Annotated in this window: 57 protein-coding genes and 1 riboswitch (1 of these 58 only partly in view); of the genes, 37 read left to right on the forward strand and 20 right to left on the reverse strand. The window is 68.2% G+C overall.

What is annotated here, in order from left to right:
* Positions 1-194: 194 nt before the first annotated feature.
* The 5 genes from ACFWPX_RS33600 to ACFWPX_RS33620 are packed head-to-tail and all read left to right on the forward strand — an operon-like array spanning position 195 to position 5,035.
* On the forward strand, positions 195-1,280 hold the full coding sequence (locus ACFWPX_RS33600; protein ID WP_378932240.1) for a sugar ABC transporter substrate-binding protein: 1,086 nt from the start codon (positions 195-197) through the stop codon (positions 1,278-1,280).
* Positions 1,280-2,044 (forward strand): ATP-binding cassette domain-containing protein, encoded by a 765-nt coding sequence (locus ACFWPX_RS33605; protein WP_378921364.1) that lies wholly within the window; start codon positions 1,280-1,282, stop codon positions 2,042-2,044. Before ACFWPX_RS33600 ends, ACFWPX_RS33605 begins: the two co-directional genes overlap by 1 nt.
* Positions 2,041-3,282 (forward strand): sugar ABC transporter permease, encoded by a 1,242-nt coding sequence (locus ACFWPX_RS33610; RefSeq protein ID WP_378932243.1) that lies wholly within the window; start codon positions 2,041-2,043, stop codon positions 3,280-3,282. The genes ACFWPX_RS33605 and ACFWPX_RS33610 overlap by 4 nt, the downstream gene beginning before the upstream one ends.
* Before the next feature lie 25 nt (positions 3,283-3,307).
* Positions 3,308-4,504: an ROK family protein gene (locus ACFWPX_RS33615; RefSeq protein WP_378932245.1), complete on the forward strand. Its 1,197-nt coding sequence runs from the start codon at positions 3,308-3,310 to the stop codon at positions 4,502-4,504.
* A 36-nt stretch (positions 4,505-4,540) separates the two neighbouring features.
* On the forward strand, positions 4,541-5,035 hold the full coding sequence (locus ACFWPX_RS33620; protein ID WP_378932247.1) for an SRPBCC domain-containing protein: 495 nt from the start codon (positions 4,541-4,543) through the stop codon (positions 5,033-5,035).
* Positions 5,036-5,085: 50 nt separating this feature from the next.
* Here ACFWPX_RS33620 and ACFWPX_RS33625 read toward each other — a convergent pair whose 3' ends face one another.
* The 3 genes from ACFWPX_RS33625 to ACFWPX_RS33635 are packed head-to-tail and all read right to left on the reverse strand — an operon-like array spanning position 5,086 to position 7,990.
* On the reverse strand, positions 5,086-6,117 hold the full coding sequence (locus tag ACFWPX_RS33625) for an ABC transporter substrate-binding protein (RefSeq protein WP_378932249.1): 1,032 nt from the start codon (positions 6,115-6,117) through the stop codon (positions 5,086-5,088).
* Positions 6,117-6,962 (reverse strand): ABC transporter ATP-binding protein, encoded by an 846-nt coding sequence (locus tag ACFWPX_RS33630; protein WP_378932251.1) that lies wholly within the window; start codon positions 6,960-6,962, stop codon positions 6,117-6,119. Before ACFWPX_RS33630 ends, ACFWPX_RS33625 begins: the two co-directional genes overlap by 1 nt.
* Positions 6,959-7,990: a FecCD family ABC transporter permease gene (locus ACFWPX_RS33635; protein WP_378921376.1), complete on the reverse strand. Its 1,032-nt coding sequence runs from the start codon at positions 7,988-7,990 to the stop codon at positions 6,959-6,961. The genes ACFWPX_RS33630 and ACFWPX_RS33635 overlap by 4 nt, the downstream gene beginning before the upstream one ends.
* 5 nt (positions 7,991-7,995) lie before the next feature.
* A riboswitch (adenosylcobalamin (AdoCbl) riboswitch) is annotated at positions 7,996-8,135 on the reverse strand.
* 97 nt (positions 8,136-8,232) lie between these two features.
* Between ACFWPX_RS33635 and ACFWPX_RS33640 the strand changes: the two genes are divergently transcribed.
* The 5 genes from ACFWPX_RS33640 (at position 8,233) to ACFWPX_RS33660 (ending at position 13,543) form a co-directional block, all read left to right on the forward strand.
* On the forward strand, positions 8,233-9,324 hold the full coding sequence (locus tag ACFWPX_RS33640; RefSeq protein WP_378932254.1) for an ABC transporter substrate-binding protein: 1,092 nt from the start codon (positions 8,233-8,235) through the stop codon (positions 9,322-9,324).
* Positions 9,324-10,184, forward strand: coding sequence for an ABC transporter permease (locus ACFWPX_RS33645; protein ID WP_378932256.1), 861 nt, complete (start codon positions 9,324-9,326; stop codon positions 10,182-10,184). Before ACFWPX_RS33640 ends, ACFWPX_RS33645 begins: the two co-directional genes overlap by 1 nt.
* Positions 10,160-10,924, forward strand: a complete 765-nt coding sequence (locus tag ACFWPX_RS33650) for an ABC transporter ATP-binding protein (RefSeq protein ID WP_378921382.1) — start codon at positions 10,160-10,162, stop codon at positions 10,922-10,924. The genes ACFWPX_RS33645 and ACFWPX_RS33650 overlap by 25 nt, the downstream gene beginning before the upstream one ends.
* Positions 10,921-12,270 carry an LLM class flavin-dependent oxidoreductase gene (locus tag ACFWPX_RS33655; RefSeq protein ID WP_378932260.1) on the forward strand — a complete coding sequence of 450 codons (1,350 nt, stop codon included), beginning with the start codon at positions 10,921-10,923 and terminating at the stop codon, positions 12,268-12,270. Before ACFWPX_RS33650 ends, ACFWPX_RS33655 begins: the two co-directional genes overlap by 4 nt.
* A 67-nt stretch (positions 12,271-12,337) precedes the next feature.
* Positions 12,338-13,543: an MFS transporter gene (locus ACFWPX_RS33660; RefSeq protein WP_378932378.1), complete on the forward strand. Its 1,206-nt coding sequence runs from the start codon at positions 12,338-12,340 to the stop codon at positions 13,541-13,543.
* 6 nt (positions 13,544-13,549) lie between these two features.
* Here the strand turns inward: ACFWPX_RS33660 and ACFWPX_RS33665 are convergent, their stop codons facing one another.
* A complete protein-coding gene (locus ACFWPX_RS33665; protein ID WP_378932262.1) occupies positions 13,550-14,128 on the reverse strand; it encodes a TIGR03086 family metal-binding protein in 579 nt (192 codons plus the stop codon).
* 61 nt (positions 14,129-14,189) lie between these two features.
* Here ACFWPX_RS33665 and ACFWPX_RS33670 point away from each other — a divergent pair, with 61 nt between their 5' ends.
* Both ACFWPX_RS33670 and ACFWPX_RS33675 read left to right on the forward strand, forming a co-directional pair.
* Positions 14,190-14,948: a DUF6597 domain-containing transcriptional factor gene (locus ACFWPX_RS33670; RefSeq protein WP_378932264.1), complete on the forward strand. Its 759-nt coding sequence runs from the start codon at positions 14,190-14,192 to the stop codon at positions 14,946-14,948.
* A gap of 75 nt (positions 14,949-15,023) precedes the next feature.
* Entirely contained in the window at positions 15,024-16,169 is a 1,146-nt protein-coding gene (locus ACFWPX_RS33675) for an alpha/beta fold hydrolase (RefSeq protein WP_378932266.1), read from the forward strand.
* On the opposite strand, the gene ACFWPX_RS33680 is transcribed toward ACFWPX_RS33675, so the two are convergent.
* Positions 16,170-16,754 carry a TetR/AcrR family transcriptional regulator C-terminal domain-containing protein gene (locus ACFWPX_RS33680; RefSeq protein ID WP_378921393.1) on the reverse strand — a complete coding sequence of 195 codons (585 nt, stop codon included), beginning with the start codon at positions 16,752-16,754 and terminating at the stop codon, positions 16,170-16,172.
* 150 nt (positions 16,755-16,904) lie between these two features.
* On the opposite strand from ACFWPX_RS33680, the gene bioB reads away from it, so the two are divergent.
* The 6 genes from bioB to ACFWPX_RS33710 all read left to right on the forward strand — a co-directional run bounded on the left by bioB (position 16,905) and on the right by ACFWPX_RS33710 (position 20,961).
* Positions 16,905-17,918, forward strand: a complete 1,014-nt coding sequence (gene bioB, locus ACFWPX_RS33685; RefSeq protein WP_378932268.1) for a biotin synthase BioB — start codon at positions 16,905-16,907, stop codon at positions 17,916-17,918.
* A gap of 108 nt (positions 17,919-18,026) precedes the next feature.
* Positions 18,027-18,251, forward strand: a complete 225-nt coding sequence (locus ACFWPX_RS33690; protein WP_378921485.1) for a hypothetical protein — start codon at positions 18,027-18,029, stop codon at positions 18,249-18,251.
* A gap of 26 nt (positions 18,252-18,277) precedes the next feature.
* Entirely contained in the window at positions 18,278-18,901 is a 624-nt protein-coding gene (locus tag ACFWPX_RS33695) for a DUF2567 domain-containing protein (protein ID WP_378932270.1), read from the forward strand.
* Positions 18,902-18,961: 60 nt separating this feature from the next.
* Entirely contained in the window at positions 18,962-19,495 is a 534-nt protein-coding gene (locus tag ACFWPX_RS33700; protein WP_378932273.1) for a DUF1353 domain-containing protein, read from the forward strand.
* A 61-nt stretch (positions 19,496-19,556) separates the two neighbouring features.
* Positions 19,557-20,696 (forward strand): AI-2E family transporter, encoded by a 1,140-nt coding sequence (locus ACFWPX_RS33705; protein WP_378932275.1) that lies wholly within the window; start codon positions 19,557-19,559, stop codon positions 20,694-20,696.
* A 97-nt stretch (positions 20,697-20,793) separates the two neighbouring features.
* Complete coding sequence (locus ACFWPX_RS33710; protein ID WP_378921402.1) at positions 20,794-20,961, forward strand: hypothetical protein; 168 nt, start codon at positions 20,794-20,796, stop codon at positions 20,959-20,961.
* Positions 20,962-20,971: 10 nt separating this feature from the next.
* Here the strand turns inward: ACFWPX_RS33710 and ACFWPX_RS33715 are convergent, their stop codons facing one another.
* The 4 genes from ACFWPX_RS33715 to nadA all read right to left on the reverse strand — a co-directional run bounded on the left by ACFWPX_RS33715 (position 20,972) and on the right by nadA (position 25,283).
* Positions 20,972-21,466, reverse strand: a complete 495-nt coding sequence (locus ACFWPX_RS33715; RefSeq protein WP_378932380.1) for a nitroreductase/quinone reductase family protein — start codon at positions 21,464-21,466, stop codon at positions 20,972-20,974.
* Positions 21,467-21,625: 159 nt separating this feature from the next.
* The gene (nadC, locus tag ACFWPX_RS33720; protein WP_378921404.1) at positions 21,626-22,486 is read right to left on the reverse strand and encodes a carboxylating nicotinate-nucleotide diphosphorylase; all 861 of its coding nucleotides are present in this window, start codon (positions 22,484-22,486) and stop codon (positions 21,626-21,628) included.
* Positions 22,487-22,600: 114 nt separating this feature from the next.
* Positions 22,601-24,214, reverse strand: a complete 1,614-nt coding sequence (locus tag ACFWPX_RS33725) for an L-aspartate oxidase (protein WP_378932278.1) — start codon at positions 24,212-24,214, stop codon at positions 22,601-22,603.
* Positions 24,215-24,245: 31 nt separating this feature from the next.
* Positions 24,246-25,283, reverse strand: a complete 1,038-nt coding sequence (nadA, locus tag ACFWPX_RS33730; protein WP_378932280.1) for a quinolinate synthase NadA — start codon at positions 25,281-25,283, stop codon at positions 24,246-24,248.
* A gap of 78 nt (positions 25,284-25,361) precedes the next feature.
* Between nadA and ACFWPX_RS33735 the strand changes: the two genes are divergently transcribed.
* A complete protein-coding gene (locus ACFWPX_RS33735; protein ID WP_378932282.1) occupies positions 25,362-26,078 on the forward strand; it encodes an NUDIX domain-containing protein in 717 nt (238 codons plus the stop codon).
* Positions 26,079-26,130: 52 nt separating this feature from the next.
* Here ACFWPX_RS33735 and ACFWPX_RS33740 read toward each other — a convergent pair whose 3' ends face one another.
* The 4 genes from ACFWPX_RS33740 to ACFWPX_RS33755 form a co-directional block, all read right to left on the reverse strand.
* A complete protein-coding gene (locus ACFWPX_RS33740; RefSeq protein ID WP_378932284.1) occupies positions 26,131-26,541 on the reverse strand; it encodes an arsenate reductase ArsC in 411 nt (136 codons plus the stop codon).
* A gap of 15 nt (positions 26,542-26,556) precedes the next feature.
* A complete protein-coding gene (arsB, locus tag ACFWPX_RS33745) occupies positions 26,557-27,636 on the reverse strand; it encodes an ACR3 family arsenite efflux transporter (protein ID WP_378932286.1) in 1,080 nt (359 codons plus the stop codon).
* The gene (locus tag ACFWPX_RS33750; RefSeq protein WP_378932289.1) at positions 27,633-28,004 is read right to left on the reverse strand and encodes an ArsR/SmtB family transcription factor; all 372 of its coding nucleotides are present in this window, start codon (positions 28,002-28,004) and stop codon (positions 27,633-27,635) included. Before ACFWPX_RS33750 ends, arsB begins: the two co-directional genes overlap by 4 nt.
* Positions 28,005-28,077: 73 nt before the next feature.
* Positions 28,078-28,596, reverse strand: a complete 519-nt coding sequence (locus tag ACFWPX_RS33755) for an ArsI/CadI family heavy metal resistance metalloenzyme (protein ID WP_378932291.1) — start codon at positions 28,594-28,596, stop codon at positions 28,078-28,080.
* A gap of 99 nt (positions 28,597-28,695) precedes the next feature.
* Here ACFWPX_RS33755 and ACFWPX_RS33760 point away from each other — a divergent pair, with 99 nt between their 5' ends.
* On the forward strand, positions 28,696-29,055 hold the full coding sequence (locus ACFWPX_RS33760) for an Rv2640c family ArsR-like transcriptional regulator (RefSeq protein ID WP_378932293.1): 360 nt from the start codon (positions 28,696-28,698) through the stop codon (positions 29,053-29,055).
* A gap of 31 nt (positions 29,056-29,086) precedes the next feature.
* Here ACFWPX_RS33760 and ACFWPX_RS33765 read toward each other — a convergent pair whose 3' ends face one another.
* Both ACFWPX_RS33765 and ACFWPX_RS33770 read right to left on the reverse strand, forming a co-directional pair.
* Positions 29,087-30,265, reverse strand: a complete 1,179-nt coding sequence (locus ACFWPX_RS33765; protein WP_378932301.1) for a winged helix DNA-binding domain-containing protein — start codon at positions 30,263-30,265, stop codon at positions 29,087-29,089.
* A gap of 69 nt (positions 30,266-30,334) precedes the next feature.
* Positions 30,335-30,916: a hypothetical protein gene (locus tag ACFWPX_RS33770; RefSeq protein WP_378932305.1), complete on the reverse strand. Its 582-nt coding sequence runs from the start codon at positions 30,914-30,916 to the stop codon at positions 30,335-30,337.
* 102 nt (positions 30,917-31,018) lie between these two features.
* Between ACFWPX_RS33770 and ACFWPX_RS33775 the strand changes: the two genes are divergently transcribed.
* From ACFWPX_RS33775 to hisH, 11 genes are all read left to right on the forward strand, one after another.
* Entirely contained in the window at positions 31,019-33,091 is a 2,073-nt protein-coding gene (locus ACFWPX_RS33775) for a TRAP transporter permease (protein WP_378932307.1), read from the forward strand.
* A gap of 47 nt (positions 33,092-33,138) precedes the next feature.
* A complete protein-coding gene (locus ACFWPX_RS33780) occupies positions 33,139-34,119 on the forward strand; it encodes a TAXI family TRAP transporter solute-binding subunit (protein ID WP_378932309.1) in 981 nt (326 codons plus the stop codon).
* 149 nt (positions 34,120-34,268) lie between these two features.
* Positions 34,269-35,261, forward strand: coding sequence for an alpha/beta hydrolase family protein (locus tag ACFWPX_RS33785; protein ID WP_378932312.1), 993 nt, complete (start codon positions 34,269-34,271; stop codon positions 35,259-35,261).
* Between the two features lie 66 nt (positions 35,262-35,327).
* Complete coding sequence (locus tag ACFWPX_RS33790; RefSeq protein ID WP_378932314.1) at positions 35,328-36,188, forward strand: arylamine N-acetyltransferase; 861 nt, start codon at positions 35,328-35,330, stop codon at positions 36,186-36,188.
* A 111-nt stretch (positions 36,189-36,299) separates the two neighbouring features.
* The gene (locus tag ACFWPX_RS33795; RefSeq protein WP_378932316.1) at positions 36,300-38,348 is read left to right on the forward strand and encodes an acyltransferase family protein; all 2,049 of its coding nucleotides are present in this window, start codon (positions 36,300-36,302) and stop codon (positions 38,346-38,348) included.
* 68 nt (positions 38,349-38,416) lie between these two features.
* The gene (locus tag ACFWPX_RS33800) at positions 38,417-40,159 is read left to right on the forward strand and encodes a penicillin-binding transpeptidase domain-containing protein (RefSeq protein WP_378921433.1); all 1,743 of its coding nucleotides are present in this window, start codon (positions 38,417-38,419) and stop codon (positions 40,157-40,159) included.
* Positions 40,160-40,346: 187 nt separating this feature from the next.
* Positions 40,347-41,849 carry a serine/threonine-protein kinase gene (locus ACFWPX_RS33805; protein WP_378921489.1) on the forward strand — a complete coding sequence of 501 codons (1,503 nt, stop codon included), beginning with the start codon at positions 40,347-40,349 and terminating at the stop codon, positions 41,847-41,849.
* Positions 41,850-41,978: 129 nt separating this feature from the next.
* The gene (gene hisD / locus ACFWPX_RS33810) at positions 41,979-43,316 is read left to right on the forward strand and encodes a histidinol dehydrogenase (RefSeq protein WP_378932318.1); all 1,338 of its coding nucleotides are present in this window, start codon (positions 41,979-41,981) and stop codon (positions 43,314-43,316) included.
* A complete protein-coding gene (locus ACFWPX_RS33815) occupies positions 43,313-44,440 on the forward strand; it encodes a histidinol-phosphate transaminase (protein ID WP_378932320.1) in 1,128 nt (375 codons plus the stop codon). Before hisD ends, ACFWPX_RS33815 begins: the two co-directional genes overlap by 4 nt.
* Before the next feature lie 23 nt (positions 44,441-44,463).
* Positions 44,464-45,078: an imidazoleglycerol-phosphate dehydratase HisB gene (gene hisB, locus ACFWPX_RS33820; RefSeq protein WP_056824871.1), complete on the forward strand. Its 615-nt coding sequence runs from the start codon at positions 44,464-44,466 to the stop codon at positions 45,076-45,078.
* Positions 45,075-45,704 carry an imidazole glycerol phosphate synthase subunit HisH gene (hisH, locus tag ACFWPX_RS33825; RefSeq protein WP_378921438.1) on the forward strand — a complete coding sequence of 210 codons (630 nt, stop codon included), beginning with the start codon at positions 45,075-45,077 and terminating at the stop codon, positions 45,702-45,704. Before hisB ends, hisH begins: the two co-directional genes overlap by 4 nt.
* Before the next feature lie 13 nt (positions 45,705-45,717).
* Here hisH and ACFWPX_RS33830 read toward each other — a convergent pair whose 3' ends face one another.
* Genes ACFWPX_RS33830 through ACFWPX_RS33840 form a run of 3 tightly spaced genes read right to left on the reverse strand, consistent with a single transcriptional unit; the run spans position 45,718 to position 48,830 of the window.
* Positions 45,718-46,692, reverse strand: coding sequence for an alpha/beta fold hydrolase (locus tag ACFWPX_RS33830; protein ID WP_378932323.1), 975 nt, complete (start codon positions 46,690-46,692; stop codon positions 45,718-45,720).
* Between the two features lie 54 nt (positions 46,693-46,746).
* Positions 46,747-47,538, reverse strand: coding sequence for a helix-turn-helix domain-containing protein (locus ACFWPX_RS33835; RefSeq protein WP_378932326.1), 792 nt, complete (start codon positions 47,536-47,538; stop codon positions 46,747-46,749).
* A gap of 50 nt (positions 47,539-47,588) precedes the next feature.
* On the reverse strand, positions 47,589-48,830 hold the full coding sequence (locus ACFWPX_RS33840; protein ID WP_378932328.1) for a DUF2786 domain-containing protein: 1,242 nt from the start codon (positions 48,828-48,830) through the stop codon (positions 47,589-47,591).
* 221 nt (positions 48,831-49,051) lie between these two features.
* On the opposite strand from ACFWPX_RS33840, the gene ACFWPX_RS33845 reads away from it, so the two are divergent.
* Positions 49,052-49,654, forward strand: coding sequence for a maleylpyruvate isomerase family mycothiol-dependent enzyme (locus ACFWPX_RS33845; RefSeq protein WP_378921446.1), 603 nt, complete (start codon positions 49,052-49,054; stop codon positions 49,652-49,654).
* On the opposite strand, the gene ACFWPX_RS33850 is transcribed toward ACFWPX_RS33845, so the two are convergent.
* Both ACFWPX_RS33850 and ACFWPX_RS33855 read right to left on the reverse strand, forming a co-directional pair.
* Complete coding sequence (locus ACFWPX_RS33850) at positions 49,655-50,119, reverse strand: hypothetical protein (protein WP_378932330.1); 465 nt, start codon at positions 50,117-50,119, stop codon at positions 49,655-49,657.
* A gap of 103 nt (positions 50,120-50,222) precedes the next feature.
* Positions 50,223-51,128, reverse strand: a complete 906-nt coding sequence (locus ACFWPX_RS33855; protein ID WP_378932332.1) for an RNA polymerase sigma-70 factor — start codon at positions 51,126-51,128, stop codon at positions 50,223-50,225.
* Positions 51,129-51,295: 167 nt separating this feature from the next.
* Between ACFWPX_RS33855 and ACFWPX_RS33860 the strand changes: the two genes are divergently transcribed.
* The 5 genes from ACFWPX_RS33860 to ACFWPX_RS33880 all read left to right on the forward strand — a co-directional run.
* Positions 51,296-51,781 (forward strand): carboxymuconolactone decarboxylase family protein, encoded by a 486-nt coding sequence (locus ACFWPX_RS33860; protein ID WP_378932334.1) that lies wholly within the window; start codon positions 51,296-51,298, stop codon positions 51,779-51,781.
* A gap of 81 nt (positions 51,782-51,862) precedes the next feature.
* On the forward strand, positions 51,863-52,594 hold the full coding sequence (gene priA, locus ACFWPX_RS33865; protein ID WP_378921454.1) for a bifunctional 1-(5-phosphoribosyl)-5-((5-phosphoribosylamino)methylideneamino)imidazole-4-carboxamide isomerase/phosphoribosylanthranilate isomerase PriA: 732 nt from the start codon (positions 51,863-51,865) through the stop codon (positions 52,592-52,594).
* An 8-nt stretch (positions 52,595-52,602) separates the two neighbouring features.
* Positions 52,603-53,424, forward strand: a complete 822-nt coding sequence (locus ACFWPX_RS33870; RefSeq protein WP_378932336.1) for an inositol monophosphatase family protein — start codon at positions 52,603-52,605, stop codon at positions 53,422-53,424.
* Positions 53,425-53,429: 5 nt separating this feature from the next.
* Positions 53,430-54,245 (forward strand): imidazole glycerol phosphate synthase subunit HisF, encoded by an 816-nt coding sequence (gene hisF / locus ACFWPX_RS33875; protein ID WP_378932339.1) that lies wholly within the window; start codon positions 53,430-53,432, stop codon positions 54,243-54,245.
* A 146-nt stretch (positions 54,246-54,391) separates the two neighbouring features.
* Positions 54,392-54,975, forward strand: the 5' portion of a protein-coding gene (locus ACFWPX_RS33880; RefSeq protein WP_378932341.1) for a TIGR03564 family F420-dependent LLM class oxidoreductase. Its footprint extends 355 nt past the window's final position; 584 of the gene's 939 nt are visible here — the first part of the coding sequence; its start codon is at positions 54,392-54,394; its stop codon lies beyond the right edge, outside the window.

Genomic DNA, 54,975 nt, shown 5'->3' on the forward strand with positions numbered 1-54,975 from the left:
TGGTACTGCACTCGACAGGGTGTGGGAGAGTAGGACACTGCCGGAACATCATTGCGAAAGGCCCTCCAACTTCGGTTGGAGGGCCTTTTTGCGTTTCCACAGTGGGCCAGGTCACCCTGGAGTATGTTGTCGAGAACAACATTCGCTCCAGCTCGACCGCCCACAGGCGGTGGTTCCATGAAAGGCCCACGCTCATGCGTCAGGGGATCTTCGGCATCGCGGCCGTCTCGATCGCACTTCTCACCACTACGCTCACCGCCTGCGGCGACGACACTTCGAACTCCTCGGGAGGCGGCGCCAAGATCGGCGTGATCCTGCCCGACAGCAAGACCTCGGCGAGGTGGGAGACAGCGGATCGCAAGTATCTCCAGCAGGCGTTCGACGCCGCGGGGATCAAGGCCGACATCCAGAATGCCCAGGGCGACAAGAACGCCTTCCAGACCATCGCGGATCAGATGATCACCAACGGCGCCTCGGTGCTGATGATCACCAACCTCGACAGCGGCACCGGCAAGGCGGTCATCCAGAAGGCCAAGGCCCAAGGTGTGACCGTGATCGACTACGACCGGCTGACCCTCGGCGGCGGTGCGCCGTACTACGTGTCGTTCGACAATGTGAAGGTCGGACAGCTCATGGGCGACGGCCTCGCGAAGTGCCTGGCCGACAAGCAGGCGTCCAAGCCCGTGGTCGCCTATCTCAACGGCGGTCCGACGGACAACAACGCCGCCCTGTTCAAGAGCGGGTACGACGGCGCGCTGAAGCCGAAGTTCGACGCGGGTGAGTACGTGAAGGGCCCCGATCAGGCCGTCCCGGAATGGGATAACACCAAGGCGGGCACCATCTTCGAACAGATGCTCACCGGCACCCCGAACCTCGGGGGCACGGTCGCGGCCAACGACGGGCTGGCCAACGCCGCCATCGCCGTGCTGAAGAAGCAGAAGCTCAACGGTCAGATCCCGGTGACGGGTCAGGACGCCACGGTGCAGGGCCTGCAGAACGTCCTGGCCGGTGACCAGTGCATGACCGTCTACAAGGCGATCAACCTGGAGGCCGCCGCCGGCGCGAAGCTGGCGATCGCGCTGGCCAACGGTGAGAAGGGCGAGGCGCCGAGCACCGTCGATGATCCAGAGGCGAAGACGAAGGTGCCCGCGGTGCTGCTCGAGCCGAAGGCGATCTTCAAGAACAACGTGAACGACGTTGTCGCGGACGGTTTCGTCGACAAGGCCGAGCTGTGCACCGGTGAATTCGCGAAGCTCTGCGCGGATAACGGCGTCCGCTGATGACCGATACCCCGCTCATCGAATTGCGCGGATTAGAGAAGAGTTTCGGGCCGGTTCACGTGCTGCACGACATCGACTTCTCCGCCTACCGCGGTGAGGTGACGGCACTGGTCGGTGACAACGGCGCGGGCAAGTCCACCCTGGTCAAATGCATCGGCGGTACCCATGCGATCGATGCGGGTGAGGTGCTGTTCGACGGTGCGCCGGTGCAGATCGGCAATCCGAGGGACGCGGCGGAACTGGGTATCGAGATCGTCTATCAGGATCTCGCGCTCTGCGACAACCTCGACATCGTGCAGAACATGTTCCTCGGCCGCGAGAAGAAGCACGGCATCGTGCTCGACGAATACGGCATGGAGGAACTGGCGGGCGCGACACTGGCCGGTCTGTCGGTGCGGACGGTGAAATCCGTGCGGCAGAAGGTGGCGAGCCTGTCCGGCGGGCAACGCCAGACCGTCGCCATCGCCAAGGCCGTGCTGTGGAACAGCAAGGTGGTGATTCTGGACGAGCCGACCGCGGCGCTCGGTGTCGCCCAGACTCAGCAAGTTCTCGAACTGGTGCGCCGACTGGCCGACAAAGGTCTTGCGGTGGTGCTGATCTCGCACAATATGAACGACGTCTTCGCGGTCTCGGATCGCATCGCGGCGCTGTATCTGGGCCGGATGGCCGCACAGGTGCGGACCGCCGATGTGACCCATTCGCAGGTCGTCGAGCTCATCACTTCCGGCCGCAGCGGGAGCCTCGGAATCGGAGTGCAGGCATGAGTGCGGTCGTGACGGACAAGGCCGCCGAGCCTGCCGCACCGGTGACCGAATTGGTCACCGGCTATATCGCGCGGATTCGCAGCGGCAATATGGGTGCGCTGCCCTCGGTGATCGCGCTGGTCGTGCTGTCGGTCGTCTTCTGGATCGCGCGGCCGGTGTTCATGACCCAGGGCAATATCGCGAACCTGCTCACCCAGGGTGCCGCCATCGCGGTGATCGCGATGGGTCTGATCTTCGTGCTGCTGCTCGGGGAGATCGACCTGTCTGCCGGTTTCACCAGTGGTGTGTGTGCCGCGGTGCTCGCGGTGTTGCTCACCGACAAGGGCTGGCCCTGGTACGCGGCGGTGCTCGCGTCGCTGCTCACCGGTGTCGTGATCGGGCTGACCATCGGTGCGATCGTGGTGAAGATCGGTGTCCCGTCGTTCGTGGTGACGCTGGCCGCGTTCCTGGCGTTGCAGGGTGTCGCGCTGAAGATCATGGACAACGGCCGCAATATCTCCATCCACGACGAGACGATCCTGGCGATCGCCAACAAGAATGTGCCGCCCCTGCTCGGCTGGGTCATGTACCTTGTGCTGCTTGCCGGGTTCTCGTTCGTGCAGTACCGAAAGTTGCGGGCGCGCAACACACTCGGTCTGACCGGCGAGACGGCGCCGGTGGTCGCGTTGCGGATCGCCACGGTCGCGCTCGTCGCAGGGATAGCGGTGCTGGTGCTCAATGACGAGCGCAGCCGCAATCCGGAGGTCAACTCGCTGCAGGGTATGCCGATCGTGGTGCCGATCATCATCGCGCTGTTGCTGCTGTGGACCTTCGTGCTCAATCGCACCTCGTTCGGCAGGCATGTCTACGCGGTCGGCGGCAGCGTGGAAGCCGCTCGGCGCGCGGGCATTCCGGTCGATCGGATCAAGATCAGCGCGTTCGTGCTCTGTTCGACGATGGCTGCTGTCGGCGGATTGATCGCGGCGTCGCGGGCCAACTCCGTCGATCCGAACACCGGTGGTTCCGATGTGCTGCTCACCGCGGTCGGTGCTGCGGTGATCGGTGGCACCAGCCTGTTCGGTGGTCGCGGCCGGATGCTCGACGCGGTGCTGGGCGCCGCGGTGGTCGCGGTGATCAACAACGGGATGGGGCTGATGGGCTACAGCGCGGGCACGAAATTCGTTGTGACAGGATTTGTCCTGCTGCTCGCGGCGGGGGTGGACGCGCTCTCACGCAAGCGTTCGCTGCCAGGAAGTTGACCATCGACCGGGAAGGCTGGGCCGGATGAGGGCTGCACCCGCCCCGGACGAGATCCGAACACGCAATCTCGCCGTGCTGCTGCGCCACGTCCATCTGAGTGGCCCGGTATCGCGGGCGGAGCTGGCCGAGCGAATGGGCCTGAACCGCAGCACGATTCTGGCTTTGACCACCGATCTCGCCGCTGCCGGGCTGGTGAGTGAGGAACTGCCTCGCCAGACCGGCAGGGCAGGGCGGCCGTCGCTGGTGGTGCGGCCGGAGTCGGAGCGGGTGTACGTACTCGCGTTGGATGTCGGCGCGGACCGGCTCGCGGTGGCGCGGGTCGGTCTGGGTGGGGTGATCCTCGACCGTCGCGAAACACCGCGCGACAGTAGGGCATTCGATCCCGATGAAGTGATCGAATCGCTGGCGGTGATGGCCGAGACCATGGTCGCCGCGGCGGGGCCCGACAGTGTTCGCGTCGGTGTCGGTCTCGCGTTCTGTGGCATGGTCCGTCAGGGTGACGGTGTGGTGCGGTACGGGCCGAATATCGGCTGGGTCGATGTGCCGGTCGGTGCGACGCTGTCGGAGCGGCTCGGTGTGCGAGTCGTGGTCGGTAACAATGCCAACCTCGGCGCGCTCGCCGAGCGTGAGCGCGGTGTCGGTGCCGGGGTATCGGACCTGATCTACCTGCACGGTGAAGTCGGCATCGGTGGTGGCGTCATCATGGGCGGCGAACTACTCGGTGGCGAGGGTGGCTACGGCGGCGAGGTCGGGCACATGATCGTGAACCCCGGCGGGCGGGCATGCCGGTGTGGGTCGAGGGGCTGTCTCGAGGCCGAGGCGGGGGAGCTGGCATTGATCGCGGTGGCGGGGCGTGCCGATCTCACCGGGCGGGCGGCGGTCGAAGCGATCGTCGACGCGGCCGCCCGCGGTGACGCCACCGCCCGCGACGCGCTGCACCAGGTCGGCGACTGGCTCGGCTACGGGGTGGCCAACCTGGTGAACATCTTCAACCCGACGATGGTCGTGTTCGGCGGGGTTCTGCGCGAGATCTACCTCGGCTCGGCAGCCCAGGTTCGCAGCAGGCTGGCCGTGAACGGACTGCTCGCGGTCCGCGAACGTGTCCGGCTGCGGACCTCGGCGCTGGCCGACGACGCGCCGCTGATCGGGGCCGCTGAACTGGCGTTCGCCGATGTGCTGACCGACCCACTGCAGACACTGGCGCGTAGCTCCGGTGGTTGACCGGTCGGCGTCGGTAGGGCGGCTATCGTGAAAGCCATGGCGACGACGACCAGGATCGGCACGCAGATCAACGCGCCTCGTTCGACCGTCTACCGTCTGCTGCTCGACGGCGACGCGGTGGCTGCCTGGATGATGCCCGACGGGATATCTGTCGATGTGCATCGGTTCGAGCCGGTGGAGGGCGGATCGTTCTCGATCACCCTCACCCATGACGAGCCCGTCGACGTGGGCGAGACAGGGCAGCACGATGCGGGAACGGTGCGCCAGCAGCACGACGCCTACTTCGGGACGTTCCGCTCGCTGACCTCGGATGAGCAAGTGGTCGAGGTGCTGGAATTCGTCACGGAGAAGCCGGACATGACCGGGGCGCAGACCGTCACCTTCACCCTGACGGACGCCGACGGCGGCACCTACCTCGAGGTACTGCACGAGGGGGTTCCGGCAGGGCTCGGTCCCGCCGAGAACGAAGTCGGCTGGCAGATGGCGCTGACGAAACTGGTGGCGCTCGCTGAGCGGGGCACGACCGACTGAGTGCCGCTCGGGTGCGACGGTTCACCGACAGCGCACAGCCGGGCCAGGGGTCAACGTACGGCGTCGTCCGCGCGGGGTGTGATGCCAGAGGCGGGGACCAGGTTCCACGTTTCGAGCTGCTTGCGGATCTGTTCGGCCGCATCGATATTGAGTGGCCCGCTCGTCCACAGCGCGTACGGCAAGTTGAAGAACCGGCTGTCGCGGACCGCGCGCAGACCGTTGATACCGGGCTTGGAACGCAGCAGTTCGACCTTCTGCTCGTAGCTCTGGCCGGGGTAGTCGACGAACATGATCGCGTCCGGGTCGGCGGCCGCGAGCCGCTCCCAGGAGACCTTGGTCCAGGTGTCGTCGACATCGTCGAGGATGTTGCGGGCGCCCGCGGCTTCGAGGATCGCTTGCGGCGCACCGTATTTGCCGCTGGAGTAGATGGTGTCGGTGCCGCTGTCGAACAGGAACACCGTCGGGGTTCGAGCCGGTTTCGGGGCGGCAGTCAGGGCGGCGAGCCGGTGGTCGAGGTCGGCGGTGACCTCCCGCGCGCGGTCGGGGTGGCCCGTGATCGTGCCGAGGTCGGTCAGGTCGGTGCGCAACGCGGTCCATGGTTCGACGGTGCCGCGGGCGGCGGCGCCGTCGACTTGGCGACAGCTCTCGGTGAGGACGTAGGCGGCGATGCCGTCTTTCCGCAGTGACTCGGGGGTGAGGTTGCTCGCCTCGTCGTAGCCGTAGCTCCAGCCGGCGACCATGACATCCGGGCGCTGGGCGAGCACGGTCTCGCGCGAGGGGTACTCGGGGGCAACGGATTTCAGGCCGTCGACGACATCGGCGCCGTAGTGGGCGCGCAGGGTGCCTGCATCGCGCTGGATGCTCGAGACCGCGACGACCTGGTCCTGCGCACCGAGCGCGAGCACCATCGAGATGAGATTTCCGTCGTTGACGAACAGTCGCTGCGCGGGGGCGGGGAACTGGGATTCCTTGCCGCAGTTGCGGATCGGGATCGTCGTCGCGGACTCTGTGGTGGTGCCGGTGCAGGCCGTCAGAACGGCGGCAAGGGCAGTGGTGGCCAGGATCCGGCCGTGGTTCTTCATCATCGCGCCTCTCGCGGGGTGATCAACAGGTGGTCTTCGCCGGTCAGCGGGTGCTGGACGCGCGTCGCGTCGACACCGAACACCGCGGCGACGACATCGGGTGTCAGCGCCTGGGCCGGTGGTGCCGGTGCTCGGGCGGAACCGTTGTGCAGCACGATGATTCGATCGCAGTAGCGATCGGCCAGTGACAGGTCGTGCAGGGCGGCGACGACGGTTCGGTTCAGGCTCCGCATCAGGGTGAGCAGTTCGAGCTGATGGGTGACGTCGAGATGGTTGGTCGGTTCGTCGAGCAGCAGTACCGGGGTGTTCTGGAGCAGCGCACGTGCCAGCAGAACCCGCTGCCGTTCGCCACCGGAGAGCTGCTGCACCTGCCTGCCCGCGAAACCGGTGAGATCGACCGCGGCCAGCGCCTGTGCCACCCGCTGCTGTTCGCGCGGGGCGCCGAGTCCCCACGGCGGCAGATAGGGCGTCAGCCCGAGGGCGACGACTTCGCCGGCCAGCATGTCGGCGGGCGGAGTCTCGTCCTGCGCCACCAATGCCACCGTCGCGGCCCGTTGTCGCGGCCGCATCCTGTGCAGGGTCTGCCCATCCACGAGCACTCGACCCTGCCTGGGTTTGTCGACTCCCGCCAGCACCCGCAGCAACGTCGATTTGCCGCTGCCGTTGGGCCCGACGATCCCGACGATTTCCCCGGGCTCGATCGAAAAGTCCGCGCCGACCACGACATTCCGTCGCCCGATAGCGCAGGTGAGCGTGACCGCTCGCACTTCGCCTGAGCTCGCTGAAATATTGCCCGGGCAGGCCTCCTCGCTGGGTGGGCGTTCGACCTGGGTGGAGTCGCTCATGACGTGCCGAACTGGTAGCGGCGTCTGCCCATCAACAGAAGGAAAGTCGGAGCGCCGATGAGGCCGGTGAGTACGCCGACCGGGATCTCGGTGGGGCGCACCAGTATTCGGGTGGCGGCGTCGGCGACCACCAGGAACAGCGCACCGCCGAGCGCGCAGGTGGGGAGCAGGTTGCGGTGGCGGGGGCCGACGATCATCCGGGCGGCGTGCGGGACGACCAGGCCGACGAAGCCGATGCCGCCCGACACCGCGACCAGGACACCGACGAGCACCGCCAGCAGCACGAACAGGCCGATGCGCAGCCGTCGCACCGGGACGCCGACCGACGACGCGGTGTCCGCGCCGAGCGTGAGCGCGTCCAGCCAGCCCGCGCTCGCCATGAGGATCGCGCCGCAGGCCAGCACCACGGTCAGCGGCAGGGCGATGGTCGTCCAATCGGCACCGGCGAGACTGCCGAGCAGCCAGAACAGCACCGACTCCGCCGCCGCGGGATCGGTGCTGCGAAAAACGAGGAAACTGCTGAACCCGGCGAACGCCGAACCGAGCACGGTGCCGGTGAGCACCAGCCGCAGCGGGGTGAGACCGCCCTGGGCGAACGCGATCAGGAACACCAGGGTCGCGGCGCCGAACGCACCGAGCAGCGCACCGCCGGACAGCGCCCAGATGCCCGCACCGGCGAACAACCCGGAGGTGATGACCGCGGCCGCGCCGACACCGGCCCCGGAGGAGACGCCGAGCAGGAATGGGTCGGCCAATGGGTTGCGCACCAGCGTCTGCATCGCCGCACCGGCCAGTGCCAATCCGGCGCCGACCACCGCGGCCAGCAGTGTGCGTGGCACCCGGAGCTGCCAGACGATGGTGTCGATACCGAGATCGGTGGGTGTCGCGCCGGTGAGCCGGGCGATGAGGGTGTCGAGCACCGCGGACACGGGCACGATCTCCGCACCGAATCCGGTGGCACCGATCATGGCTGCCAGCAACAGCGCCCCGATCAGAGGCAGCGCGAGCGAGATCCGGGCACGGATCATCGCGAATTCTCCACAGGCAAGGCGCGGCCCTTTCAGAGGGTGTCCCGGCGAGGGAGGTCTGACTTTCGCCGCGAGGCGATCACAGTGGCGCGACCGTTCCGGAGTGACACCGGATTCCCGCACCCGCCGGGAATAACGCCCAGACTCTAACGCGGCACTCGGTGCCAACCAGGAGCCGGGCCCTTCAAATCATGGAAAGGCTAATGGTGTTCGGGGGTGGTCGTGGTTGCTTGAATCCGTCTATGTACCGACCGAACACCTTTCGACCCGGCCTGCGTGGCCGCGCCACCGCCGCACTTCTCGCGATGGCAACCGTTGCGACGCTCGGCCTGACCGGCTGCGCACAGGGCAACGACGCACCGGTCGGCACCCCCGACGCGCCGCTGCCGACCGAGGTTCCGCCCGGGACCACGCTCGTCGTCGCCGATCAGCAGGAACGGCTGCAATCGGCGCTGCGGCTGTCCGGCGAGCTGGACAAGCTGCCGTTCAAGATCGAGTTCGCGAACTTCGTCGGTGGTCCGGCCATCCTCGAGGCCTTCCGGGCGGGCGCGGCCGATGTGGGTCAGGTCGGCGATGTGCCGCCGATCCACGCGCTGGCCGCGGGGCAGGACGTGCCGATCATCGGCTCCTATCAGACCAATCCGAAGGCGATGAAACTCGCGGTCGCACCGGGCCGTTCGATCTCGAAGCTCACCGATCTGAATGGCAAGAAGATCGCCTACGCCGAGGGCACCGCCCAGCAGGCGTCGGTGCTGAAGGCACTCACCAAGGCGGGACTGAAGCCCACCGATGTGGAGCTGGTCCGGCTGCAGCTGGCCGAATTCCCGGACGCGGTGCGCACCGGTCAGGTCGATGTCGCGCCGCTGATCGAACCCAATGTGACCAGGTTCCTGCGCACCCAGGGCACCTCGCTGATCCCGGATTCGGAGACCACGGGCATCTACAGCGGTCTCGCCTATGTGTACGCGCGTCGCGCGGTGGTCCAGGATCCGGCGAAGGCCGCCGCGACCCGCGCCCTGGTCGGCGCGTTCGTGCGGGCCTGGCAGTGGACCAACACCCATCGCGAGGAATGGGCGACCCGCTACTACGTCGAGGGCCAGAAGGTCAGCGCCGACGATGCCAAGCGGATCGTCGAATCGCTGGGCACCTTCACGTTCCCGCACCTGGACCAGCAGCTGATCGCCCGGCAGCAGACCACCATCGACGCGATCGACGCCGTGGGTGAACTGCCCAAGAAGATCAAGGCCGTCGACGGCTTCGACCTGCGCTTCGATGCCGCGGTCACCGAGGCCGTCACCGCCAGCGGGGCGGCGTTCGCGCCGGCGGCGGGCTGATGGCCACCCTCGATGCCGGCGTGCTGCGCCGGATCAGGGCGAGCACGGCACCGGTCGAGGCGCTGTCGCCGCGCGGACGGGGCACGCGCAGGCTGGGACCCGGCAAGCCCATCCCGTTCGGCTTCGCCCTCGGACCGGCCCTGCTCATCGGCACCTGGGTGGTCGGCTCCGCGATCGGCGCCATCGACCCGGACACACTGCCCGCGCCGTGGACGGTCGCCCGGACCGCGGGCGAGCTGATCGCCGACGGCCGGTTGCAGTCCAACCTGCTGACCTCGTTGCAGCGGGCCGTGATCGGCCTCGTCCTCGGTGTGGTGATCGGCGTGGTGCTCGCGCTGGTCTCGGGCCTGAGCCGGCTCGGTGAGGCGGTGGTCGACGGTCCCGTGCAGATCAAGCGGGCGATCCCGACGCTGGCGCTGATCCCGTTGTTCATCGTCTGGTTCGGGATCGGCGAGCAGATGAAGCTGATCGTGATCACCACCAGCGTGCTCATCCCGATCTACATCAATACCCATGCCTACCTGCGCAGCGTCGACGCGCGCTACGTGGAACTGGCCGAGACGGTCGGGCTGTCGCGGTGGGGTTTCCTACGGCGGATCGCGCTGCCGGGTTCGCTGCCGGGCTTCTTCCTCGGGTTGCGGCTCGCGGTGACCATTTCCTGGCTGGCGCTGGTGGTGGTCGAACAGGTCAACGCGACCAGCGGCATCGGCTACCTGATGACCCAGGCGCGCACCTACGGCCAGATCGACGTGATCGTCGTGGGTCTGGTGATCTACGGACTGCTCGGACTGTTCGGCGACCTCGCCGTGCGGGCAACGGAACGAAAGGTGCTGGCATGGCGACAGACACTGGGCGACTGAGCTCCGACGAGCGGGTCGTCGTACGCACCCGCGCTCTCACCCGCGGCTTCGGCACGCGAATCGTGTTGAACGGCATCGATATCGAGATCCGGCGCGGTGAGTTCGTCGCGCTGCTCGGGCGCAGCGGTTCGGGCAAGAGCACGCTGCTGCGGGCGCTGGCCGAACTCGATTCCGAGGTACCCGGTTCCGGCGAGCTCACGGTGCCGACGCAGCGCGCGGTGGTGTTCCAGGATTCGCGGCTGCTGCCGTGGGCGCGGGTGCTCGACAATGTGGTGCTCGGGTTGACCGGTCGCGACGCGGACCAGCGGGGACGCTCGGCATTGGCCGAGGTCGGGTTGGCCGGGCGCGAGAAGGCTTGGCCGCGTGAGCTCTCCGGCGGTGAGCAGCAGCGGGTGGCATTGGCCAGATCGCTGGTGCGTGAGCCGGAACTGCTCCTGGCCGACGAACCGTTCGGCGCGCTCGACGCGCTGACCAGGATTCGGATGCACGCCCTGCTGCAGGCGCTGTGCGAGCGGCACCGGCCCGCCGTGCTGCTGGTGACCCACGATGTGGACGAGGCCGTGCTGCTCGCCGATCGGGTGCTGGTTCTCGACGAGGGCCGGATCACGATCGATCAGCGCATCGAGACCCCGCGCCCGCGCAGGCACGCGCACCCGGAGTTCGTCCGGCTGCGGGAAGCGCTGCTGACCGGGCTCGGCGTCGACACAACAGAATCAGAGAAAGTGAAACAGGCGTCATGAGTGCACCGCGTCAACTGAGTCTCAACGCGTTCATCTACCCGTCCGGGCACCACGAGGCCGCCTGGCGGCACCCCGACAGCAGGCCCGACCGCATCTACGACGTCTCCTATTACCAGGAGATCGGGCGCACCGCGGAGGCGGCGAAGCTCGACGCGGTGTTCTTCGCCGACGGTCCCGCCCTGCGCACCGACGTGCGTCACAATGCCGCGCCCGGCCTCGAGCCGATCACCCTGCTCACCGCGATCGCCGCGGCGACAACACATCTCGGTCTGATCGCGACCGCGTCGACCACCTATTACGAGCCCTACAACCTGGCGCGGCTGTTCTCCTCGCTCGACCACATCTCCGGCGGACGAGCGGGCTGGAACATCGTCACCACCGGAACCGACCTCGCCGCGGCCAACTTCGGGCTGGAGCGGCACCCGGATCACGCCGAACGCTATGCCCGCGCACGGGAATTCGTCGACGCGGTGGTCGGGCTGTGGGACAGCTGGGAGGACGATGCGATCGTGCTCGACCGCGCGGCAGGGGTGTACGCCGATCCGGACAAGATCCATCCGATCGACTTCGTCGGCGAACATCTCAGTGTGCGTGGCCCGTTCAACTCGGCGCGGACACCGCAGGGACGTCCGGTACTGGTGCAGGCGGGGGCATCGAACGAGGGTCGCGCTTTCGCCGGCAAGTACGCGGAGGCGATCTTCACGGCCCACCAACGACTTTCGGACGCGCAGTCCTTCTACGCCGATATCAAATCCAAGGCCACCGAGTTCGGCCGTACCGCCGACGAGGTGAAGATCCTGCCGGGGATCAGCCCGTTCATCGCCGACACCGAGGCCGCCGCGCTGCGTTTGGAGCGCGAGTTCAACGAGCTGACCGTGCCCGAATACGGGATCAAGCAGCTGGAATCGATCACCGGCACCTCGCTGCGCACTCTCGCGCTCGACGAGCCGGTGCCCGTGGAAGTGTTCGCGGGGGCGGGCGATGTCACCGACAACGCGCGCAGCAGATTGCAGGTGGTGGCGGGGATCGTCGAGCGGGAACGGCCGACCCTGCGTGGGCTGCTGCACCGGCTGGCGGGTGCGCGCGGGCACCGGGTGTTCGCGGGAACGCCCGAACAAGTGGCCGACACCATCGAGGAGTGGTTCACCCAGGGAGCGGCGGACGGGTTCAACGTGATGCCGCCGTACTACCCCGGTGGGCTCGAGGTGTTCGCCGAAACGGTGGTGCCGATCCTGCAGGAGCGCGGGCTGTTCCGCACCGAATACACCGGGACCACATTGCGCGACCACTTCGGGCTCGCGCGCCCGGAGAGCCGGTTCGCCCGCACCGCCGCACTAGCCGGATGACGGTGGGCTGTAACAGTCAGCACAGCACTCGCCGTTTGGTGGTGGCGCCGTGACTCAGCTGCGGTCCATGGCGCTGGCGGTGTTCGTTCCTTCCGCCGTCTACGGAATCGGTTCGGGCGCAGCGGCTCCCATGCTGCCGCTGCACGCGCTCGAACTCGGCGCGTCGGTCGGAACCGCGGGCGTGGTGGTCGCCATGATGGGCTTCGGGCTCATTCTCGGCGATCTGCCCGCGGGATGGCTGGTGGCGCGCACCGGCGAGCGCAAGGCGATCGCGCTCGGCTCGTTGACGTGCGCACTCGGCCTGCTCGTGGCCATTCTCGCGCCGAATATCGCCGTTTTCGCGGTCGGCCTGCTGATCAATGGCGCTTCGGGTGCGGTGTGGGGCCTGGCCAGACAGACCTACATCGTGGCCGTGGTGCCGAGTGCCGATCGGGGACGGGCCTTTTCGGCGCTGGCCGGGTGGATGCGGTTCGGATTCTTCGCCGGACCCTTCCTCGGCGCCGGTGCGGTGCACTGGCTCGGCCCGGTCGGCGGGCTGTGGATCCAGCTCGTCGCCATGCTCGTCGCGGGTGCGCTGGTGTTCGCCATGCCGGAGACCGATGGATCGCCGACGGTGGTCAGCGACAACACCATTCGCGCGGTGGTGGTCGAACATCGCAAACTGCTCAGCACGCTCGGACTCGGCGCCCTGCTCATGGGAGCGGCACGGGCGGCACGGCAATCGCTGCTGCCGTTGTGGGCGGTGCACATCGGTGCCGACGCGGCGACCACCAGCATCGTGTTCGGTATCGCGGGCGCCGTCGATGTGCTGATGTCGTATCCGGCCGGAATCTGGCTGGATCGGTACGGCCGCAGGGCGATCGGCGTTCCCGCGATGATCGCCTTCGCCGCGGGGTACGCCGCGTTGCCGTTCGCCGGGTCGGTGGTCGGGCTGACCGCGGTCGCCGTGCTGCTCGGCTTCGCCAACGGGTTGAGCAACGGTGTGATCATGACCGTCGGCGCCGATGTGGCCCCGCCCGGTCAGCGCGCGGAATTCCTCGGCGCGTGGCGGCTCACCCACGACATCGGGATGTTCGCGGGCCCGATCTCGGTCGGTGCGATCAGCGCGGTGACGGTGCTCGGTGCGGCGGCGGGCGCGCTCGCGGTGGCGGGCCTTGGCGGCGCGGCCGCGATGTATCGCTGGTTCCCCGGGCTCCCGGTGGCCCCGGTCACGGTGCCCGAACCGCAGGCCGCGGATCTTCGCGAGCCCCGGGAGTCGGTGGACAGCAACTGACCGGGCCTACGACCAGGCGGGGTCGCGTCCGGTGAGGCCGAGGATGCGGTCGAGGAGCGGAGCGGTGGCCGCGACGGGGACTTCGGGGCCGTAGATGCCCATCTGGCGTCCCTGTTCGGCGGTGGCGGCCGTCTCGTCGTAGGTCTCGCGCAGCAGGTCGTCGTCCCAGTGTGGCGTGGTGCCGAGGGCGCGGGCGAGGTCCCAGCCGTGGACGATCAGCTCGCCGACCACCATCCCGCCGACCAGCGGTGCGGGGAGTTCCGTCGGTCCGCCCATGTGGGTGAGTCCCTGCCACGCGGCGGGGCCACGCCAGGCGGTGGTGAGCGCGTCGAGGTGCGCGTCGAGGGCCGCGGCCCAATCGCCGGCGGTGAGGTCGACATCGGATTCGGCGGTCGCCGGGGGTGCGATCGCTTCCTTGTGCGCGGCGCCGACCAGCGACGGACCCCAGAAGAGCAGGTGGTTGATCAGGGCTCGGATATCGAACTCGGCGCAGGGAGTCGGATCGGACAGTCGAGCGGGGTCGACCGTGCGGATGAGCTTCGACAGCGGTGTCGCGGCGTGAGCTACGCGTTCGGTTTCGGACATGTACCGAGGTAACCACCGCGACGCGGCACTGTCTTGAACAAACGCGACATAGACTCGCCGGGTGGAACGCGACCCGCGCGAACTGGGCGGTGCCTGGCAGGTGTCGCAACGCCACAGGTTCATCGCACCATCGGCTGACCTGGCGCGATACGTCGATCGGTATTGGGTCGTCACCTGGGATTACGAGCGGCCGTATCGGCAGTTGGTCGTGCCGCTGCCGAACGTGCACCTGACTTTCCGCGACGGTCACGCCGAAGTGCACGGTCCTTCGTCCTCGCACGTCTACCGCGAGCTCACCGGCTCGGGTTCGGTGTTCGGTGTCGCCTTCCGGCCCGGGATGTTCCGTCCGTTCCTGGACGGTCCGGTGGCACGGCTGCGGGATCGGATGGTCGATGCGGCAACAGTTTTCGGCCCGGAATTGCCTGATCCGGTGGATGTCGCGTCGGTCGAGGAGTCTCTTCGCGTGCACCTGCCCGTGGCAGACCCGGAGGCCGAGCGCGCAGGGCAGATGGTCGTCATGATCGCCGACGACCCGGGTATCACCACCGTCGACGCGCTCGCGACGCGCTGCGGGATGAGTGTCCGTCGAGTGCAGCGGTTGTTCGCCGAGTACGTCGGCATCGGGCCGAAGTGGGTGATCCGCCGCTACCGCCTGCACGAGATCACCGAGCGGCTCGCCGACGGCGTCGACATCGACTGGGCGGCACTCGCCGCCGACCTCGGGTACGCGGACCAGCCGCACCTCAGCCGCGACTTCCGCAAGATCTTCGGCGAACCACCGACCAGTTACGCGCAGCGGTACGGGTCGTTCGAGAAGTAACCGGCGACCCGTCCTGTCGCCGCTTCTCAGTTCGTGTAGACCAGGGCACTGCGCGGGCGCCCCTACAGTGGAGTGATGTCGTCATTTGATCGGCATCCGTCTACCGTCGCGGATTTCGACGATGCGCGGCGGCGGGAACGGTTGCGCGAAACCCGGCTCGGACACGGTTGGCGTCGCTGGCGCAGGCCAAGGCTGGTGGTGCTGCGAATCATCGGGGTGCTGGCGGTCGCGATGATCGTGTTCGGCCAGTACTGGGTCCACGATGTCGTCCCCGAGCGTGAGCGCCTGGCGCAGACAGCGCCGGAACTACTGCCCGCTCATCTGCCCACTGACACCCGGAATTGGGATACCGCGGTGGTCGATATGGTCGGGCTCGGGGGAGTCAACGCGGTACCGACCGCCGCCGCACTGCCCGCGCTGAGTCGCCTCGGGGTGGTGTGGGCCGTGCGCTACGACAACGCGGGTATCGATACCAAGGTCATCGCCGAGATGATCGTGCGAGCCGCCAGGTACGGCAATGTGCGCAATATCGTGCTGGTCGGTCACAGCATGGGTGGGGTGATCGCGCTCGAGGTGGCGCGGCATATTCATCATGGCAGTGATCGGCGATTGGTCGCGGTTGTGCTGGACTGCACGCCGTTGGATCTGAACGCGGTGCGGCCCGAAAGTCGCAGTCGCGGGGCCGATCTGGTGCGGTGGCTGGGCTGGCTGCCCGGTGCACGGGAGAGCAGGCTGCTGCGGTTCGCGGTCGAGATGTCGGCTCGGCGTGAACGGTTCGAGCAGCGCCGGGGTCTGTTTCCCGATATCGACTTCGGAGAGTTCCGGAAGGTGGCCGCAGAGGTGTTGCGCGACAAGATCTTCTCCCGCGATGCCGCCAGCAACGGGTTGATCGAGGCGCAGTTCCTGGCGATCGTCGCCGGTGGTGGCACCGCGGATCTGCGCGCACTCGGACGGCCTGACCCGAACAAGCGAAACCCCGCGATCGTCTTCATCCGGCCACGCGACGCTGCCCGCGATGCTGTGGTGGACGTGGACTATTCGCACGAGCTGCTGATCGAGCACTCCGGTGGCGTCGACGGCACGCTACTGGTGGTGCGGCCCGGTGAGATCGAGCACGCGAATCCCATTCAGCGACCACGCGAATACAACGCGATCATCGAGTCGCAGGTACTGCCGTTCGTTCGCCGCTATCAGGAAGCCAATCGCAATGATCCGCCCTGATCAGCGCACGCGGGTACCGAGAATGGTACGCACGCCCGCGATGAACAGTTGCAAGCCGAAGTCGAATCGCGCGGTGGGGTCGGGAGTGTCGAGCAAGGGTGTGTTGTCCTCGGGCAGCGCGCCGACGGAGTCCATCTGCATGCGCGACTGCTCGTCGACGGTCTGGCCGAGCACGTAGTAGAGCAGGGTGTAGGCCGTGAGATCGGCTTCCTCCCTGGTCATTCCGGCACGAATGACGATGCCTGCCAGGCGTTCACGCGCCTTGCTCGTGGTCAGGCGGGAGGCGTAGGTGGCCGAAACCAGCTCGGCGCCGTCGCGATAGGCGAGCAGGCAGTCGCGCAGTCGATGTGCCAGTTCGGTGAGCTGCGCGGGCCATTCGGTGGCGGTGATCGGCTCGTCCATCGGGGCGAGGATCCGGTCGGCCACCGCACCGAGCAGGGTCTGCTTGTCCTTGACGTGCCAGTACAGCGCCCCCGGCTGCACCTGGAGCGAGCCCGCGAGCCGGCGCATCGTCAGGTCGGCGAGCCCGTACTGATCGAGAATCGCGACGGCGGCATCGACCACATCCGTCTTCCGCAGTTGCACGCGCGTCCTTCCGTCCGATTTTGCTACCCGAGTGTCGTGACTCACTCGTAGCCGCTACCCTATCCTGAACACCGTTCAAGTTGCACGGCCACGCCGGGTGGATCACACCTACGGCTCGTGCGCACACCCCCGTCGAAGGGACATCACGTCGTGACACAGGCACCCGTCCAGACCGATATTCTGGCTATCGCCCGTGAGCAGGTGCTCGAGCGCGGCGAGGGCCTCACCGAGCAGCAGTCCGTCGAGGTGCTGCGCCTGGGTGACGACCGCCTGGAAGCGCTGCTCGAGCTCGCCCACGAAGTGCGGATGAAGTGGTGCGGCCCCGAGGTCGAGGTCGAGGGCATCATCAGCCTCAAGACCGGCGGTTGCCCCGAGGACTGCCACTTCTGCTCGCAGTCGGGCCTGTTCCAGTCGCCCGTGCGCGCGGCCTGGCTCGATATTCCCAGCCTGGTCGAGGCGGCCAAGCAGACCGCGAAGACCGGCGCCACCGAGTTCTGCATCGTCGCCGCGGTGCGCGGTCCCGACGAGCGCCTGATGGCCCAGGTCGCCGCCGGTGTGGAGGCCATCCGCAACGAGGTGGACATCCAGGTCGCCTGCTCGCTCGGCATGCTCAACCAGGAACAGGTCGACCAGCTCGCCGCGATGGGCGTGCACCGCTATAACCACAATCTCGAGACCGCCAAGTCGCACTTCCCCAAGGTCGTCACCACCCACTCCTACGAGGAGCGCTGGGACACCCTGCGGATGGTGCGCGAAGCGGGCATGGAGGTGTGCTGCGGTGGCATCCTCGGCATGGGCGAGACCATCGAGCAGCGCGCCGAGTTCGCCGCGCAGCTGGCGTCGCTGAACCCCGACGAGGTCCCGCTGAACTTCCTCAACCCGCGACCGGGCACCCCGTTCGGTGACCTGGAGGTGCTGCCCGCCGCCGACGCGCTGCGGGCCATCGCCACGTTCCGGCTCGCGATGCCGCGCACCATCCTGCGTTTCGCCGGTGGTCGCGAGATCACGCTCGGCGACCTCGGTGCCAAGCAGGGCATGCTCGGCGGGATCAACGCCGTCATCGTCGGCAACTACCTCACCACCCTCGGACGTCCCGCCGAGTCCGATCTCGATCTGCTCGGTGAGCTGAGCATGCCGATCAAGGCGCTCAACGAAACCCTCTGAAACGCTGTGTACGATCGAGTATCGACCCAGGTCGCGGCCGTCGAGTCGCACTTCACGGAGGCGGTAACAGCATTGGACGAGCGCGACAACCCGGTGCAGCGTGAGCCGATCGTGCCCGGAGTCGACAGCGAGCGCTACAACCCGTTCACGGGTAAGCGGATCGTGGCCGGGCTCGCCGACGCGATGCCGGCGTCGGCCGCGCTCGGTCTCGAACCGCCGCGATTCTGCGAGCAGTGCGGTCGCCGGATGATCGTGCAGATCAGCCCGGATGGCTGGTGGGCCAAGTGCTCGCGGCACGGTGTCATCGAATCGGCCCAGCTGGAACGCCGCTAGTGCTCGGCTGCGGGGAACGCCCAGAGGTGTTGCGTCGCGAGGTGATCGGCGTCGGCGTCGTCATCGCGGTGGTGCTGGTGGCGAGTGCGGCGGCCGGGGTGGTGTGGGGTCTGGTCGCACCGACCGAGCGGTTGCGGGTGACCCAGCCCGGCCGCGCCGCCGTGCTCACCGGCGAGAGTCTGCACCTGTTCGACGCGGTCGGGATGTTCCTGTGCATCGGTGCGGCGGTCGCGGTAGTGACCGCGGTCGGGGCATGGCGGGTTCGGATCACGCGCGGGCCCGCCCTCGTCGTCGGCATGCTGTTCGCTTCGGGGCTCGGCGCGGCGTTGATGATGTGGATCGGGGAATGGGTTGCGGGCGTGCGTCATCCGCGTCCCGAGGATCCGGTGATCGGCCAGATCGTCGCGCTGCCTGCGGAAGTCGGGACCGATCTCGCCCTACTGATCCAACCGTTCCTCGCTGCGCTCGTGCTGTTGTTTCTCGCCGCGCTGCACCCGGCCGTCGATCTCGATTCCGGTGCTGCCGGACTGCTCGGAGACTTGCGCGCAGCTGATTTCGGTGACGAGTTCGACGGCTACCGCCTGCCGTACGGTGCCGAACAGTATCGGCCGAGCGGCGATTTCGATCCGAGTTCGCAACCACGCGGCTGAGCCACCTCCGCGCGATACCATTTCTGCATAACAGCAGGTAGTGGTGTGGGAGGAACGGTCGTGGCGTTTATCGGTGGTGGTCCGGTCGTCGAGGAACTGGACGCGAAATTCTGGCGGCTCACCGAACCGCTCACCTATCAGGGCGCGGTCGAAACCTTCACGGTGCCTGCCGGATTCCGCACCGACTTCGCCTCGGTACCGCGCGCCCTGGTGTGGCTGATCCCGCGCTACGGCGCCTACACCAGGGCCGCGATCCTGCACGACTATCTGTGCCGCACAGGCGAAGTCGGGCCCGCCGATGCCGACGGGATATTCCGGCGCAGCCTGCACGAGGCCGGGGTATCGGTGCCTCGACGCTGGATGATGTGGACGGCGGTTCGCTTCGGCAGCCGGTTGCGTGGCGCGCGTGCGGTCGATGTGCTCGGCTGGTTGCTGATCGCGGTGCCCTCCCTGGTGTTCCTGGCGGTCCCCGTGGTGGTGGTGACCGTGGCGCTGCTGGTGTTCTGGGTGGTCGAGCTGGGGTTCTGGGCTTTGGGACGGGTCACGTGCCGCACCGCGGCGCCACCCCCGAAGCCGCAGATGAAGACGGCCTGAGCCCGGATCTCACCCGGAACGGGGGAGGTGGGGGCACCTTCGCGTGGCTATCGTTCGGCCCATGTCCGAGCCGAGCACCGAAACCGCAGCCCCGGCCCCGCCCGCCGAATGGTCGATTCCGCGCGGCCTGATCGTGCTGCTATCGCTCGGGGCGGCGGTGGTCACCATCGCGGGTCTGAAGGCCTTCTCCGGCATCGTCGGACCGGTATTCCTCGCCCTCATGCTGACCATCGCGGTACAACCGATCCAGAGTTGGGCGCGGCGCAAAGGCTGGCCCGCTTGGCTCGGCATGGCCGCGGCGCTGGTGGCGGTGGTCGCGATTCTGTTCGGAATCGGTGGCGCGCTGGCACTGTCTGCGGTACAGCTGGCCTCGCTGCTGCCCGGCTACGCCGACAAACTCAACGAACTGCTCGATCATGTGCGCGACTGGCTGTCGGATCTCGGGGTGAGCTCCGATCAGATCCACAAGGCACTCAGCGGGATCGATGTGGGCAAGGCCGCCGGTTGGATCGAGCAGGTGCTCGGCGGCGTCCTCGGGGTCTTCTCGAATCTGTTCTTCGTGCTGGCACTGCTGCTGTTCATGGCCGTCGACGGGATAACGATGGATCGCCGGCTGGCGATGGTGGCCCGTGAGCGGCCTGCGATCGCGCAGGCACTGGACAGTTTCGTCACCGGGACACGCAAATACCTCATCGTGTCCACGGTGTTCGGCGCCATCGTGGCCGTGATCGACGGTGGGGCACTGTGGTTGCTGGGGGTGCCGCTGCCGATCCTGTGGGCGCTGCTGTCGTTCATCACCAACTACATCCCGAACGTCGGGTTCGTCATCGGCGTCATCCCACCCGCGCTGCTGGCCCTGCTCGACGGCGGGCCGGTGCTGATGCTCTGGGTGATCGTGATCTATTCGGTGATCAACTTCGTGATCCAGTCGATCATTCAGCCCAAGTTCGTCGGTGATGCCGTCGGCCTCGGAGTCACCATCACCTTCCTGTCGCTGGTGGTCTGGGCGTGGGTGCTCGGTGCGCTCGGTGCGCTGCTGGCTATTCCGCTGACGTTGCTGGTGAAGGCGCTGCTGCTCGACATCGACCCGACGACGCGGTGGGCGGATGTCTTGATCGGTGCGCCGATGGACAAGAAGGCTGCGCCGCAGCGGGAGTCGGGCAGGTCCGCCGCCGACGACACGGCGGGGGCCAAGGAATAGCGGCCGCCGCGCATCGGTTCACCGGAAAACCAGTGGAATGTGGTCGTACCCGCTCCTTATCCTGGCGGCATCGTTATTTCGGGGGAGGACCTTGACCATGAAAGCCGCAGCCGAGCAGGCCGCTGAGCAGCCCGCCGAGCGACCCGATCTGGTCGCCTGGCGCCGCCGCCATGCCCTGCGCAGCTCGTCCGCGGCCACCGCGGTGCCCAGCGGGCGCATCTATCGGCGCTCGTCGAAGCATCGCGATCGCCGCCACGATTACTGACGGGGCCGGACTATTCCGGTTCCGTTCTGGTCAGCACCACCAGCGGCAACGGCTTGTCGACCTTGGCCTGATATTCGGCCAGCAGGGAATTCTCCGCCAGCGCCCATGCCGCGAACTCGTCGTACCGCGCGCCGGTCAGCACATCGGCCGTCGCCGCGAATTTCTCCCCACCCAACTCGATCGTCACCCGCGGATCAGCCTTGGCGTTGTAATACCAGGCCGGATACCGATCCTCGATGAACGAGCTCACATACATCACGTCGCCTCGATACAGCGCCCCCAGCGGAACCACATGCGGTTTACCGCTTTTGGCGCCCGTCGTCGTCAACAACAACAGCGTGGCACCGGCGTAGTCGCCGCCGACCTGCCCGCCGTTCTCGCGGAATTCCCGAACCACCCCATCGTTCCAGCCGACCATCTCGTCGGGCGAGTACTCCCGGTTCCACGGTGCGTCCGGGTCGTCGTAGGTGATGGGTTCTTTCGCCTTCGCCACGTTGTTGTCCATGCCGAGCAGTGTGACACCGACCACCGACACATTCGTAGCGTGCGCGGTCGACCGGTCGCGGTTCCTCATGACTTCCGCGGGCTCGATGACCTCGTCGAGGTCAAGCCGGTCTGAGTTGCACCGCGTCACGGCCTATGGGCGACAAGGCGGTCGGCGACCTCACATATCCAGGCCGAGATCGAGCACACGCACCGAGTGGGTGAGGGCGCCGATAGCGAGGTAGTCGACACCGGTGCTCGCATAGTCCGCGGCCTGTTCGAGCGAAAGGCCACCGGAGGACTCGAGTTTCGTGTCGGGAGCCGCCGCATCGCGTCGCTGGACGGCGGCCTGCGTCTGCCAGAGCGGGAAGTTGTCGAGCAGCACCAGTTCGACGTTCTCGGCGAGAACGGCGTCGAGTTGTTCGAGGCTGTCGACCTCGACCTCGCAGGCGATATCCGGTGCCAATGCGCGGACCGCGCGCAGGGCGTCGACGACCGAACCCGCGGCCACCACGTGGTTGTCCTTGATCAACGCGGCATCGCCGAGACCCATCCGATGATTGACGCCACCGCCGACGCGGACCGCGTACTTCTGCAGGGCGCGCAGGCCGGGCAACGTCTTGCGGCTGTCGCGGATCTTGCACTCGGTGCCCGCGACGGCGTCGACCCAGGCGGCGGTCGCGGAGGCGATACCGGACAGGTGGCAGACCAGGTTGAGCATGGTCCGTTCGGCGGTGAGCAGGCCGCGGGTGGGCGCGACGATGCTCAGCACCGACGTGCCCGGCTCCACCCGGGTGCCGTCGGGGACACGCGCGGTGATCTCGTAGGCGCCCGCGCCGATGACCTCGTCGAGCACGAGCAGCCCGACGTCGATACCGGCGACAGTGCCGTGCTGGCGCGACACCACCGAGGCCTTGCTCACGGCGTCTTCGGCAACGGTGGCGACGGTGGTGACGTCGGGCCCGTAGCGCAGGTCCTCGTCGAGCGCGGTACGGATCAGCGTGAGCAGCTCATCGCGGTCCAGGGTGGCGTCCAGAGCCATCACTGCACTCCTGTTCTCGGGCGACTGTGCGCCGCGTCGATCGGGCGGGCGGTTTTCGCTCCGCCGGAATTGCTTGAACAACAGACCGACCCACCCGGTGACGGGTGGCGATCGCTACCGCATCCCTACCGGGATGGGCTCGAAATCGACCGCCGCGGTGGTCAGCTCGAGTCCGCCGTGCGCGTCGAGGCGGACCGCGGTGCTGTGCCGCTGTTGGTCGACGGTCCCGGGATACTCCGAGCGTGTGTGGCAGCCGCGACTCTCCGCACGTGCCGCCGCCGCGAGCAGCAGCGCCCGCGCCGTCAAGGTGAGCGCCGCGTCCTCGATGCGCCGGAGGTGCGGTGCGGCGGTCACCGAATCCTCGACAGCGTCGAGCATCGGCACCATCGACGTCGCGGCATCGATTCGCTCCAGCGCCTCGGCGAGTCCGGCGCCGTCACGCACGACGGAAGCGTGCTCGGTCATCGCCTGCTGCACGACCGAACGATCGGCGAATTCGAGTGTCCACGAGGAGATCTCATCGACCCGAGCGCGCACCCCGGCGCGCTCGACCGCCGCCGCACCGGCCCGCTCACCCACCACGAGCCCTTCGAGCAAACTGTTGGAGGCCAACCGATTCGCGCCGTGCAGCCCGGTCCTGGCGACTTCGCCCGCGGCGTAGAGCCCCGCGACACCGGTTCGCCCGTGCGTATCGGTGAGCACGCCACCGCACTGGTAGTGCGCGGCGGGCGCGACCGGAATCAGTTGCGCCGCAGGGTCGATTCCCGCGGCCAGGCACGAGGCCGTGATCGTCGGGAACCGCTGGGCGAACCCATCGACGGCACGCGCATCGAGGTACACATGGTCGGTGCCCAGCGCCCGCATACGCTCCGCGATGGCCCGCGACACCACGTCCCTCGGGGCCAGGTCGCCGCGCGGATGCACGCCGGTGGTCACCGAGTTCCCTTGGGAATCAACGAGTATCGCGCCTTCTCCGCGAACCGCCTCGCTGATCAACGGCCGCCTGCCCACCCCGCCCGGGGTGTAGAGCACGGTCGGATGGAACTGCACGAACTCGAGATCGGCCACCGCCGCCCCGGCCCACAATGCCAGCGCCACACCGTCGCCGGTCGCCCCTGGCGGATTGGTGCTCAGCGCGTAGAGCTGCCCGAGCCCGCCGGTGGCCAGCAGCACGGCGGGCGTGTGCACGACACCGAAACCGTTGTCCGACACCGCGATAACGCCCCGCACACCATCGGCGCCGGTCACCACCCGTAGCGCGGCGGCACCGAACAGCACCGGCAGCCCCGCCGCGTTGAGCGCGCGCTGCACCTCGGCGCCGGTAGCGTCGCCACCGGCGTGGATGATCCGACGCGTGCTGTGCCCGCCCTCGCGGGTCCGCGAGATCTGCCCGTCCCGACCGAGGTCGAATACCGCACCGAGGTCGGTCAGCGCGGCGACCGCGTCCTGTCCGCCCTCGACGATCGATCGCACCGCGTCGACCTCGCACAGCCCGGCACCGGCCTCGACCGTGTCCCGCACGTGCGAGTCCACCGAATCACCGAGCGGTGCGACGACCGCGATGCCGCCTTGCGCGTACTGGGTCGAGGTATCGGTCGGCCCGCCTTTGCTGAGGATGAGCACCCGCAGCCCACACAACGAAGCCGTGCGCGCGGCGGTGAGACCGGCGACGCCACCGCCGATGACGACCAGGTCGACCTCGGCCTCCCAGGAAACCGGAACCGTCATGGTCGTTACCGGCTCGGCCTCGCGGCGGCGGTCATTCGCCACCGCCGGAGTTGCCGATGGCGATCATCCGCTGCACCGAGGCGCGACCGGCCTCGGCCATCGTCAGGTCGACATGCACCTCGTCGGCGCCCTCGACCAGGCAGCGCAGCAGCGCGGCCGGGGTGATCATCTTCATGTACTTGCAGGACGCGCGATCGTTGACGGCCTGGAAGTCGATGCCGGGCGCCGCCTTGCGTAGCTGGTGCAGCATGCCGACCTCGGTCGCCACCAGTACCTGGCTGGAGTGCGACGCCTTCGCGGCGTCGATCATCCCGCCGGTCGACAGGATGTGCACCCGCTCGGCCGGGAACGCGCCCTCACCGGCCAGATACAGCGCCGAGGTGGCGCAACCGCACTCCGGGTGCACGAACAGCTCGGCATCGGGGTGGGTGCGGGCCTGCTCGGTGAGCTCGTCGCCGTTGATGCCTGCGTGCACGTGGCACTCGCCCGCCCAGATGTGCATGTTCTCGCGCCCGGTCTCGCGCTTGACGTGCGCGCCGAGGAACTGGTCGGGCAGGAACAGCACCTCACGGTCGGGATCGATCGAATCGACCACGTCGACGGCGTTGGAGGAGGTGCAGCAGATGTCGGTGAGCGCCTTCACCTCGGCGGTGGTGTTCACATACGACACCACCATCGCGTCGGGGTGCTCGGCCTTCCAGGCGCGCAGTTCCTCGGCGGAGATCGAATCGGCCAGCGAGCAGCCCGCCCGCTGGTCCGGGATGAGCACGGTCTTGGCCGGGCTGAGGATCTTGGCGGTCTCGGCCATGAAGTGCACGCCGCAGAACACGATGGTGTCCTCTTCGGCCTCGGCCGCGATGCGCGAGAGCGCCAGCGAGTCGCCGACGTGGTCGGCAACGTCCTGGATCTCGGGCAGCTGGTAGTTGTGCGCGAGGATGGTCGCATTGCGTTCGCGCGCCAGGCGGCGCACCTCCTGCGCCCATTCCGGCGTCGCCTCGACACCCGCGTAGCCCGTGGGTCCGTCGAAGACCGAATCCATCAGCGTCCGCTGTGCAGTCGTCGTCGCCATGGTGGCTCCCTTCATCGTGCGAGCGGCTCCATCGCCGCGATTCGCACCAAACCAGGTTTTCGACTTACAATCGAAAACGTGCCCCATAGTAACACCATCCACGAATCGCTCACCGCGGTGTTCCAGGTTCGCCGCTTTCCCCCAGGCATTTCCGCAGGTAGAGGCGCCAAGCACCCGGAATTGGCGGTTCTGCTGTGGGAACGCGCACTCGATCCGCAGAAAGGGACCTGGTCGCTACCGGGCGGGCGGCTGCGCGACGACGAGGACCTCGACACCTCCGCCCGGCGCCAGCTCGCCGAGAAAGTCGACGTGCGGGAACTGGCCCATCTCGAGCAACTGTCGGTGTTCAGCAACCCCGACCGAGTCCCCGCGCCCCGCCGCATCGCCTCGGCCTACCTCGGCCTGGTACCCCTCACCACCGAACCCGAACTTCCGTCCGACACCACCTGGCACCCGGTCTCGAATCTGCCCGACATGTCCTTCGACCACCGCACCGTCGTCGACCACGCCCGCACCCGGCTGGCCGCCAAGCTCTCCTATACCAACATCGCCTACGCTCTTGCCCCCGACATGTTCACCATGTCGACGCTGCGCGAAATCTATTGCGCCGCACTGGGCTACGACGTCGACACCACCAACCTCCAGCGAGTCCTGACCCGCCGCAAGGTGATCACCCCCACCGGTGCCACCGCCCCCTCCGGCCGAGCGGGCGGGCGCCCCGCGGCTCTCTACCGCTTCACCGACTCGGGCCTGCGCGTCACCGACGAATTCGCCGCCCTCCGGCCACCGACCTGAGCACGAGCCCTCGCATCCGGCAGGTCCCGGAGGCGAGGCTCGGTACACGGATTCAGGCTCGGGCAGGCAGTAATTCGGCGACCAGCGATTCGATGCGGGACTTGATCTCGTCGCGGATCGGGCGCACCGACTCCAGGCCCTTGCCCGCGGGATCCTCCAGGACCCAGTCGCGGTAGCTGACGCCGGGGAAGAAGGGGCAGGTGTCGCCGCAGCCCATGGTGATGACGACGTCGGAGGTCTCCACGGCGTCGTAGGTGAGGATCTTCGGGGTCTGGCCGGAGATATCGATGCCGAGTTCGGCCATCGCCGCGACCGCGGACGGGTTGATCGTCTCGGCGGGCGCGCTGCCCGCGGAGCGGACCTCGATGGCGTCACCGGCGAGGTGGGCGAGGAATCCGGCGGCCATTTGTGAGCGTCCGGCGTTGTGGACGCAGACGAACAACACGCTGGGCTTGGTGGTCATGTGGAGCAATGCCTTTCAGATGGCGGACGAAGCGCGGGTGGTCTCGAACCGTCGGCGCAGTGCCAGGGAGACGTAGACCAGCCCGACGAGAACGGGGACCTCGATGAGGGGGCCGACGACACCGGCGAGGGCCTGGCCGGAAGTGGCGCCGTAGGTGGCGATCGCTACGGCGATGGCGAGTTCGAAGTTGTTGCCCGCGGCGGTGAAGGCGAGGGTGGTGGTGCGTTCGTAGCCGAGGCCGATGGCCGCTCCCATGGCGTAGCCGCCGCCCCACATGATCGCGAAGTAGGCCAGCAGCGGGATCGCGATGCGGACCACGTCGAGTGGGTGGGAGGTGATCTGGTCGCCTTGCAGGGCGAACAGGATCACGATGGTGAACAGCAGCCCGTAGAGCGCCCACGGACCGATCGCCGGCAGGAACTTCGATTCGAACCATTCGCGGCCCTTGGCGCGTTCGCCGAGGCGACGGGTCAAGAACCCCGCCAGCAGGGGAATGCCGAGGAAGATCAGGACCGATTTCGCGATCTGCCACGGTGAGACGTCGATGGTGGTTTGTTCGAGGCCGAGCCAGCCGGGCAGGACCGAGAGGTAGAACCAGCCGAGCACGGCGAACATGAAGACCTGGAACACCGAGTTCAGCGCGACCAGTACCGCGGCGGCTTCGCGGTCGCCGCAGGCCAGGTCGTTCCAGATGATCACCATGGCGATGCAGCGGGCCAGACCGACGATGATCAGGCCGGTCCGGTATTCGGGCAGATCGGGCAGGAACAGCCAGGCCAGGGCGAACATCAGCGCGGGTCCGAGCACCCAGTTCAGCACCAGCGAGCTGATCAGGAGCTTGCGGTCGCCGGTGACGGAGTCGAGGCGGTCGTAGCGGACCTTGGCCAGTACCGGGTACATCATGATCAGCAGCCCGATCGCGATCGGCAGCGAGATGCCGTCGATCTCCACGGCGGACAAGGCATCGCCGAGGCCGGGAATCGTGCGCCCGAGCAGCAGGCCGGCGGCCATCGCGACGCCGATCCAGACCGGCAGGAAACGGTCGAGCGTCGACAGTTTGCCCACGACCGCGGGATGACCGGTCGTGGTGCTCATACGGTCACCGCGCCTGCCTCGGTCGCGAGCACATCGGAGAGCCGTCGCAGCGCGTGCGGGACCACCCGGTAGTACACCCAGGACGCGCGGCGTTCGCTGGTCAGCAAACCGGCTTCGCGCAGCACCTTCAGGTGGTGGGAGATGGTCGGCTGGGTGACATCGATACCCGTCGACAGGTCGCAGACGCAGGCCTCACCGCCGGCGCGCGACGCGATCGCCGAGAGCAGCCGCAACCGGACCGGGTCGGCGAGCGCCTTGAACAGCACGGCCAGTTCGGTGGCCGTCTCGCCGGTCATCGGTGCGCGGGTGCGGGGTGTGGCCTCACACGAGGGTGAGGCCACACTCAGCGGCAGATCGTGATTCGACATCTGTCGATATTGATCGATATCGAATCAAGAAGGCAAGCGAACACTGGGTGAACCCGCTCACTCGCGGGGTGGGTCAGCCGCAGCAGCTCGCGCCGGAGGCGACGGCCTTCTCCTTGGCCTCGGTGCCGCAGCAGGCGCCTTCGGCTTCGGCTTCGGCGGTGGTGCCGCAGCACACGTCGACCGCTTCTTTATCGGTGAGGCCGAGATCTGGCGCGGTACCGAAAGTTTCGGTGTCGGCCAGCACGGTGTAGACCTCCCAGCGTTCGGCACCCGGTCCGGTCACCCACACCTTGTCCTGGGTGGCGAAGCAACACGTGGTCGCGATCTGCTCCTCGGTGAACAGGCCGGCTGCGGAGAGCCGGGCGATCTCGCCGTGTACCTGCTCGGAGGATTCGACCTCGACCCCGAGGTGGTTGATGGACCCGCCCTGGCCCGCGTTCTCGATCAGTACGAGCTTGAGCGGGGGCTCGGCGATCGCGAAGTTGGCGTAGCCGGGCTTGCGCTTGGCCGGTTCGGTGTCGAACAGGGTGGAGTAGAACCGCACGGCGGTGTCGAGGTCGTCGACGTTGAGGGCCAGCTGGATACGAGACATGATCGAACCTCCACTTGTGTGACATATATCGAAGAACTTGTGATGCCGAGTCTGCTCACCTTTTCGACATATGTCAATACCGCGGGTAGGGTCGATCTCATGCCCAAGGCGCTACCCGTGATCGACATGTCCGCCCCCGTCTGCTGCGCCCCCGTCGCGGCGGGGCCCGTCGACGACGCCGCCGCACTGGAGGTGGCGTTGCGGCTCAAGGCGATCGCCGACCCGGCCAGGGTCAGATTGCTGTCACTGCTGCTGACCAGTCCACTCGGCGAGGAGAACGGTGGTGATCTCGCCGCCGCGGTCGGTCTGAGCGAGTCCACGGTCTCTCATCATCTCGGCCAGTTGCGCAAGGCAGGGCTGGTCGAGTCCGAGCGGCGCGGGATGAACACGATCCACCGCGCCCGGCGCGACGCGCTGTCCGCGCTGTGCACGGTGCTGGATCCCAACTGCTGCATGTGATCGGCTGCGGCGATGTCGTCGGGTGTATGCCTCAGCTGGTGAGTTCGCGTTGCAAGGGGGTGCGGAAGCGGGGGATGGCCCGGACTTCGCCGAACCAGGTTGTGGTGCGGGCTGTTTCGGCGTCGATGAGTTTTTCGGTGTCGGCGCCGACGTCTTCCAGCAGGCGGGTTACTACTTCGCCGTCGGGGCGTTGGGCCCAGCCGCCCACTATGCGGCCGTCGGCCCAGATGGTGGGGCCGATATTGCCGTTGGTGTCGAAGAGGGCGGAGGCGTGGGGGCCGAGGAACCAGTCTCGGGATTGCCAGCCCATGGGGGTGGGGTCGAGGGCTGGGAGTAGGGCTGCCCACGGTTCGGGAGTAGGGATGGGGGCGAGGTCGTCGGCGAGGACTGTGCCGGGGGTGCCGTCGAGGTCCACTTCGACTGTGTCGAGTTCGGCCAGGGCTTTTCGGACTTCGCCCAGTGTCCAGCCGGTCCACCATTTCAGGTCGGTGATCGGCGCCGGGCCGAAGGTGCGCAACCACTGACGCACCAGTTCGACACGCGCCTGCGCGGCAGGTATTGGCGAAAACCCTTCGGGTAGCCAGGTTTCCACAGGGGCCCAGGTGTACTGGCTGCTGGTCCAGCTGCCGTTCGGCCGGCCGCGCACTATTCGGCCCTCGGCGCCGAGCACCACCAGCACCCAGGTGGTGATGCTGGTCGGTTTGGAATAGGACTTGCCGGGGGCGGTGTCGATCTGGGTGCGCAGGCGCGGTACATCTTTGCTCAGCTGGACACCGGTTGCCGCGCCGCGGGTCAGCAGCGCCGCGTGGGTCTCGGCTTCGACATCGGCGAGCCATGCCGAGATGTCACCGTCGACCGCGCCTGCCTGTTCGATATAGCGGCCGTAGGTGCGGCGTTGCTTGTGGGCCAGCGCATCGCAGGTGGACGCCTGGAGAACCGGTAGCAGCTCGGTCGGCGCGACGAACATCGTGCGGCGCATGGCCAGCATGCGAATCAGGGCGCGGTCGTCATAGAGCGCCGTCTCGACATCGGCCGGGGTGAGATCGATGCCACGGGCGCCGACCGAAAGGAACACCGTCGCCGGATCGGTGGCGTGCAGCACCACCATCGAACGCGCGATGTCGACGGGGTCGTTCGAGCGGGCCGACGGCGCGAGGCGGTGCCTGGTCGCCAGGCGGGCGCGACGCTGCGCGATATCGATCGAGAGCATGAGCGGATGGTATGCGGGGGCACCGACAACCCCGCGACTGATGGCGTCGGACCGGGCCGCGAGGGCGAGTTACTCCGGCGGTGGGGAAGTCGCGCGACCGAGACCATCGAGGAAGGCGGCGGCCTCGCGACGTGAGGTCAGCCGGACGAAGGTGAGATTCGTGAAAGCCGGGTCGGATTGTGCCGCAAGATAATGCGCCCGGTTCTTCGCATGGGTCGTCCATGCCCAGACGATCACCGACCGCGCCGGGTCGAGTGAGATCATCTCGCGCCAGCGTTCCCGATTGCCGTTCCACAGCTCGCGCCCGGTCAGCGCGCGGCCCACCGTTCGACGGACGATCTGGCGCATGACCAGCGACCGGGGCAGATCGAACCAGACCACCGTATCGGCACGCTGCCACACCAGATCACCGAGTTTGCCTCGGTAGTTACCGTCGACGACCCAGGCATCCCGGGCGATCCGCTCGGCGACGGCGGCCTGGAAATCGGGCGCAGGCATCGGTGTCCAGTCCGGCTGATGATGGATCGCGTCCAACTCGATGTACGGAATGTCGAGCCGGTGCGAGATCTGCCGGGCCAGCGTGCTCTTGCCGGAGCCCGAAGTCCCCACCACCGAGATTCGCCGCATCACCGCCACCACGACATTATCCACGCCCGAGTGGTCGCTGCCGTCGGCGCATAGTGTCCATTTTGTACAGACTGTGCGGTTGCCGATTCCGTCACCGGGCGTGAATCCCGTTGCTATCGTCCGCTCATGAGCGCAGCGCCACCGGTTGTCACTGCGGCTGAGCTGGGGGTCGACGATGAGGAGCGGCCCGCGCGGGTGCTCTCCGGATTCCCCGGTCGGCTGGTCGGTGTGGTCGCGCTCGGGCTCGCGCTGTTGTCGGTGTGGCAGGTGTTTCGGCCGCTGGCGCAGGGCAGCCAGTACTACCTGGTCATTTTTCTGGCTGTCGCGCTACCGCTGGTGTACCTGAGCTACCGGTCGTGGTGGGGTCCACTCGATCGGGCCGATGGGCCCTCGGTGCTCGACTGGGTGCTGGCCGCGATCACGTTGGTGGTGTGTCTGTATCCGGTGCTGCCGATCGGAATCGGTGACGCGGGTGGGGGATACGACGCGTTCCTCGACCGGCAGGGGATGCTGGCGCCGCTCGATGTCGTCATGGGTGGGTTGCTGCTGGTGCTCGTGCTGGAGGCGTGCCGGCGGACCACCGGGGTGATCTTGCCGGTGGTGTGTCTGGTGTTCCTCGGGTACGGGTACTACGGCGGTCTGCTGCCGCAGGATTGGTCGATCGCGCACGCGGGGCTCGATGTCGATCAGATCGTCGACGCGCTGTACAACTCCGGCAGCGGCTTCTACGGAACACCGCTCGATGTGGCCGCCAGTTACATCGTGTTGTTCACGCTCTACGGTGCGGTGCTCGAATTCTCCGGTGCGGCAAGGTTCTTCGTCGATCTGTCGGTGTCGCTGTTCCGTCGCTCGAAGAGCGCGGCGGGGCGGACGGCAGTGGCGTCGGGGTTTCTGCTCGGGACGGTCTCGGGGTCGGGGACCGCGACCGCGGTGAGTACCGGCGCGGTGACCTGGCCGATTCTGCGCAAGGCCGGCTACCGGCCCGAACAGGCGGGCGGGATGCTCGCCGCCGCGGGTGTCGGTGCGATTCTGTCGCCGCCGACGCTGGGTGTCGCGGCGTTCATCGTCGCCGAATATCTCGACGTGTCGTATGTGACGGTGCTCGGGTGGGCGCTGATCCCGACACTGCTGTACTACCTCGGCATCCTGCTGTCGGTCGAGATCGACGCGCGCCGCATCCACGCGGAGGGGCGCGCGCCCGCCGATCTGGCGGACGGCCCGTTGCCGACCCCGTGGTGGAAACTGCTGGGGCGCTTCGGGTATCACTTCTCGTCGCTGATCGTGATCGTGGTACTGCTGCTCGTCGGGATGAGCGCCACCCGTGCGGTCGTCTACGCGACGGTGCTGGCGCTGCTGCTGGCGATCCCGGACCGGATGCTGCGGGGCAGCACCTCCGAAGAGCGAGCCTGGACACCGAAGTCCGTGGGGCAGTTCGTGATCGAGGCATTGCGCTCGCTGTCCTACGGAATGCGCTCGGCGCTACCGGTGGTCGCGGTGTGTGCCGCCGCGGGCGTGATCACCGCGATGACCACCAAGACCGGCCTCGGTGCGCAATTGGCCGCGCTGCTGGTCAAGGCCGGATCGGCACTGTCCGACGATCCCGCCGTCGTGTTGGCGACCACCGCGGTGCTGGCGGCGATCGCGTTGTCGCTGCTCGGCCTGGCGGTGCCGGTGACGGCGTCGTTCGTCATCGGCTGGGTGATCATCGGGCCCGCGCTGCTCGACTTGGATGTCGCCGCGCCAGCCGCCGCCATGTTCGTCTTCTACTTCTCGGTGCTCTCGGAGGTGACGCCGCCGACCGCGCTGGCCGCCGTCGGTGCGGCCGCGGTGACCGGTGCGAAGGCCATGCCGACGATGTGGCACGCCCTGCGGTACGCGCTGCCCGCCTTCCTGGTGCCACTGATGTTCGTGCTCACCGATTCCGGGCAGCACCTGCTCGGCCGCGGTGCAGTGCTCGACGTGCTGTGGGTCAGCGCGGCCGCGTGCGTCGGTGTCGCGGCGCTGGCGGCGGCGACGGGCGGATGGTTGTTCGGAATCGGCGCGATCGGCCCGGTCGCGCGCGTGATCGCCGCCGCGGCGGGTCTGACACTGCTGTACCCGAATCCGGTCGCCACCGGGATCGGGCTCGGACTGCTGGTCGTCGCCGCGGTGGCGGGCCTGGCCGAACGGGCGTACAGAACATCCACGGACACACCGTGATCCGCGGGAATCAGCAGGCGGCCCGGCCGTCGACGGAAGGGGACCTCATGGTCAGAACAATTGTCGCCGTGGTCGCGGCCGCCGCGTTACTCACCGGCTGCGGTGGCAGGCAGGACACCCCGACGGCCGACGCGGGTGGTGAGGTGACCTGTGAAGTGAAGCAGGACACCAGGATCGGCATCGCCACCGGCAACGCGACCGGCGTGTACTTCGCGCTGGGCAACGCCTATGCCGAGCAGATCTCCGCCGCCACCGGTGGCACCGTGAAGGCGACCGCGGCCGAGACCGGCGCCTCGGTGCAGAACATCCAGCAGGTGGTCGGCGGCACCTATCAGGTCGGCTTCTCGCTCGCCGACTCCGCGGCCGACGCGGTCGCGGGCAAGGGCAGCTTCACCAGCGCGCAGCCGATTCGCGCACTGGCCCGGCTCTACGACAACTACACCCAGGTCATCGTGCGCACCGACGCAGGGATCAACTCCCTCGCCGACCTGCGCGGCAAACGGGTCTCCACCGGCTCGCCTAAATCGGGCACCGAGGTGATCGCCCAGCGCGTACTGCAAGCCTCGGGCCTCAACCCCGACAGCGACGTCGCCGCTCAGCGCCTCGACCTGACCAAGACCGTCGACGGACTCAAGGACGGGTCCATCGACGCTATGTTCTGGTCCGGTGGCCTGCCGACGCCGGGCATCACCGACCTGTTCACCACCGCCAAGGACAAGGTCCGCTTCCTCGACATCACCGGGGTGCTGCCGAAACTGAAGGAGATCAACCCCGTCTACGAGACGGGTTCGATCCCGGCTGCCACCTACGGCCTGTCCACCGACACGCCGACCATCGTGGTGCCCAACCTGCTCGTCGTGCGCGACGACCTCGACGCGAATCTGGCTTGTGTGCTCACCAAGACGCTGCTGGATCGCAAACCGCAGCTGGAACAGGCGAATCCGGCGGCCAAGGGAATCAATGCCGATACCGCGAGCAAGACGGCGCCGGTGCAGTTGCATCGCGGGTCGGAGGTCGCGCTGCGCTGACGCCTCGAACGGACCCGCGCCGACACGTGGGTTCCGACGGTCCTCGCAAGCCCTGCGATCGGTAGGGGTTGCGAGGACCGTGTCATCTGGTCGATGGAACGCGCGAGGATGTGCTGGACCCCGCCCATGGGCGAGGGGACAATCGCGACATGAAGCGGGTCGGGGTCGTCGTTGCGGTGTGCGCGTTGCTGTTCGCAGTGCCGGCCGGAGCTGGACCCGCCTCGCGTGCGCAACCCCCGTGCACTCCGGGTGCCGACCTGCGGCAGGTCTCGATCACGGTGGACGGCGAGCGGGCGACCGGACGCGTGTACGAGCCGTACCGCTGTGTCCCGGGCGATATCTCGGCGACGAAGTTGGTGGTCGCGGTGCACGGGCACGGTGGGTCATCAGCCGATTTCGCGCCGTATATGACCTCCCTCGCGGTGACGGGCGGGTCGCCGATTCTGCTCATGGACCTGCGCGACGCCGACGGGCCGTGGCGGACCGGCGACTGGAATCTGTGGGCGGGCTGGCACGACCTGGTGGCGGCGACGCAGTGGTATCGCGGCGAGCATCCCGGTATCGCGTCCACCGTGCTGTGGGGCTGGAGCCAGGGCGGCATCACCAGCGGGCTCGCGGTGGCACACGGGCCACCCGGACTGTTCGACTACTGGGTCGACAACTACGGTCCCGCCGACGATTTCACCATGTGGGCGGCCAGCGGGTCGGTGAATCCGGCACTGCCGCGGCAGATCGAACGCGACGCCGGCGGCTGTACGCCGATGATCTGCCCGCTCGCCTACATCGAACGTTCGCCCGCGCTGCTCGCCGACCGGATGAGCATGCGCAGGGCCTTCCTGATCCACGGCACCGCCGATGCCATCGTGCCCTTCGCCACCAGTGTGGAATTGCGCGCGGCGCTGACCGCGGCGGGCAAACCGTTCTCCTTCTACACCGTGGTCAGCGGGCGCGACCTCACCGGCGCGATCGTCCCCGGCGACCACTCGGTCGGGCCCGCGCTGTTCGAGGGCGGATGTGTGGTGTTGCGGTTGCTCGCGGGGACCGAGCCGCTCGCACCGCAGGTCAGTGACTATGTCGTCGATGTCGAGCACGGCCTGGTCACGGCGCCCCCGGCGCCCGCGGGCGCGAAGTGCGCGGTCTGAGACGCGCGGGAACAACGTTTGCCGAACCGCGGTTGTGCGAGGAACACCGACCGGAACGAGGATGCGATGACCGACGTAGTGCCCGACGATCACGGCTGGCAGGGTGGCGAGCTCGATCTGGACGCCTATCTGGCGCGGATCGGCTATGACGGGCCGCGCACCGCGTCGGTCGAGACCCTGCGCGCGCTGGTGCGCGCCCACACCACCACGATCCCCTTCGAGAATCTCGAGATCATCCTCGGACGGGGTATCCCGCTGGACCTGAATTCCTTGCAGGACAAGATGATCGGTCACCCTCGCGGTGGCTACTGCTACGAGAACGTCGGGGTCTTCGCCGCCGCGCTCGAACGGTTCGGGTTCGGCGTCACCGGACTCAGCGGCCGGGTCACCTACGGTGTGGCCGACACCGGCGCGCTGCGGCCCGCGACCCACGCCCTGCTGCGTGTGACCACCCCCGACGACGATCGCGTCTGGATCTGCGATGTCGGGTTCGGTTTCGGACCACTCGAGCCGTTCGAATTGGCCGACAGCAGCGGCGAATTCGCGCTCGGCGACTGGCGCTACCGGCTGGAACACCGCGCCGGTGACCTCTGGGTGCTGTTCCAGTTCGGCCGCGACGGCTGGATCGACCGCTACACCTTCACCGAGAACCCACAGTTCCGCATCGACTACGCGGTCGGCAACCACTTCGTGTCGACCTCGCCACGCTCGCCGTTCACCACCCGCCCGTTCCTCCAGCGATTCCTGCCCGAGGTCCACCACGTGCTCGACGACCTGACGCTGACCTCGGAATATCCCGACGGCACCGCCAGTTCGCGTGACATCGATCCCACCGAGCTGACCAAGGTGCTGGCCGAGGTGTTCGATATCGACCTCGCCGAAACCGACGCCGCCACCCTCGCGACCACCCCCTGGCGAACGGGCTAGCACCCGCCCCGCACGGCACGGCGGTTTGCTTCCTGGATGTCGCTACGGCAAATTGATGGTTACTTGCCGGGAAACAATTCCTTTGTGGGGGCCGATTCTGTGGGGTCGTTGGTGCCGAATGTCCGGACCGCATCGCCGGGTGCGGCGGTCCGTGGCACCGTCGAACGGCGCCGGGATCTGGACGGGCTGCGTGGGGTAGCGATCGCGCTGGTGGTGGCGTTCCACGTGTGGGCGGGCCGGGTATCCGGCGGTGTCGACGTTTTCTTGGTGTTGTCCGGGTTCTTCTTCACCGGCGCGGTGGTGCGCGGGGTGGAGCGCAGCGGCGGGGTGTCGGCGAGGGAGACAGCGCGACGGACCGTGCGCAGGTTGATGCCGTCGCTGGTCGTGGTGTTGGCGGCGGTTCTGCTGGCCACGTTGGTGTTGCGGCCGTACACCCAGCTGGGCGAAGCCGCCGCGCAGACATTGGCCTCGATGTTCTACGGCCAGAACTGGTATCTGGCCACCGCCGAGCTCGACTATCTCTCACCCGATCCGTCGGTGAGCCCGTTGCAGCATCTGTGGTCGATGTCGGTGCAGGGGCAGTTCTACCTGGTGATCCTCGCGCTCCTGGCGGGGTGGGCCTGGTTGCGCAGGCGCGGAACGGCTGAGCGCAGCACCCTGGTGATCGTGCTGGCCGGGCTGGCGGCGCTGTCGTTCTGGTACGCGGCATCGGGCACCGCGCAGCACCAGGCGTGGACCTATTACGACAGTCTCGCGCGCGGCTGGGAGTTGCTGGCCGGTGCGATTCTGGCCGTCGCGGCACCCTGGTTGCGGATGCCGAACCGGCTGCGTGGGCTCGCGGCCGCGATCGGGCTGGCCATGGTGGCCGCGTGCGGGCCGCTGTTCGACGGCGCGAATCAGTTCCCCGGTGTCGCGGCGCTCTGGCCGGTGGCGGCCGCCTGCCTCGTGATCGCCTCGGGGTTCGCGGTGGCAACACCGGCGTGGCCGAACCGGCTGCTGGCCGGACGGTTCTGCACCGAACTGGGCGCGCTGGCCTATCCGCTGTACCTGTGGCACTGGCCGATCCTGATCTTCTATCTGGGCGAGACCGGGCGCGCGAATGCCGGGGTCGTCGACGGGCTGGTGGTGATCGGCGCCTCGCTGGTCCTTGCCTACGCGACGACCCGCCTGATCGAGACACCCCTGCGAATGCCGCCTCGCGGGCAGCGAGCGGAAGACCGCAAGGTGACCGGCGCCCTGGTCACCGCCACGGCGGTCGCGGTGCTGATCGCCTCGCTGGGGTGGCAGGTGGTGCTGATGGCGAACCCGGCCGCACCGCCGCAGGCACTGGACACCCACCGCTATCCGGGCGCCGCCGCCCTGTTCTCCGGTGCCGAATACTCACCGGAACCCATGCGTCCCACGATCTTCGAAGGACAGGCCGACACCCCACCGCCGACCACCGACGGCTGCATCACGCCCAACCGGGAAGTGCGCGTCTGTACCTACGGCGACCCCACCGCCACCCGCTCGATCGCGCTGGTCGGCGGCTCGCACTCCGAGCACTGGCTGCCCGCGCTGGAACCGCTCGCCGTCGAACACGGGTTCCGGGTGGTCTCCTATCTCAAGGAAGGGTGTCCGGTCGTTCTCGCCGATCAGCCGTCCTACGCCGAGTGGCCGTTCCCCGAATGCCACGAATGGTCCGTCGACGTGCTCGACCGGCTCTCCGCCGAACCACCGAACTGGGTGCTGACCCTGTCCACCCGCTACCGCATGAACGGTCTCGGCGACGAGGTGCCCGCCGAATACCTCGAGGTGTGGACGGCGATGCAGGACCGGGGGTTCAATGTGCTCGCGCTGCGTGACACGCCACGGCTGCGCCGCGACGGTGTCCTCTACCGCGCCACCGATTGCCTCGCCCACCGCGGCGACCCCGACAGCTGCGGACTCGATCGCGCCGACGTCCTCGACCCGCGCGATCCCGCGCAGGAACCGGCCGCCGGCTACCCGAATGTGCATCCGCTCGACCTGTCCGACGCCGTCTGCCGACCGCAGCGCTGCCGGGTGGTCGAGGGCAATGTGCTCATCTATCGCGACGAGCATCACCTGACCGCCAGTTACGCCCGCTCGCTCGCTCCCGAACTCGGCCGCCAGATCGGGGCAGTCACGGGGTGGTGGTAGCGGACGGGGCTCGTCACAGCAGAAACGACAACCCCACCGGCACCACGGATCGAGCTAGTCTCGGACCCGTGCGCACACCACGGAAGGCATCGGTCCTGCTCGTCGCGCTCGCTGCGCTACCGCTCGCCTGCTCGTCCGGACCAGACCAACCGCAGACCGTCGCCGAATCCTTCGCCGCCGCGCTGACCAGCGGAGACGCGTCCGCCGCCGCCGCACTCACCGACGCACCCGAGCAGGCCCGCCCGGTCCTGACCGCGCTGTTCGACAACCTCGGCAAGAACGACACGGTCCGGGTGTCGTCCACCGACGACAAGTCCTTCACGCTGGAATCCACCTGGAAATTCGGCCCCGACGGCCGCAACGCGTGGACCTACTCGAGTGCCGGAACCACCACCGGCGCCGACGAGTGGAAGATCGCCTGGCAGCCGACCACGGTCGCGCCCGGCCTCGACCTCGGCGCGCTCAGCTACAGCCCGGTGCCCGCGAAACCGGCCCGAGTGCTCGACGCCTCCGGTGGTGACCTGATGACCCAGCAGGTGGTCACGCTGGTGAACGTCGCCCCCGATGCCGACCTGCCCGCCGTTGCCGCCCTGCTGGCGCCGCAGGGCATCACCGAGGACACCCTGCGGACGGATCTGGCTGCGGCACAGGGCAAACCGATCACCGCCCTCGCGCTGCGCGATGCCGACATCGCGCCCGTGCAGCAGGCGCTGACCGGCGTGCGCGGGGTGACGCTCGCGCCACAGACCCGGCTGCTCACCGTCGACAAGACCCTCGCCGGACCCACCATCGGGGGACTTGCCGAGATCTGGCAGGAGCAGGCCGACGCCGCCGCGGGCTGGGCGATCCGCGCCAAGACCGCCGAAGGCACCCAGCGCATCGCCGGACCCGACGCGATGCCCACCGCCGACATCGCCAGCACCATCGACATCGACCTACAGCACGCCGCGGAGGACGCACTCACCCCGATCGCTACGCCGTCCGCCATCGTCGCACTGCGCCCCTCGACCGGCGAGGTGCTGGCCGTCGCGCAGAACGCGCCCGCCGACGCCCAGGGCCCGATCGCGCTGACCGGGCTCTACCCGCCTGGCTCCACGTTCAAGACCGTCACGGTCTCGGCGGCGCTGCAAGCGGGCGGCGTCACTCCCGACACCGTGCTGCCCTGCCCCGGCCGCGCCACCATCGAGGGCCGCACGATTCCCAACGACAACGGCTTCGACCTGGGTATGGTGCCCCTGCACACCGCGTTCGCACGTTCTTGCAACACCACGATGGCCGAGTTGGGAGTGAAATTGCCCGCCGATGGATTGACCGCGGCCGCCCAGCAGCTAGGTCTCGGAGTGGACTATGTGACACCCGGCTTGACGACTGTCACAGGGAAAGTTCCACGCGCCGAAAATCCCGCGCAACGGGTCGAATCGAGCATCGGACAGGGCACGGTGACCGCCTCGCCGTTCGGGATGGCGCTCGTCGCGGCCTCCCTCGCGCACGGTTCCGCGCCCGCTCCGAGCGTCATCCGGGGCCGTCCCGGCACCCCGGATCGGCCCTCGGCGCCGGTGCCCGCGACGGTGACGTCGCAGCTAGAGACCATGATGGGGGAGACGGTGAGTGCGGGCACAGCCACCGCGCTGCGCGATATCCCCGGCCTGCTCGGCAAGACCGGCACCGCCGAGTACCTCGACGACACCCACGCCCACGGCTGGTTCGTCGGTATCAAGGACGACCTGGCGTTCGCGGTGTTCGTCGCGGACGCCGGAAGCTCCGGACCGGCGGTCGAGGCAGCGGGACGGATGCTACGTGTGACACCATGAGTCGTCTTTCCCCCCGCAGGCGAGCAATCCCCCCGCTGCCGCACGCGGTCATCACCCAGCCAGCTACACTCGGCGGCGGACCATATCCATGGTCAATACGCGGGATGTCACAATTTCGAGAAGGTTCGGAGTAGGCGCCATCGATACCGGTCAGAAGATCGCGGAGCATTACCGCCTGGTCGAGCGTATTGGTAGCGGCGGCACAGGCGTTGTATGGCGTGCTGTCGACGAACGCCTCCAACGCTCCGTGGCAGTGAAGCAGATCCACATCAAACCCAGCTTGCCCGAGGGCGAGCGGGATGTGTTGCGCCAGCGCGCGATTCGGGAAGCCCGCAATGCGGCACGCTTCCAGCATCCCAATGCCATCGTGGTATTCGACATCACCGAGCACAACGGTGATCCGTGCCTGGTGATGGAGTACCTCAAGTCGGTCAGCCTCGCGGGAGAGCTGGGCCAGAAGGGCCCGCTGCCGCTGCTCGAGGTCGCCCGCATCGGTGAGAAGGTGGCCTCCTCCCTGATCGCCGCCCACCAGGCCGGCCTGGTGCATCGCGACGTGAAACCGGGCAATATCCTGCTCGGCGACCACGGTGAGGTGAAGATCACCGACTTCGGCATCTCCCGCGCGGCAGGCGACGTGACGCTCACCGAGACCGGGCTGATCTGCGGTACCGCCGCCTACCTGGCACCCGAGGTGGCGCGCGGCTCCGATCCGACCCCCGCCGCCGACGTATTCGCCCTCGGCGCAACGCTTTTCCACGCGCTGGAAGGCGAACCGCCCTACGGCGCCAACGCCAACCCCCTTGCGGTGCTCTACGCCGCCGCCAACGGGCAGGTGCGCGAGCCCCACAACGCGGGCCCGGCCACCGACTTCCTGCTCGACCTGCTCAGCCCGGACCCCCTCGACCGTCCGACGATGACCGAGGCCCGCGACGCGCTGGCCGCCTTCGCCGAGGACGAGAACGCGGTCCCCGCCGGATTCGTGCCTGCCAGTGAGGCTTTCAATCGCCGCAACTCCGCGGCGACCACCCAGGTGATCCGGCAGTCCGGTCGCCGGGCCTCGCACGCGGGCGCGTCCACGGCCACCACCCGCCAGATCCGCTCGAACCCGCGTCCGCAGCAGGTCCGTCAGGACACCGCGGCGCACCCACGCACCCAGGCCCAGCCCATGCCCGCCCCGCGCAAGCAGGCAGGCAAGGGACGCGCGGTGCTGATCGGGTCCGGTGTCGGCGCGGTGATCGCGGCGATCGCCGTCGCCGTCAGCGCGCTGAGCACCTCCGACTCGGACTCGCCGAAGGTTCAGGCCGGTCCGCAGACCTCGGTGCAGGCCTCGGCGGCCCCCAAGCCGAGCGCGGCGGTTCCCCCGCTCGGGCAGGCCAGCAATGTCGGCACCGTCGATATCGGATCGGCCGGTCTGCTGGTGGAGAACTTCTTCAGCGACCCGGCCGGCTCGTGGTCGCTGCTCACCCCCGCCGCACAGCAGGTCTACGGCAGTGAGTCCGCGTTCCGCGAATACTGGAACGCCCGCACCGTCGACACCTTCGCCAGCATCACCGCGGTGAGCGGCAACAATGCCGACGGTTCCACGAATATGCGCCTGGCCAGCATCACCATCAACGGCTCGACCAAGGCCATGGTCATGCGCGTGGTGAGCTCGGGCGGCAGTCTGCGCATCGACGGTGACACCCGCTAGCTGGTGAATGCGACGGATCCGCGGGTCGGGTCCGTCGCGTCGGTGGGATGTGCTGGAAAAGTGATGGCGGGCGACCATTAGGCTGGTAGCTGACCTGAGCCCCAGCACAGAACAGGACCGTACCCCGATATGACTTCCCGCATCGAGCTCGCCCGCGTCGATCTGCGCGGTCGTACTCCTTCCGCTGCCGAGCTGCGCACCGCGCTGCCGCGCGGAGGGGTCGACGTGGACTCGGTGCTGCATCATGTGCGGCCGGTCGTCGAGGACATTCGTGACCGGGGTGCCGAGGCGGCGCTGGATTACAGCGAGAAGTTCGACGGTGTGCGCCCCGCCGTGGTGCGGGTGCCCGTTGCCGAGCTGACCAAAGCGCTCGCCGAGCTGGACCCGGCTGTGCGCGCCGCGCTCGAGGTGGCGATCGAGCGGACCAGGAAGGTGCACGCCGATCAGCGGCGCACCGACACGGTGACCGAGGTCGTGTCCGGTGGCACCGTGACCGAGAAGTGGCTGCCGGTGGAGCGGGTCGGGCTGTATGTGCCCGGTGGCAATGCCGTGTATCCGTCCTCGGTCGTGATGAATGTGGTCCCGGCGCAGGCCGCGGGCGTCGAGTCGCTGGTGGTGGCCTCGCCGCCGCAGGCGCAGTTCGGCGGGCTGCCGCACCCGACGATCATGGCGGCCGCCGCGTTGCTCGGTGTCGACGAGGTGTGGGCTGTCGGCGGAGCGCAGGCGGTGGCGTTGCTGTCCTATGGCGGTACCGATACCGACGGCGGCGCGCTCGAGCCGGTCGACCTGATCACCGGGCCGGGCAATATCTACGTCACCGCGGCCAAGCGGCTGTGCCGTGGGCTGGTCGGCATCGATGCCGAGGCCGGTCCTACCGAGATCGCGGTGCTGGCCGACGCCACTGCCGATCCGGTGCATGTGGCCGCCGATCTGATCAGCCAGGCCGAGCACGATGTGCTCGCGGCGAGTGTGCTGGTCACCGATTCTCCCGCGCTGGCCGACGCGGTCGACGCCGCGGTGAACGCTCAGCTCGCCGTGGTCAAGCACAACGATCGCGTGCGGGAAGCGTTGAGCGGCAAGCAGTCCGGGATCGTGCTCGTCGACGACATCGCGCAGGGTCTGCGTGTCGTCGACGCCTATGCCGCCGAGCACCTCGAGATCCAGACCGTCGACGCCGCCGCGGTTGCCGCGCGCGTGCGCAGTGCGGGCGCGATCTTCGTCGGGCCGTGGGCGCCCGTCAGCCTGGGCGACTACTGCGCGGGCTCCAATCACGTGCTGCCGACCGCCGGTTGCGCACGGCACTCCTCGGGGCTGAGCGTGCAGACGTTCCTGCGTGGCATCCACATCGTGGAGTACACCGAGGCGGCGTTGAAGGATGTCGCCGGACACGTTGTCGCCCTGGCCAATGCGGAGGATCTGCCCGCGCACGGTCAGGCCGTGCAGGCGCGTTTCGAGGCGCTGTCATGAGCACTCCCACCGTGCCCGGCGCCTCGGCGACGCTGGACCAGCTTCCCCTGCGCGACAACCTGCGGGGCAAATCTCCCTATGGCGCACCGCAATTGACGGTGCCGGTGCAGCTCAACACCAACGAGAACCCGCACCCGCCGAGCAAGGCGCTGATCGACGACGTCGCCGAATCGGTGCGGGCCGCCGCCGCGGACCTGCACCGGTACCCGGATCGCGATGCCGTCGCACTGCGTCACGACCTGGCCGAGTACCTCACCCGCCAGACCGGCGTCGCGGTGGACACCGCGAATGTGTGGGCGGCCAACGGCTCCAACGAGATTCTGCAGCAGCTGTTGCAGGCGTTCGGCGGGCCCGGCCGCAGCGCACTGGGTTTCGTGCCGTCGTACTCGATGCACCCGATCATCTCGGAGGGCATCGATACCGAGTGGGTCGAGGCCAAGCGCAGCGGTGACTTCTCGCTCGACATCGACTACGCGGTGGCGCAGATCGCCGAACGCCGCCCCGATGTCGTGTTCGTGACGAGTCCGAACAACCCGACCGGGCACAGCATTGCGATCGACGAGCTCGAGCGGATTCTCGATGCCGCGTCCGGCATCGTCGTCGTGGACGAGGCCTACGGCGAGTTCTCGGCGGCCCCGAGTGCGATCACCTTGATCGACCGGTTCCCGACCAAGCTCGTGGTCACCCGCACCATGAGCAAGGCATTCGCCTTCGCGGGTGGGCGCCTTGGTTACCTGGCCGCCTCGCCCGCGGTGATCGACGCGATTCTGTTGGTGCGGTTGCCGTATCACCTGTCGGTCGTCACCCAGGCCGCCGCGCGCGCCGCGCTGCGGCACGCCGACGAGACCCTCGGCAGCGTCGCGGAATTGGCGGCCCAGCGTGATCGGGTCGCCGCCGCGCTGGTGTCGCTCGGTTTCGATGTGATCCCCAGCGACGCCAACTTCGTGCTGTTCGGCCGGTTCCCCGATGCGGGCGCCGCGTGGCAGCACTACCTCGATGCAGGCGTGTTGATCCGCGATGTCGGCATCCCCGGCTACCTGCGCGCCACCATCGGCCTCGCCGCCGAGAACGACGAATTCCTGCGCGTGAGCCGCGACATCGCGGGCACCGACCTTACTCACTGAATCCACCTGTGGAGGAACACATCATGAGCAGAACAGCGCGGGTGGAACGCGTCACCAAAGAGTCCTCGATTCTGGTGGAACTGAACCTCGACGGCACCGGGCAGACCGAGATCTCCACCGGGGTGCCGTTCTACGACCACATGCTGACCGCGCTCGGCGCGCACGCCGGTTTCGACCTGGTCGTGCGGGCCGAGGGCGATATCGAGATCGAAGCGCACCACACGGTCGAGGACACCGCGATCGTGCTGGGCCAGGCACTCGGGCAGGCACTGGGCGACAAGAAGGGCATCCGCCGCTTCGGCGACGCGTTCATCCCGATGGACGAAACCCTCGCGCACGCCGCCGTCGACGTGTCCGGTCGGCCGTACTGCGTGTTCACCGGCGAGCCGGAACACCTGGTGCACACCATCATTCCCAGCGCGGGTCCCGGCGCTTCGTACTCGACCGTGCTCAACAAGCACGTCTTCGAGTCGATCGCGCAGAACGCCCGCATCGCCCTGCACGTGCGGGTGCTCTACGGCCGCGACCAGCACCACATCACCGAGGCCGAATTCAAGGCTGTCGCACGGGCTTTGCGTGCCGCCGTCGAAATCGACCCGCGGGTCAGCGGCGTGCCGTCCACGAAGGGTGTGCTGTGAGATCCGTTGTGCTGCTCGACTACGGTTCCGGCAACCTGCACTCCGCCGAGCGCGCGCTGGTGCGGGCCGGTGCGCAGGTGGAGGTCACCGCCGATCCCGAGGCCGCGCTGGCCGCCGACGGACTCGTCGTCCCCGGTGTCGGCGCGTTCGCGGCATGCATGGCGGGCCTGCGCGAGGTACGCGGTGAACGCATCATCGGGCAGCGCCTCGCAGGAGGTCGTCCCGTGCTCGGCATCTGCGTCGGCATGCAGATCATGTTCGACCGCGGGGTCGAGTTCGGCATCGAGACCGAAGGCTGCGGCGAATGGCCCGGCACCGTCGCGGGCCTTGACGCTCCCGTCCTGCCCCACATGGGCTGGAACACGGTGAAAGCACCCGCCGACAGCACCCTGTTCGCCGGTATGGACGCCGACACCCGCTTCTACTTCGTCCACTCCTACGCGGCCCAGCAGTGGGAGCTGCCCGAGAACGAGCACATCGCACCCCCGAAGCTCACCTGGGCCGAACACGGCGTCCCGTTCCTGGCCGCCGTCGAGAACGGGCCGCTGTCGGCCACCCAGTTCCACCCGGAGAAGTCCGGCGACGCGGGTGCGCAGTTGCTGCGCAACTGGATCGGTTCGCTGTAGTCCGGCGCGGTGGTCAGGCGTGGTCGCGGTTCCGGTCGGTTCCGGCGCGGATCGGCTCGGATGACAGGAACTCGCGGACCGGACTCGCGCAGCGGGCCGCGTCATCGAACCAGGGGCCGTGACCGCCGGGGACGACGACCAGGCGTGCGCCGGGGATCTTCGTCACCGAGGGTCGTGCCTGGTCAGGCGAGCTGAAAACGTCGTGCTCGGCCAAGACGAACAGCAGTGGCGTCTCGAGCCGGGCCAGTTCGTCGTCGGTCAGGACGTTCTCCGGGCGTGCGGTGTGTCCCTGCATCAGGCGACGCAGCAGAGCGCGGTAGGACGCGGCCTGTCCCGGCAGGCGCAGTGGTAGTCGGTGCAGATCGAGCATGTCGTCGGACATGGCGCGGGTCGCAGCTGCCCCGAGTGCCTCGGTGAGAGCGAAGCGGGCGACGAACCGCGGGGAGCGCATTTGCATCAGCGCTTCGTCGATTCGCCCGCGGAGCGGGGAGGTCAGCGACGCCATCTCCGCGATGCCGCGCATTCCGGGCAATGCGGTGGCAGGTGTGGCGACTATCGCGGCTCGCGTCAGCCGCTCCGGCGCGTCGAGCGCTGACCACAGGGTGAACAAGCCGCCCAGCGAGCTGCCGACGAACGCGGCCTGATCCACGGCGAGCGCGTCCAGAGTTCCGGTGACCACGCTTGTCGCCAACTCGCGGACGGTGCGTCCCTGCCAGGCGAACGGGGGTGCGAGGCTGTGGCCGGGCAGGTCGATGAGGATGTGCCGGAAGCCGGATAGTTGGGCGATCAGGGGTGCCATGCCCATGGCGGGTGCCGAGATGCCGTTGATGTGGACGACCGGTTCACCCGATCCGGCGGTCAGGACGCGGACCTGTACCGAGGGATCGCGCAGTGTGAACCGGTGCTCGGAGATCGTGAGTCCGTAGGTGTCGGCGACGCGCTGTTCGGCCGCGCGGATCCGGCGTTCCAAGTCTGGGGAATTGCTCATGCGTCCACTGTCGGGTGCGGTGGTGCGCGGCGTCTTGAACGAATGTTCCGGTGGTCAGGGCGCCGAGAGCGCACCCGGTGTGATCCCGGCGAAGGCCGATACCTCCCGGTGCAGGTGTGATTGGTCCGAATAGCCGCATGCCACAGCGACATTCGCCGGGGAGTGACCTGTCGTCAGCAGGTCGAACGCGTGCCGGAACCGGACCACCATCGCGGCCCGCTTGGGCGTCACGCCGACCTGCGCGGTGAACCTCGACCACAGGCGTCTGCGGCTCCAGCCCGTGAGTTCGGCCAGTTCCCGCACCCGCACGTCGCCCTTGTCCGCGACGATGCGGTGCCAGCAGGCGGCGACCTCGGGATCCGCCGTCCTGGTCGACTCGCGGTCGGCGAGGAGTTTCGCCGTTACCGCGAATCTCTCTGCCCACGTCGCGGTTTCGGCCAACTGCTCGCGCAGCAGGGGTGCCGCCGAACCCCAGATGTCGGTGGGTCCGATCAGGGTGGCGGCAAGGTCGGTCGGTGCGACACCGAGCAGCCGGTACGCGGCGATCGGCGAGATCCGCACTTCGACACATTCGACGCGCGGGGCATGAACACGGCGAATTCCAGGGGCCAGACCGGCGACCAGACCATCGACTGCCGACTGCCCGCCGGGGTCCTCCACCGTCAGCGGACTGTCCCCGAACTGGATCACGACGGTGACCGCCGGGCGAGCGAAGATTCGCAGATCGCACCCCGTCGAGGCGCGATCGCGAAACCCCTCCATCGCGACCCCCGCCATTGCTGATCCGGTCGATCGCGCCAAGTCCCAGCCGGCATCCAGCTCCCGTTCGGACATGATCGGCCGCATCTGCCGAGCGTACGAGGGTTGTTGTCGGCCGGGCAACGGGCGATTCGGGGTCAGGGGTTGTCGACGTCGGCTCGGTCGGCGGCTGCGGTGCCCGCGGTCCAGCCTTCGGCGGAGCGGATGGTGATGCCTCGGGTCTGGACGGTGGGGAAGTAGGTGTCGAAGGCTTTGTCCACTCGTTGTCGGTGGCCGGCGAGGACCGGGAGCAGGTGGGTGGCGTCGGGGGAGTCGGCGATCGTCGCTTCGGCGGCCGCGGCGAGGCGTTCGCCGATCCGCGAGGCATAGGCGGTGAGGAAGGCCTTGCGGTAGTGGCGGGAGCGGGATTCCTCGGTGGTGGCGTTGTCGATCATGGTGCGGGTGGCTTGGACCAGCAGGGAGGTGGACAGGATTTCTACGGCGTCGAGGTCGGGGTCGTCGCCGACGATCGTGACGAAACCCCAGTCGGCGACGAAGATCGCGCGGGAGCGGTTGGCTCGGGTGACCATGTCGATGAGCAGGGCTTTGGCGTCGGTGTAAGGGGTTTCGAGCCAGATTCTGCGGGCGGCGGGCAGATCGGGGTCGGTGCGCTCGGCATCGATCAGGGCGCGGTCGATCGCGTACTTGGTCATGAGTTCCTGCGCCTTGGCGGACAGGGTCTCGGCTTCCTCGGCGAAGGACGTCGACTCGGCCTTGGCGAGCAGGCCGCGGACTCGGCCGAGGGTTCTCTCGTCGACGTGGCGGTGGGTGACGGTCTGCCCGCGGGTGCCGGGGAGGGGGACGATCTGCTCGAGTTTCGGGAGTTGGATGAGCAGGGCGAGCGCGGTGAGGGCCGCGGTCAGGGCCTCCGCGTCGGTGAGTAGTGCCCGGTCGGCCCACTGCTCGAGGTGCGGGCGATCCGATGTCCACCACACCGTGGCGCTCAGCTCGTCCAGCTGCCGCTGCCAGATCTCGTCGACGGACTCGGGTGCGAAGCCGACGCGATGGTCGGCGATGAGATCCGTCAGGTAACCGATCGCGAATTCGTCCACCCGCCTGCGTGCGGCCTCGTGGATGTCGCTGGGCAACCAGCCGAAGTCGAAGGCGCGGGCGATGATTCGCGCAGCGGCGAGCTGAACCCCCGCGCCCGACTCCGCTCCCGCCACCTGTTCCACGAACCGCGCGATCGCGTTCTTGTCGCCCTGCGCGGCGAGGAAGGCGACGGTCGCGATCGCATCGGCGACCTGCGACGGGTCACCCGACAATGCGGCATCGACCGGAAGTCCGGGAGCGGCCGCCGGCTTGCGACCGGCGCGACGCCGACGATTCTGCTTGGCCAAGGTGTGCCGATCCTGTTCGTGGAGGCGCTGCCCGGCGATGGGGTGGGCAGCGGCGCGGCGTCCATTGTCGCAGCGGGGCGGCACGCTCGTGCGGTCGACTTCGAAGGGTTGGAGCAGGTCAGCCGAGCTGGGTGGCTCGCGGATTTCTAATCGTTGCTCGCCCACGAGAATCCGACCGTGGAATGATTTCGGACGGCGGTCGGTGCGACTAGGGTGGCGGTATGAGTTATCGGGGGATGTTGCTCGACGAACGGGCCGAACTGGTCGAACTGCTCCGGGGGTTGAGCGAGCAGGAGTGGGAGACCCCGTCGCTGTGCGCGGGGTGGCGGGTTCGTGATGTCGTCGGGCATCTGCTGCAGGACACGTTGAGTCCGCTGAGCTACGCGGCGGTCGTGGTGAAGAGTCGTGGCTCGGTGAGCCGCACCAATAACGCACTCGCACAGTCGTTCTCGGAGCTGACGACCGCGCAGCTGGTGGACAAGCTCGACAAGGAGTCGGGTCGCCTGTCGAAGTACTCACCCCGGCTCATGCTCTCCGACCTAGTGGTCCACCACCAGGACATCCGCCGCCCGCTCGCCCGCCCGCGAACCATCCCCGCCGACCGCCTCATCGCGGTCCTCGGCTACCCCGACCCGTTCGCCCTCCCCGGCAGATTCACCAAGGGCCTGCGTTTCGTCGCCACCGATGTCGACTGGTCCTCGGGCGACGGCCCGGAAGTCCGCGGCCCCGGCGAGGCCATCGCCCTGGCCATGGTCGGCCGCACCGTCGCGCTCGACGACCTCACCGGCGGCGGACTCCCCGAACTCCGCCGCCGCCACGGCTGATTACTTCAGCAGCGGGGAATCGAGTTCGTGGGCGAGCCAACGGCCCCAGACGTTGGTCAGTTTCACATTGATGGCCATGTTGAGGCGCTCGGTTTCGGGGTTGTTCAGGTTGGAACGGAGCTGTGTCATCGTCACCAAGACCTCGGCGTTGAGGAAATCACCGCTGACAACACCGCAGGTGACGTTTTCGGCGGTGGAGCGAACCTCTGCTTGGCGCATGGCTCCTGCCAGCGCGTCCCTTGACTGGGCGAACTCGGCGTGGAACGCGCCGGTGCTGCGGTCGAGGACGCGCTCGAAGTAGCCGTCGAGGTCGTGCGCATGGTCGTAGGTCGAGATTTCACGGCCGAAATCGCAGCCGGCGAGTCTGGCCGCATCCGGCGGACCCGCCGCCGCGTTCGGTGCGACGATCACCGCCGCCAGCGCGATCGAACCAAGCAACCCACTCAGTACGCCTATACGAGACACAAATCTTCCTTTGATCGGTTCAGACGACGCGGACCCGCGCGCCGGCTCGAACTGTATCCATAACCACCGACATGGACCGTAATCTGTTCCCGGTCAATAGGATTCAGCGCCGCAGTATGGTCTCTGTCTCCGTCCGCGACAGCTTGTCGGGATTGCGTACGGAGTAGAGCCCGGTGATGAGCCCGTCATCGATGCGGACCGCGAAGACCGTGTCGATCGCACCGTCGAGCCGCAGGATCAGCGCCGGGTGGCCGTTGAGCTGGGCCGGTTCGACGGTCATCTCGGCGCTGATCCTCGGCACACTGGCAGTGAGCAAGGCGGCGACCAGGTCGGCTCCCACGATGGGCGCGAGTGCGGCCTGTTTGATTCCGCCGCCGTCGCCGAGGAAGACGACATCCGGCGCGAGCAGGTCGAGCAGGTTGCGCAGATCGCCGGTCTCGATCGCCCGCTGGAACGCCGCGAGCGCATCACGGGATTCGTTCGCGGACACGATCTCGCGCGGGCGGCGGGCAGCGACGTGGGCACGGGCACGGTAGGCCAGCTGGCGGACGGCGGCCGGGCTCTTGTCGACGGCATCGGCGATCTCGTCGTAGTTCAGATCGAACACTTCGCGCAGCACGAACACCGCCCGCTCGATGGGCGTCAACGTCTCCAAGACCAGCAGCATCGCCATCGAGACGCTTTCGGCCAGTTCGACGTCCTCGGCCACGTCGGGGGTGGTCAGCAGCGGTTCGGGGAGCCAGGGGCCGACATAGGACTCTCTGCGACGGCCGAGCGTGCGCAGCCGGTCAAGCGATTGGCGGGTCGTGATCCTCACCAGGTAGGCGCGCTGATCCAGCACCGTGTCGAGGTCGACGCGTACCCAGCGCAGCCATGTTTCCTGCAGGACGTCTTCGGCGTCGGCGGCCGAGCCGAGCATCTCGTAGGCGACGGTGAACAGCAGATTGCGATGGGCGACGAACACCTCGGTTGCTTGTGCACTGCAGTCGGGCGTGGTCTGCGCCGCCATGGGTAGCTCCTGTTTCCGCTCGGATGTGTCGCACACCAGACGCCGGCCGGCGTCGTTGCGTAACACCGATGCGCAGTGGCATGGCTCACGTCGACGAGGTGTTACGGAGGTCCGGTCGCCGTCGTCTCATGGTCGTTCGATTCAGCACTACCAGTGAGGAACACGTCATGGAATCCCGATTCAACCTCTTCGACACCGAGGTCGGCGCCAAGTTCGCCAAGCGGTTCGGCAACGCCAGCCTGGCGCTGATCCAGTCGACCCTGCCCAAAGCCACCCAGGACCTGGTGATGTTGCGCGTCAGTCAGATCAACGGCTGCGGCTACTGCACCGACGCGCACAGCAAGGACCTCGCCCACGCCGGCGAGTCCGCGACGCGGATCAATCTTGTTGCCGCATGGCGTGAGTCGACCGTGTTCACCGACGCGGAACGCGCGGCGCTCGCAGTGGCCGAGGAAGGTACCCGCGTCGCCGATGCCGCTCATGGTGTGTCCGACGAGACCTGGGCCCAGGTGCGCGAGCACTACGACGACGAGCAGCTCGCCGCCCTGGTCGCCGTGGTGGCCCAGATCAACGCGGCCAACCGGCTCGGTGTCATCCTGCGCCAGCAGGGCGGTGCCTACGAGCCCGGCATGTTCGAGGCCGTGGCAGGCTGACCACGCAAGGTTCGCGTGACACGGGCCTCACCGCCGCGGACCGTTGCGGGAACGGCGACACAGACCTACTAGTCTGAATGCGTGAGTCTTGTGCTGTTGCCCGCTGTCGATGTCGCCAATGGTGAGGCCGTGCGCCTTGTGCAAGGGGAGGCCGGTAGCGAAACCAGCTACGGGTCGCCTCGGGACGCCGCGCTGGCGTGGCAGCGAGCGGGGGCCGAGTGGGTGCATCTGGTCGATCTGGACGCGGCCTTCGGCAAGGGGAGCAATCGCGAACTGATCGCCCAGGTCGTCGGCGAGCTCGACGTCAAGGTCGAACTGTCCGGTGGTATCCGTGACGACGATTCGCTGAAGGCGGCGCTGGCGACCGGGTGCGCGCGGGTGAACATCGGCACCGCGGCGATCGAGAACCCGCAGTGGTGTGCCCGGGTGCTCGGTGAGTACGGCGACCGGATCGCGGTCGGGCTCGACGTGAAGCAGATCGACGGGCAGTGGCGGCTGCGCGGCCGCGGCTGGGTCACCGACGGCGGTGACCTGTGGGAGGTGCTCGAACGCCTCGAGCGCGACGGTTGCGCGCGCTATGTCGTCACCGACGTCTCCAAGGACGGCACGCTGACCGGCCCCAACCTCGAGCTGCTGAGCGAGGTCGCCAACGCCGCCGACGCACCCGTAGTCGCGTCCGGCGGTATCTCGGTGCTCGACGACCTCGTCGCCATCGCGGGCCTGGCCGAAGACGGTGTGGAGGGCGCGATCATCGGCAAGGCGTTGTACGCGGGCCGGTTCACGCTGCCCGAAGCCCTGGCCGCGGTGCGCTGACACCGCCGATGACCGCCACGCCGAGCACCGCCGAACTGACCGACCTGCTGACCGTCGCCACCCAGACCCTCGACGGCGTGGTCCCGCGTTTCGTCGAAGGTCTCGGCGCGCCGAGCGCGGTGACCAAGGGCCGCAACGACTTCGCCACCGAACTCGATCTCGAGCTGGAACGCACCATCTCCGCCGAGCTCCAGCAGCGCACCGGCATCGCGGTGCACGGTGAGGAATTCGGTGGGCCCGCGCTCACCTCGGGCACGGCCTGGGTGCTCGATCCGATCGACGGCACCTTCAACTACTCCTCCGGCCACCCCATGTCGGGCACCCTGCTGGCGCTGGTGCACGAAGGCGAACCGGTGATCGGCCTGACCTGGCTGCCCATGCTCGGCCGCCGCTACGCCGCGGTGAGCGGTGGGCCGCTCTACCTCGACGGGGTGGCGTCGCCGCCGCTGGAACCGGGCAAACTAGCCAACTCCATGATCGGGTTCGGCGCCTTCAACCTGGACTCGGCAGGCCGCATCCCCGGTCAGTTCCGATTCGACCTGCTCGGTGCCTTGAGCCGGTTGTCCTCGCGGGTGCGTATGCACGGCGCCACCGGCATCGACCTGGCGTTCACCGCGTCCGGGGTGCTCGGCGGCGCGGTGGTCTTCGGGCATCATCCGTGGGACAACGCGGCCGGGGTCGCGCTGGTGCGCGCCGCGGGTGGCGTGGTCACCGACCTCGCGGGCGCGCCGTGGACGATCACCTCCGGCTCGGTGCTGGCCGCCGCGCCGGGCGTGCACGAAGAGCTGCTGGAAATGATTTGCACCGTCAGCGAAGAAGAACGAGGGTGAACCCCATGACACCGCGCACCGACGAACGACCGAGCACCACGGCGCCGAGCACCCTGGCGGTCCGCGTGATCCCGTGCCTGGACGTCGACGCGGGCCGGGTGGTCAAGGGCGTCAACTTCCAGAACCTGCGCGACGCGGGCGACCCGGTGGAACTGGCCGCGACCTACGACGCCCAGGGCGCCGACGAGCTGACCTTCCTCGACGTCACCGCCTCCACCGGCGACCGCGGCACCATGCTCGACGTGGTGACCCGCACCGCCGAACAGATCTTCATCCCGCTCACCGTCGGCGGCGGCGTGCGCACGGTCGACGACGTCGACCGGCTGCTGCGCGCCGGCGCGGACAAGGTGTCGGTGAACACCGCCGCCATCGCCCGCCCCGAAGTGCTGTTCGAGATGTCGCAGCGCTTCGGTGCCCAGTGCATCGTGCTCTCGGTCGACGCGCGCACCGTGCCCGACGGTCAGCCCGACACCCCGTCCGGCTGGGAGGTCACCACCCACGGCGGCAAGCGCGGCACCGGCATCGACGCCGTCGAATGGGCCATCCGCGGCGCCGAACTCGGCGTGGGCGAAATCCTGTTGAACTCGATGGACGCCGACGGCACCAAGGCCGGTTTCGATCTGCCGATGATCACCGCGGTGCGCGCCGCGGTGCGCGTACCGGTGATCGCCAGTGGCGGCGCGGGCGCGGTCGAACACTTCCCACCCGCCGTGCACGCCGGTGCCGACGCGGTACTGGCCGCGAGCGTCTTCCACTTCGGCGACCTCACTATCGGCCAGGTGAAAGACGCGATGCGCGCGGACGGCATCACCGTCCGCTGACCCCGCATCAGGTCGCGGCTTCGGCCGAATCCGCCTGACGCCGAAACTCTTCGGTGTCCGCGCACCACGATCCGCCGGTACGCGGACGATCGAATCACCGTGCGCCGATCGCGATGAATTCCGGCGATGCCGGTGTTGACAGCGGGATGAGCATCGGAATCGCGTTGTCCCCGTTCGCCCTCGACCAATCCGCCAATGCCGTGGACGCGGCCGTCGACCTGGGCCGCGTGGCCGCTGAGGTCGGGCTGAGTTCGGTCTGGTTGGGGCAGACCTTCAGCACCGACTCGATCGTGCTGGCGGCGTTGATCGGTCGGGCGGTGCCGGGGATCGAAGTGGGAACTTCGGTCGTCCCGGTGCCGGGCAGGCATCCTCTGCTGGTGGCGAGTCAGGCGCAGACCGCGCAGGCGGCGACCGGCGGACGGTTCGTTCTCGGGTTGGGCCTGGGCGCTCGGTCGCTGTCCGAACGCGCCTTCGGCGGGCCGTTCGACCGGCCTGCCGTCCGGTTGCGCGAGTTCCTCACGGCGCTGCGGTCGATTCTCGATACCGGTGAGGTCGACTTCCGCGGTGAGACAGTGACCGCCGCCAGTCCGATGCCCGCGGCCGTCGCGGGTGCCGATCCGACGGTGCCGGTGCTGGTCGCGGCCATGGGGCCGCAGGCGCTGCGGGCCACCGGTGAACTGGCCGACGGCACACTGCCCTTCCTCGTCGGCCCCGAGGCGCTCGCCGAGCA

Source organism: Nocardia sp. NPDC058518, assembly GCF_042719655.1.
In the GTDB taxonomy this organism is placed as follows: Bacteria; Actinomycetota; Actinomycetes; order Mycobacteriales; family Mycobacteriaceae; genus Nocardia.

Coding starts and splice junctions, on each gene's coding strand:
- ACFWPX_RS33645 (WP_378932256.1), top strand. CDS start 9,324: ATGGCCACCCTCGATGCCGGCGTGCTGCGCCGGATCAGGGCGAGCACG.
- ACFWPX_RS33715 (WP_378932380.1), bottom strand. CDS start 21,466: ATGGACAACAACGTGGCGAAGGCGAAAGAACCCATCACCTACGACGAC.
- ACFWPX_RS33780 (WP_378932309.1), top strand. CDS start 33,139: ATGGTCAGAACAATTGTCGCCGTGGTCGCGGCCGCCGCGTTACTCACC.
- arsB (WP_378932286.1), bottom strand. CDS start 27,636: ATGAGCACCACGACCGGTCATCCCGCGGTCGTGGGCAAACTGTCGACG.
- ACFWPX_RS33765 (WP_378932301.1), bottom strand. CDS start 30,265: ATGCTCTCGATCGATATCGCGCAGCGTCGCGCCCGCCTGGCGACCAGG.
- ACFWPX_RS33785 (WP_378932312.1), top strand. CDS start 34,269: ATGAAGCGGGTCGGGGTCGTCGTTGCGGTGTGCGCGTTGCTGTTCGCA.
- nadC (WP_378921404.1), bottom strand. CDS start 22,486: ATGGCTCTGGACGCCACCCTGGACCGCGATGAGCTGCTCACGCTGATC.
- hisF (WP_378932339.1), top strand. CDS start 53,430: ATGACACCGCGCACCGACGAACGACCGAGCACCACGGCGCCGAGCACC.
- ACFWPX_RS33760 (WP_378932293.1), top strand. CDS start 28,696: ATGCCCAAGGCGCTACCCGTGATCGACATGTCCGCCCCCGTCTGCTGC.
- ACFWPX_RS33755 (WP_378932291.1), bottom strand. CDS start 28,596: ATGTCTCGTATCCAGCTGGCCCTCAACGTCGACGACCTCGACACCGCC.
- ACFWPX_RS33675 (WP_378932266.1), top strand. CDS start 15,024: ATGTCGTCATTTGATCGGCATCCGTCTACCGTCGCGGATTTCGACGAT.
- ACFWPX_RS33635 (WP_378921376.1), bottom strand. CDS start 7,990: ATGATCCGTGCCCGGATCTCGCTCGCGCTGCCTCTGATCGGGGCGCTG.
- ACFWPX_RS33600 (WP_378932240.1), top strand. CDS start 195: ATGCGTCAGGGGATCTTCGGCATCGCGGCCGTCTCGATCGCACTTCTC.
- ACFWPX_RS33740 (WP_378932284.1), bottom strand. CDS start 26,541: ATGACCACCAAGCCCAGCGTGTTGTTCGTCTGCGTCCACAACGCCGGA.
- ACFWPX_RS33610 (WP_378932243.1), top strand. CDS start 2,041: ATGAGTGCGGTCGTGACGGACAAGGCCGCCGAGCCTGCCGCACCGGTG.
- ACFWPX_RS33845 (WP_378921446.1), top strand. CDS start 49,052: ATGAGTTATCGGGGGATGTTGCTCGACGAACGGGCCGAACTGGTCGAA.
- ACFWPX_RS33615 (WP_378932245.1), top strand. CDS start 3,308: ATGAGGGCTGCACCCGCCCCGGACGAGATCCGAACACGCAATCTCGCC.
- ACFWPX_RS33625 (WP_378932249.1), bottom strand. CDS start 6,117: ATGAAGAACCACGGCCGGATCCTGGCCACCACTGCCCTTGCCGCCGTT.
- ACFWPX_RS33725 (WP_378932278.1), bottom strand. CDS start 24,214: ATGACGGTTCCGGTTTCCTGGGAGGCCGAGGTCGACCTGGTCGTCATC.
- ACFWPX_RS33630 (WP_378932251.1), bottom strand. CDS start 6,962: ATGAGCGACTCCACCCAGGTCGAACGCCCACCCAGCGAGGAGGCCTGC.
- ACFWPX_RS33855 (WP_378932332.1), bottom strand. CDS start 51,128: ATGGCGGCGCAGACCACGCCCGACTGCAGTGCACAAGCAACCGAGGTG.
- hisD (WP_378932318.1), top strand. CDS start 41,979: ATGACTTCCCGCATCGAGCTCGCCCGCGTCGATCTGCGCGGTCGTACT.
- ACFWPX_RS33655 (WP_378932260.1), top strand. CDS start 10,921: ATGAGTGCACCGCGTCAACTGAGTCTCAACGCGTTCATCTACCCGTCC.
- ACFWPX_RS33640 (WP_378932254.1), top strand. CDS start 8,233: ATGTACCGACCGAACACCTTTCGACCCGGCCTGCGTGGCCGCGCCACC.
- ACFWPX_RS33790 (WP_378932314.1), top strand. CDS start 35,328: ATGACCGACGTAGTGCCCGACGATCACGGCTGGCAGGGTGGCGAGCTC.
- ACFWPX_RS33775 (WP_378932307.1), top strand. CDS start 31,019: ATGAGCGCAGCGCCACCGGTTGTCACTGCGGCTGAGCTGGGGGTCGAC.
- ACFWPX_RS33705 (WP_378932275.1), top strand. CDS start 19,557: ATGTCCGAGCCGAGCACCGAAACCGCAGCCCCGGCCCCGCCCGCCGAA.
- ACFWPX_RS33830 (WP_378932323.1), bottom strand. CDS start 46,692: ATGAGCAATTCCCCAGACTTGGAACGCCGGATCCGCGCGGCCGAACAG.
- ACFWPX_RS33870 (WP_378932336.1), top strand. CDS start 52,603: ATGACCGCCACGCCGAGCACCGCCGAACTGACCGACCTGCTGACCGTC.
- ACFWPX_RS33605 (WP_378921364.1), top strand. CDS start 1,280: ATGACCGATACCCCGCTCATCGAATTGCGCGGATTAGAGAAGAGTTTC.
- ACFWPX_RS33650 (WP_378921382.1), top strand. CDS start 10,160: ATGGCGACAGACACTGGGCGACTGAGCTCCGACGAGCGGGTCGTCGTA.
- ACFWPX_RS33815 (WP_378932320.1), top strand. CDS start 43,313: ATGAGCACTCCCACCGTGCCCGGCGCCTCGGCGACGCTGGACCAGCTT.
- ACFWPX_RS33750 (WP_378932289.1), bottom strand. CDS start 28,004: ATGTCGAATCACGATCTGCCGCTGAGTGTGGCCTCACCCTCGTGTGAG.
- ACFWPX_RS33860 (WP_378932334.1), top strand. CDS start 51,296: ATGGAATCCCGATTCAACCTCTTCGACACCGAGGTCGGCGCCAAGTTC.
- ACFWPX_RS33835 (WP_378932326.1), bottom strand. CDS start 47,538: ATGCGGCCGATCATGTCCGAACGGGAGCTGGATGCCGGCTGGGACTTG.
- ACFWPX_RS33710 (WP_378921402.1), top strand. CDS start 20,794: ATGAAAGCCGCAGCCGAGCAGGCCGCTGAGCAGCCCGCCGAGCGACCC.
- ACFWPX_RS33665 (WP_378932262.1), bottom strand. CDS start 14,128: ATGTCCGAAACCGAACGCGTAGCTCACGCCGCGACACCGCTGTCGAAG.
- hisB (WP_056824871.1), top strand. CDS start 44,464: ATGAGCAGAACAGCGCGGGTGGAACGCGTCACCAAAGAGTCCTCGATT.
- ACFWPX_RS33660 (WP_378932378.1), top strand. CDS start 12,338: ATGGCGCTGGCGGTGTTCGTTCCTTCCGCCGTCTACGGAATCGGTTCG.
- nadA (WP_378932280.1), bottom strand. CDS start 25,283: ATGGCGACGACGACTGCACAGCGGACGCTGATGGATTCGGTCTTCGAC.
- ACFWPX_RS33620 (WP_378932247.1), top strand. CDS start 4,541: ATGGCGACGACGACCAGGATCGGCACGCAGATCAACGCGCCTCGTTCG.